At 43.9% G+C, this 57,671-nt stretch carries 56 protein-coding genes and 1 tRNA gene (1 of these 57 running past the window's edge); 36 read left to right on the forward strand and 21 right to left on the reverse strand.

Annotated features, from left to right (window positions below; translation table 11 throughout):
* The first annotated feature begins 100 nt into the window (after positions 1–100).
* The 5 genes from cysD (at position 101) to CDH51_RS14630 (ending at position 6,572) form a co-directional block, all read left to right on the forward strand.
* Positions 101–1,000 (forward strand): sulfate adenylyltransferase subunit CysD, encoded by a 900-nt coding sequence (cysD, locus tag CDH51_RS14610; protein ID WP_100629229.1) that lies wholly within the window; start codon positions 101–103, stop codon positions 998–1,000.
* A 300-nt stretch (positions 1,001–1,300) separates the two neighbouring features.
* Positions 1,301–2,560 (forward strand): sulfate adenylyltransferase subunit 1, encoded by a 1,260-nt coding sequence (locus tag CDH51_RS14615; protein WP_100629460.1) that lies wholly within the window; start codon positions 1,301–1,303, stop codon positions 2,558–2,560.
* A 243-nt stretch (positions 2,561–2,803) separates the two neighbouring features.
* Positions 2,804–4,903, forward strand: a complete 2,100-nt coding sequence (locus CDH51_RS14620) for a HEPN domain-containing protein (RefSeq protein WP_100629230.1) — start codon at positions 2,804–2,806, stop codon at positions 4,901–4,903.
* Positions 4,900–5,673, forward strand: a complete 774-nt coding sequence (gene cobA, locus CDH51_RS14625) for a uroporphyrinogen-III C-methyltransferase (protein ID WP_100629231.1) — start codon at positions 4,900–4,902, stop codon at positions 5,671–5,673. Before CDH51_RS14620 ends, cobA begins: the two co-directional genes overlap by 4 nt.
* Positions 5,674–5,978: 305 nt before the next feature.
* Entirely contained in the window at positions 5,979–6,572 is a 594-nt protein-coding gene (locus CDH51_RS14630; protein WP_100629232.1) for a precorrin-2 dehydrogenase/sirohydrochlorin ferrochelatase family protein, read from the forward strand.
* A 193-nt stretch (positions 6,573–6,765) separates the two neighbouring features.
* Here CDH51_RS14630 and CDH51_RS14635 read toward each other — a convergent pair whose 3' ends face one another.
* Complete coding sequence (locus CDH51_RS14635; RefSeq protein ID WP_100629233.1) at positions 6,766–8,418, reverse strand: DUF885 domain-containing protein; 1,653 nt, start codon at positions 8,416–8,418, stop codon at positions 6,766–6,768.
* 196 nt (positions 8,419–8,614) lie between these two features.
* On the opposite strand from CDH51_RS14635, the gene metK reads away from it, so the two are divergent.
* Positions 8,615–9,868 carry a methionine adenosyltransferase gene (metK, locus tag CDH51_RS14640; RefSeq protein ID WP_100629234.1) on the forward strand — a complete coding sequence of 418 codons (1,254 nt, stop codon included), beginning with the start codon at positions 8,615–8,617 and terminating at the stop codon, positions 9,866–9,868.
* A 261-nt stretch (positions 9,869–10,129) separates the two neighbouring features.
* Positions 10,130–12,301 carry a bifunctional alpha,alpha-trehalose-phosphate synthase (UDP-forming)/trehalose-phosphatase gene (locus tag CDH51_RS14645; RefSeq protein ID WP_100629235.1) on the forward strand — a complete coding sequence of 724 codons (2,172 nt, stop codon included), beginning with the start codon at positions 10,130–10,132 and terminating at the stop codon, positions 12,299–12,301.
* A gap of 46 nt (positions 12,302–12,347) precedes the next feature.
* Here CDH51_RS14645 and CDH51_RS14650 read toward each other — a convergent pair whose 3' ends face one another.
* The 7 genes from CDH51_RS14650 to CDH51_RS14680 form a co-directional block, all read right to left on the reverse strand.
* Positions 12,348–13,694, reverse strand: a complete 1,347-nt coding sequence (locus tag CDH51_RS14650) for a PEGA domain-containing protein (protein ID WP_100629236.1) — start codon at positions 13,692–13,694, stop codon at positions 12,348–12,350.
* Positions 13,695–13,791: 97 nt separating this feature from the next.
* Complete coding sequence (locus tag CDH51_RS14655) at positions 13,792–14,862, reverse strand: dipeptidase (RefSeq protein WP_100629237.1); 1,071 nt, start codon at positions 14,860–14,862, stop codon at positions 13,792–13,794.
* A gap of 3 nt (positions 14,863–14,865) precedes the next feature.
* A complete protein-coding gene (locus tag CDH51_RS14660) occupies positions 14,866–15,576 on the reverse strand; it encodes an SAM-dependent methyltransferase (RefSeq protein WP_100629238.1) in 711 nt (236 codons plus the stop codon).
* Positions 15,577–15,584: 8 nt separating this feature from the next.
* Positions 15,585–16,343 (reverse strand): alpha/beta fold hydrolase, encoded by a 759-nt coding sequence (locus CDH51_RS14665; protein ID WP_100629239.1) that lies wholly within the window; start codon positions 16,341–16,343, stop codon positions 15,585–15,587.
* A gap of 87 nt (positions 16,344–16,430) precedes the next feature.
* Positions 16,431–17,459, reverse strand: a complete 1,029-nt coding sequence (gene hemH, locus CDH51_RS14670; protein WP_100629240.1) for a ferrochelatase — start codon at positions 17,457–17,459, stop codon at positions 16,431–16,433.
* Positions 17,460–17,557: 98 nt separating this feature from the next.
* The gene (locus CDH51_RS14675) at positions 17,558–18,796 is read right to left on the reverse strand and encodes a cation:proton antiporter (RefSeq protein ID WP_100629241.1); all 1,239 of its coding nucleotides are present in this window, start codon (positions 18,794–18,796) and stop codon (positions 17,558–17,560) included.
* 6 nt (positions 18,797–18,802) lie between these two features.
* Positions 18,803–19,633, reverse strand: coding sequence for a universal stress protein (locus CDH51_RS14680; RefSeq protein WP_026947767.1), 831 nt, complete (start codon positions 19,631–19,633; stop codon positions 18,803–18,805).
* A 197-nt stretch (positions 19,634–19,830) separates the two neighbouring features.
* On the opposite strand from CDH51_RS14680, the gene CDH51_RS14685 reads away from it, so the two are divergent.
* The 4 genes from CDH51_RS14685 to CDH51_RS14700 all read left to right on the forward strand — a co-directional run bounded on the left by CDH51_RS14685 (position 19,831) and on the right by CDH51_RS14700 (position 24,267).
* Complete coding sequence (locus CDH51_RS14685; RefSeq protein WP_100629242.1) at positions 19,831–21,423, forward strand: M14 family metallopeptidase; 1,593 nt, start codon at positions 19,831–19,833, stop codon at positions 21,421–21,423.
* A 13-nt stretch (positions 21,424–21,436) separates the two neighbouring features.
* Complete coding sequence (locus tag CDH51_RS14690; RefSeq protein ID WP_198514323.1) at positions 21,437–23,170, forward strand: M14 family metallopeptidase; 1,734 nt, start codon at positions 21,437–21,439, stop codon at positions 23,168–23,170.
* Between the two features lie 88 nt (positions 23,171–23,258).
* Complete coding sequence (locus tag CDH51_RS14695; RefSeq protein ID WP_100629243.1) at positions 23,259–23,828, forward strand: flavodoxin family protein; 570 nt, start codon at positions 23,259–23,261, stop codon at positions 23,826–23,828.
* 190 nt (positions 23,829–24,018) lie between these two features.
* Positions 24,019–24,267, forward strand: a complete 249-nt coding sequence (locus tag CDH51_RS14700; RefSeq protein ID WP_100629244.1) for a DUF7218 family protein — start codon at positions 24,019–24,021, stop codon at positions 24,265–24,267.
* 61 nt (positions 24,268–24,328) lie between these two features.
* Here the strand turns inward: CDH51_RS14700 and CDH51_RS14705 are convergent, their stop codons facing one another.
* Complete coding sequence (locus CDH51_RS14705) at positions 24,329–24,892, reverse strand: hypothetical protein (protein ID WP_100629245.1); 564 nt, start codon at positions 24,890–24,892, stop codon at positions 24,329–24,331.
* 434 nt (positions 24,893–25,326) lie between these two features.
* On the opposite strand from CDH51_RS14705, the gene CDH51_RS14710 reads away from it, so the two are divergent.
* The gene (locus CDH51_RS14710; RefSeq protein WP_100629246.1) at positions 25,327–25,608 is read left to right on the forward strand and encodes a DUF427 domain-containing protein; all 282 of its coding nucleotides are present in this window, start codon (positions 25,327–25,329) and stop codon (positions 25,606–25,608) included.
* Between the two features lie 51 nt (positions 25,609–25,659).
* Here CDH51_RS14710 and CDH51_RS14715 read toward each other — a convergent pair whose 3' ends face one another.
* The 5 genes from CDH51_RS14715 to CDH51_RS14735 form a co-directional block, all read right to left on the reverse strand.
* Positions 25,660–26,136 carry a DUF4252 domain-containing protein gene (locus tag CDH51_RS14715; protein ID WP_100629247.1) on the reverse strand — a complete coding sequence of 159 codons (477 nt, stop codon included), beginning with the start codon at positions 26,134–26,136 and terminating at the stop codon, positions 25,660–25,662.
* Positions 26,137–26,160: 24 nt separating this feature from the next.
* Positions 26,161–26,691 (reverse strand): DUF4252 domain-containing protein, encoded by a 531-nt coding sequence (locus tag CDH51_RS14720; protein ID WP_100629248.1) that lies wholly within the window; start codon positions 26,689–26,691, stop codon positions 26,161–26,163.
* A 4-nt stretch (positions 26,692–26,695) separates the two neighbouring features.
* Positions 26,696–27,118 (reverse strand): hypothetical protein, encoded by a 423-nt coding sequence (locus tag CDH51_RS14725; RefSeq protein WP_100629249.1) that lies wholly within the window; start codon positions 27,116–27,118, stop codon positions 26,696–26,698.
* On the reverse strand, positions 27,111–27,602 hold the full coding sequence (locus CDH51_RS14730; RefSeq protein ID WP_100629250.1) for an RNA polymerase sigma factor: 492 nt from the start codon (positions 27,600–27,602) through the stop codon (positions 27,111–27,113). The genes CDH51_RS14725 and CDH51_RS14730 overlap by 8 nt, the downstream gene beginning before the upstream one ends.
* A gap of 494 nt (positions 27,603–28,096) precedes the next feature.
* Positions 28,097–28,169 (reverse strand) — tRNA-Phe (locus tag CDH51_RS14735).
* 103 nt (positions 28,170–28,272) lie between these two features.
* On the opposite strand from CDH51_RS14735, the gene CDH51_RS14740 reads away from it, so the two are divergent.
* From CDH51_RS14740 to CDH51_RS14755, 4 genes are all read left to right on the forward strand, one after another.
* On the forward strand, positions 28,273–29,607 hold the full coding sequence (locus CDH51_RS14740) for a 4Fe-4S dicluster domain-containing protein (protein WP_100629251.1): 1,335 nt from the start codon (positions 28,273–28,275) through the stop codon (positions 29,605–29,607).
* 108 nt (positions 29,608–29,715) lie between these two features.
* Positions 29,716–30,507 carry a (Fe-S)-binding protein gene (locus tag CDH51_RS14745; RefSeq protein ID WP_100629252.1) on the forward strand — a complete coding sequence of 264 codons (792 nt, stop codon included), beginning with the start codon at positions 29,716–29,718 and terminating at the stop codon, positions 30,505–30,507.
* 77 nt (positions 30,508–30,584) lie between these two features.
* Positions 30,585–31,070 (forward strand): hypothetical protein, encoded by a 486-nt coding sequence (locus CDH51_RS14750; protein WP_100629253.1) that lies wholly within the window; start codon positions 30,585–30,587, stop codon positions 31,068–31,070.
* A gap of 38 nt (positions 31,071–31,108) precedes the next feature.
* Positions 31,109–33,037, forward strand: coding sequence for an OmpA family protein (locus CDH51_RS14755; protein WP_100629462.1), 1,929 nt, complete (start codon positions 31,109–31,111; stop codon positions 33,035–33,037).
* 330 nt (positions 33,038–33,367) lie between these two features.
* Here CDH51_RS14755 and CDH51_RS14760 read toward each other — a convergent pair whose 3' ends face one another.
* The 3 genes from CDH51_RS14760 to yihA all read right to left on the reverse strand — a co-directional run bounded on the left by CDH51_RS14760 (position 33,368) and on the right by yihA (position 34,830).
* Positions 33,368–33,670: a hypothetical protein gene (locus tag CDH51_RS14760; protein ID WP_100629254.1), complete on the reverse strand. Its 303-nt coding sequence runs from the start codon at positions 33,668–33,670 to the stop codon at positions 33,368–33,370.
* A gap of 78 nt (positions 33,671–33,748) precedes the next feature.
* Positions 33,749–34,180, reverse strand: coding sequence for a DUF5606 family protein (locus tag CDH51_RS14765; RefSeq protein WP_100629255.1), 432 nt, complete (start codon positions 34,178–34,180; stop codon positions 33,749–33,751).
* 38 nt (positions 34,181–34,218) lie between these two features.
* Positions 34,219–34,830, reverse strand: coding sequence for a ribosome biogenesis GTP-binding protein YihA/YsxC (gene yihA / locus CDH51_RS14770; protein WP_100629256.1), 612 nt, complete (start codon positions 34,828–34,830; stop codon positions 34,219–34,221).
* A 122-nt stretch (positions 34,831–34,952) separates the two neighbouring features.
* On the opposite strand from yihA, the gene ubiE reads away from it, so the two are divergent.
* From ubiE to CDH51_RS14805, 7 genes are all read left to right on the forward strand, one after another.
* Positions 34,953–35,675, forward strand: coding sequence for a bifunctional demethylmenaquinone methyltransferase/2-methoxy-6-polyprenyl-1,4-benzoquinol methylase UbiE (gene ubiE / locus CDH51_RS14775; RefSeq protein WP_026947789.1), 723 nt, complete (start codon positions 34,953–34,955; stop codon positions 35,673–35,675).
* Positions 35,624–36,424: a type IX secretion/gliding motility protein PorT/SprT gene (porT, locus tag CDH51_RS14780; protein WP_100629257.1), complete on the forward strand. Its 801-nt coding sequence runs from the start codon at positions 35,624–35,626 to the stop codon at positions 36,422–36,424. The genes ubiE and porT overlap by 52 nt, the downstream gene beginning before the upstream one ends.
* Positions 36,425–36,464: 40 nt before the next feature.
* The gene (locus CDH51_RS14785) at positions 36,465–37,223 is read left to right on the forward strand and encodes an SDR family NAD(P)-dependent oxidoreductase (protein ID WP_100629258.1); all 759 of its coding nucleotides are present in this window, start codon (positions 36,465–36,467) and stop codon (positions 37,221–37,223) included.
* Positions 37,224–37,227: 4 nt separating this feature from the next.
* Positions 37,228–37,971, forward strand: coding sequence for a M15 family metallopeptidase (locus tag CDH51_RS14790; RefSeq protein ID WP_100629259.1), 744 nt, complete (start codon positions 37,228–37,230; stop codon positions 37,969–37,971).
* 195 nt (positions 37,972–38,166) lie between these two features.
* The gene (locus CDH51_RS14795) at positions 38,167–39,246 is read left to right on the forward strand and encodes a quinone-dependent dihydroorotate dehydrogenase (protein WP_100629463.1); all 1,080 of its coding nucleotides are present in this window, start codon (positions 38,167–38,169) and stop codon (positions 39,244–39,246) included.
* A 15-nt stretch (positions 39,247–39,261) separates the two neighbouring features.
* The gene (locus CDH51_RS14800; RefSeq protein WP_100629260.1) at positions 39,262–41,748 is read left to right on the forward strand and encodes an FtsK/SpoIIIE family DNA translocase; all 2,487 of its coding nucleotides are present in this window, start codon (positions 39,262–39,264) and stop codon (positions 41,746–41,748) included.
* A gap of 73 nt (positions 41,749–41,821) precedes the next feature.
* The gene (locus CDH51_RS14805; RefSeq protein ID WP_262494520.1) at positions 41,822–42,436 is read left to right on the forward strand and encodes a LolA family protein; all 615 of its coding nucleotides are present in this window, start codon (positions 41,822–41,824) and stop codon (positions 42,434–42,436) included.
* A gap of 652 nt (positions 42,437–43,088) precedes the next feature.
* Here the strand turns inward: CDH51_RS14805 and CDH51_RS14810 are convergent.
* The 3 genes from CDH51_RS14810 to CDH51_RS14820 are packed head-to-tail and all read right to left on the reverse strand — an operon-like array spanning position 43,089 to position 44,676.
* A complete protein-coding gene (locus tag CDH51_RS14810) occupies positions 43,089–43,682 on the reverse strand; it encodes an anthranilate synthase component II (RefSeq protein WP_100629262.1) in 594 nt (197 codons plus the stop codon).
* The gene (locus tag CDH51_RS14815) at positions 43,666–44,220 is read right to left on the reverse strand and encodes a CvpA family protein (protein ID WP_100629263.1); all 555 of its coding nucleotides are present in this window, start codon (positions 44,218–44,220) and stop codon (positions 43,666–43,668) included. Before CDH51_RS14815 ends, CDH51_RS14810 begins: the two co-directional genes overlap by 17 nt.
* Before the next feature lie 3 nt (positions 44,221–44,223).
* Positions 44,224–44,676, reverse strand: coding sequence for a GatB/YqeY domain-containing protein (locus CDH51_RS14820; RefSeq protein WP_026947799.1), 453 nt, complete (start codon positions 44,674–44,676; stop codon positions 44,224–44,226).
* A 61-nt stretch (positions 44,677–44,737) separates the two neighbouring features.
* Between CDH51_RS14820 and CDH51_RS14825 the strand changes: the two genes are divergently transcribed.
* The 7 genes from CDH51_RS14825 to CDH51_RS14855 all read left to right on the forward strand — a co-directional run bounded on the left by CDH51_RS14825 (position 44,738) and on the right by CDH51_RS14855 (position 53,121).
* Complete coding sequence (locus tag CDH51_RS14825) at positions 44,738–45,469, forward strand: pyridoxine 5'-phosphate synthase (RefSeq protein WP_100629264.1); 732 nt, start codon at positions 44,738–44,740, stop codon at positions 45,467–45,469.
* A gap of 61 nt (positions 45,470–45,530) precedes the next feature.
* Positions 45,531–46,694: a CynX/NimT family MFS transporter gene (locus CDH51_RS14830; protein ID WP_100629464.1), complete on the forward strand. Its 1,164-nt coding sequence runs from the start codon at positions 45,531–45,533 to the stop codon at positions 46,692–46,694.
* A 61-nt stretch (positions 46,695–46,755) separates the two neighbouring features.
* On the forward strand, positions 46,756–47,358 hold the full coding sequence (locus tag CDH51_RS14835; RefSeq protein WP_100629265.1) for a DUF2179 domain-containing protein: 603 nt from the start codon (positions 46,756–46,758) through the stop codon (positions 47,356–47,358).
* A complete protein-coding gene (locus CDH51_RS14840) occupies positions 47,358–48,065 on the forward strand; it encodes a tRNA1(Val) (adenine(37)-N6)-methyltransferase (RefSeq protein ID WP_100629266.1) in 708 nt (235 codons plus the stop codon). Before CDH51_RS14835 ends, CDH51_RS14840 begins: the two co-directional genes overlap by 1 nt.
* Positions 48,066–48,186: 121 nt before the next feature.
* Entirely contained in the window at positions 48,187–49,635 is a 1,449-nt protein-coding gene (locus tag CDH51_RS14845; protein WP_157807125.1) for an IPT/TIG domain-containing protein, read from the forward strand.
* Between the two features lie 10 nt (positions 49,636–49,645).
* Positions 49,646–52,051: a TonB-dependent receptor gene (locus tag CDH51_RS14850; RefSeq protein WP_100629465.1), complete on the forward strand. Its 2,406-nt coding sequence runs from the start codon at positions 49,646–49,648 to the stop codon at positions 52,049–52,051.
* The gene (locus CDH51_RS14855) at positions 52,051–53,121 is read left to right on the forward strand and encodes a DUF4249 domain-containing protein (RefSeq protein ID WP_232724822.1); all 1,071 of its coding nucleotides are present in this window, start codon (positions 52,051–52,053) and stop codon (positions 53,119–53,121) included. Before CDH51_RS14850 ends, CDH51_RS14855 begins: the two co-directional genes overlap by 1 nt.
* A gap of 12 nt (positions 53,122–53,133) precedes the next feature.
* Here CDH51_RS14855 and CDH51_RS14860 read toward each other — a convergent pair whose 3' ends face one another.
* Positions 53,134–54,465 (reverse strand): saccharopine dehydrogenase family protein, encoded by a 1,332-nt coding sequence (locus CDH51_RS14860; protein WP_100629268.1) that lies wholly within the window; start codon positions 54,463–54,465, stop codon positions 53,134–53,136.
* Positions 54,466–54,584: 119 nt separating this feature from the next.
* Between CDH51_RS14860 and CDH51_RS14865 the strand changes: the two genes are divergently transcribed.
* The 6 genes from CDH51_RS14865 to CDH51_RS14890 form a co-directional block, all read left to right on the forward strand.
* A complete protein-coding gene (locus CDH51_RS14865) occupies positions 54,585–55,064 on the forward strand; it encodes a cytidine deaminase (protein WP_100629269.1) in 480 nt (159 codons plus the stop codon).
* On the forward strand, positions 55,064–55,711 hold the full coding sequence (locus CDH51_RS14870; protein WP_100629270.1) for an alpha/beta hydrolase: 648 nt from the start codon (positions 55,064–55,066) through the stop codon (positions 55,709–55,711). Before CDH51_RS14865 ends, CDH51_RS14870 begins: the two co-directional genes overlap by 1 nt.
* Before the next feature lie 90 nt (positions 55,712–55,801).
* Positions 55,802–56,239, forward strand: coding sequence for a UPF0158 family protein (locus CDH51_RS14875; RefSeq protein WP_100629271.1), 438 nt, complete (start codon positions 55,802–55,804; stop codon positions 56,237–56,239).
* Positions 56,226–57,056, forward strand: coding sequence for a glycerophosphodiester phosphodiesterase family protein (locus CDH51_RS14880; protein WP_100629272.1), 831 nt, complete (start codon positions 56,226–56,228; stop codon positions 57,054–57,056). Before CDH51_RS14875 ends, CDH51_RS14880 begins: the two co-directional genes overlap by 14 nt.
* A 73-nt stretch (positions 57,057–57,129) precedes the next feature.
* Positions 57,130–57,402 carry a hypothetical protein gene (locus CDH51_RS14885; protein WP_100629467.1) on the forward strand — a complete coding sequence of 91 codons (273 nt, stop codon included), beginning with the start codon at positions 57,130–57,132 and terminating at the stop codon, positions 57,400–57,402.
* Between the two features lie 145 nt (positions 57,403–57,547).
* Positions 57,548–57,671, forward strand: the 5' end (the start) of a protein-coding gene (locus CDH51_RS14890) for a GNAT family N-acetyltransferase (RefSeq protein ID WP_100629468.1). The gene runs 377 nt beyond the window's last position; only the first 124 of its 501 coding nucleotides appear in the window; its start codon is at positions 57,548–57,550; its stop codon lies beyond the right edge, outside the window.

Genomic DNA, 57,671 nt, shown 5'->3' on the forward strand with positions numbered 1-57,671 from the left:
CGAAATTCGATATTGAATCAAGATGCCGAAATGTTGAAAAAAATAATGAACACCGAACGCTAAATATCTAACATCGAAGGTTTCAAAAATCGTAAATCCTATGTCAAACCTATTCATACCTAACCCCAAAGAAGCAGAATCGATCCATATCCTGAGGGAAGTGGCGGCGCAGTTTGAGCGACCAGTATTGCTTTTTTCAGGTGGTAAAGATTCCATCACTTTGGTGAGATTGGCTCAAAAAGCCTTTTACCCTGCCAAAATCCCTTTTCCACTCTTACATGTGGACACCGGGCACAATTTCCCCGAGACGATTGAGTTTCGTGATCAGTTGGTTGCCGAGCTTGGCCTGGAACTGATTGTGCGCAAGGTACAGGACTCCATCGATCAGGGGAAAGTAAGTGAAGAAAAAGGACGCTATGCCAGCCGAAATAGCCTTCAGACTACCACGCTTTTGGATGCGATCGAGGAATTTAAATTTGACGCTTGTATCGGTGGGGCAAGAAGAGATGAGGAAAAAGCACGAGCAAAGGAGCGGGTATTTTCCGTGCGGGATGATTTTGGACAATGGGATGAAAAAAACCAGCGTCCTGAGCTTTTCGATATGCTCAATGGGAAAATTCAAGTAGGTCAAAACGTCCGTGTCTTTCCGATTTCCAACTGGACTGAACTGGACGTTTGGGAATATATTCGAACTGAAAATATCGCAATCCCCAGTATTTACTTTGCCCATAAGCGGGAGGTGTTTTTCCGTGATGGCTTGATCTGGACTGCTAATGAACATGTGTACCGAGAGGCTCATGAAAAAGTCATCGAGAAGTGGGTTCGATTCAGAACCGTAGGGGACATGACTTGTACCGCAGCTGTGCTTTCAGAAGCTACTTCCCTTGATGATGTGGTTGCTGAAATTCGGGAATCCACTATCTCCGAGCGGGGAGCAAGAATCGACGACAAGCGATCAGAAGCCGCGATGGAGACCAGGAAGAAAGTTGGGTATTTTTAATAGGCAGAAGATTCTAGATGCAAGAAGCAAGACATGATTTGAAAAGATAGCTGCGCAGATAAAAAAGATATAGCTAAAGCTGAGATATATAAAATATTCAAAATATCTCCTCAATATCTCGCAAAGCATATCTTAAAAAAGATAGCTATGCAGATAAAAAGAGATACCGCTAAAACAGAGATAGATGGAGGAATTATCTTCTAAGTATCTCGCGAAGCGTATCTTTTTAGGGGATTATTCGAATTTCTGCATCATTGAAAAATAAAGGTGAATAAAGCTTACTCTAGGAAACTTAATAAAATGGACATACAAAACCGAAAACTAATCAAAATCGCTACCGCAGGCTCGGTGGATGATGGTAAAAGCACCCTGATTGGGCGATTGCTGTACGATACGGATTCGCTAACTACAGACAAGATCGAAGCGATTGAGCGAAATAGTAAGCAACGTGGCTACGATTACCTGGACTTTTCCCTAGCCACAGATGGATTGGTGGCTGAGCGGGAACAGGGGATCACCATTGATGTAGCGCACATTTATTTTAACACTGCCAAAACCAACTTCATCGTAGCGGATACTCCGGGTCATGTGGAATATACCCGAAACATGGTCACAGGTGCCTCCACTTCTCAAGTCGCCATCATCCTGATCGATGCCAGAAAAGGGGTCATCGAGCAGACCTATCGGCATTTTTTCATCGCCAATCTCCTCCGCATGAGTCATGTGGTGGTGGCTATCAATAAAATGGACTTAGTGGATTACAGCGAAGATGTATTTTTGAAAATCAAGGCTGATTTTGGTGCCTTGGTGGAGAAAAGCAATTTCTCCGAAGAGCAGATAACCTTTATTCCAGTTTCAGCCCTGAAAGGGGAAAATATCGCTCGGCAGTCAAAGGAAATGCCTTGGTATGTTGGAAATACGCTCTTGGATCATTTGGAAGTATTAGAACCTGAAGATTTGCAGGAGAGCACTACCGCGAGATTTCCAGTGCAATACGTAGTTCGGCCAAAGACCGAAGCCTTCCATGATTTTAGAGGCTTTTCGGGAAAATTGTATGGAAACTTTCTGAAGGTTGGAGACCGTGTCAGTGTGCTTCCCTCAGGCAATGAAACCACAGTTAAAAGCATTCATTTCTTTGATCAAAAGTTGGATTCTGCCGCACCGGGATCTTCTATTGTCATTACACTCGAAGATGAGGTGGATTGCAGCAGGGGAGATATGATTGTAAAAGTTGGCGAGGAACCACGGAGTGAAAAATTTATATCAGCTACGCTTTGTCAAGTTAATGCTAAAAATCTCCGAGTGGGCCAAAAGTACATTTTGCAGCATGGAGTGAATCGGGTTTTGGCTAAGGTTGACCGTATTGAAGCGAAAGTTCATGCAGACTTTTCAGGGGCTGAAGAAAGCGATCAATTGAAGCTCAATGATATTGGTAAGGTTCAGCTTAGACTAAGTAAGCCTGTTCACTTCGATTCTTACCATAGCAATAAGTCCAACGGAGCCTTTATCCTGATAGATGAAGGAAGTTTTGATACAGTCTCGGTGGGATTTATTGAGTAAAAGCTAGAGGCTAGACACCAGAAGCAAGACATAAGACTTTGATACCTACCTGCGGTAGGCAGGTTCAACATTCGGTGTTCAACATTCGATATCCGGAATTGATCAATACCGTGAGTGGGGACACTCACGGAGGCAGTCAACCTCAAACAAAGAACTTCGAACTAACCACAGCCATGACCCTGTCTTGGCTTTTTCTAAAAACCTAAATCCTATAAAACCGATAGGGTTTAAAAATATTGTAACATGCACAGCTTTCGAACCGAACTGGAAAACCCTCTAGTAGAACGGGACATCGTCGAATTGGAGCGCAAAATTGCCCTTTTCCGGGAAGGGAAAATCGATGAGGAGAAATTCCGAAGCCTTCGTCTAGCACGGGGTGTCTATGGGCAGCGTCAGCAAGGGGTGCAGATGGTTCGCATCAAACTTCCTTATGGAAGAGCTACCTCCGCTCAGTTGCGTAGAATTTGCAAGGTTTCGGAAGAGTATTCCACGGGTAGGCTACACATCACCACAAGACAAGATATTCAGATTCACTACGTGAGCTTGGATCGCACTCCGCAGCTTTGGGCGGAGTTGGAGAAGGATGATGTCACGCTTCGGGAGGCTTGTGGCAATACAGTTCGCAATGTCACAGCTTCGGAAACTGCAGGTATCGATCCGAAAGAACCCTTTGATGTGACTCCATACGCCGATGGCACCTTCCGGTATTTCCTGAGAAATCCGATTTGCCAGGAAATGGGGCGGAAATTCAAAATGGCGTTTTCTTCCTCCGATGAAGACACCGGTTTGGCTTACATGCATGACCTGGGCTTTATCCCAAAAGTAAAGGAAGTCGATGGAAAGCAAGTTCGTGGCTTCAAAGTTCTACTGGGCGGAGGTTTGGGTTCCCAGCCGAGACATGGAGATCTGATCACAGAGTTTTTGGAGACGGATCAATTGATTCCCTTTATCGAAGCGGTATTGCGGATTTTTGATAGGCACGGAGAAAGGGCAAGAAGAAATAAGGCTCGGATGAAGTTTTTGGTGAAGGAAATTGGAATTGAAGCCTTTTTGGACTTGGTGGAAAAGGAGAGAAAAGCACTTCCATTCCACTCTTTTCCTCTCCAATTCGAAGATCAGGAATCGCCTTCCCTTCCCAATCCTACAAGAGTTGAAGTCAATCCCGCCGAATTAGGTTTAGACTTTGAGCTTTGGAAGCTGACCAATGTACTCCCGCAAAAGCAGGATGGCTTCGTTTCGATTGGTGTTCGGGTACCTTTGGGGGATTTTTACCTAGATCAGGCTAGACCTTTGGCTGATTTGGTGGAAAAGTATGCCGCGGGAGAAGTTCGCTTTACACTTCGTCAAAACATTCTTATTCGGGATGTGCGAGCCGATTTGGTTCCTTTCTTTTATCAAGAATTGAAAAAAATCAATCTGGCTCAACGTGGATACAATTCTCTGGGCGATATCACCGCCTGCCCTGGCACCGATACCTGTAATTTGGGAATTGCCAGCTCGACAGGAATTGCGAAAGAGCTGGAAAAAGTCATCGAGCAGGAGTATCCTCAGTATCTAAGCAACCGGGATTTGGTGATCAAAATCTCAGGTTGCATGAATGCTTGCGGACAGCACAACATGGCTCATATCGGTTTTCAGGGCATGTCTATGAAGGTAGGTAAAACCATAATTCCTGCCCTTCAAGTGCTCTTGGGCGGGGGAAATCTCGGAGATGGCAATGGTAGATTTGCCGATAAAGTCACCAAAATTCCGAGCCGTCGAGGCCCTCAGGCTTTGCGGGTTTTGCTGGAGGATTTTGAGAGAAATGCCGAAGGGAAAGACTTCCTCAGCTATTACGATCAACAAGGCCAAATGTACTTCTACGACTTGCTGAAGGAACTCAGCGATGCCTCCACAGTGACTGAATCCGACTCGGTGGATTGGGGACATCAGGAAGCTTACGAGGTGGCAGTTGGAGTCGGTGAATGTGCGGGTGTGGTGATTGATTTGGTGGCGACTTTGCTTTTGGAAGCTTTGGAAAAGCTGGATTTAGGTCAGGAAGCACTCGAGCAGGGTCGCTGGTCAGATAGCATTTACCACCACTATGCTGGGCTGATCAATGCGGCCAAGGCACTTTTGCTCAGTGAAGACATCAGCACGAATAGCTATGCGAATATCATCAGCTTGTTTGACAAGAAGTTTGTCGAAACCGGCAAAATCCAACTGGAAGGGACCTTTGCGGAAAAAGTCTATCAGATCAATCAGCAGGAACCAAGCGAAGAATTCGCCAAGGCTTACGGCAAGCAAGCGATGGAAATCTACGGATTGCTGAAAACCTATCGGGAAGAGGAGGTAGAGGCATGAGAACAATCATCCATCCAAAAGTAACCCTGGTCGGTGCCGGTCCCGGAGATCCGGAACTGATGACTTTGAAAGGAATTTTGGCCTTGAATACTGCCGATGTGGTCTTGTATGATGCTCTGATTGACCCGGTATTGTTGAAGCATGCACCAGCTACGGCTTTGAAGATTTTCGTAGGAAAGAGAGTCGGAAAGCACAGCACTCCACAGGAAGACACGAATCAACTCTGTGTGGAAATGGCAAAAAAGCATGGGCATGTGGTCCGACTAAAAGGCGGTGATCCCTTCGTCTTTGGTCGGGGTGGGGAAGAAATCGAGTATATCGAGGCATTTGGAATTCCAACTGCTGTGGTTCCCGGGATCACTTCAGCCATTGCCGTGCCAGCGAGTGCGGGAATTCCGGTAACCAAAAGAGGCATATCTGAGAGTTTCTGGGTGGTTACAGGTACCACGACAGCGGGGGAACTATCCTGTGATTTGGCACTTGCTGCTCAGTCAACCGCTACTGTGGTGATCCTCATGGGAACAAAAAAACTGGCTGACATATCAGAAACCTATCGAAAGGCAGGAAAAGCCAAGCTCCCAGTAGCTATCATTCAAAGTGGAACCACACGAGAAGAAAAAATTACCGCAGGTTTCATTCATGATATCGAGCAAAAAGCATTGGAAAACCAAGTCGAAGCTCCGGCAGTAATCATTGTAGGTGAGGTAGTGCGGGAAAGTATTCGATTGGCGGAGGTGTATCGGGAGTTTGTGAAAATGGAAATACGGTAGAAACACACTTTGCGAAATACCATGGAAATATACCTCGCGTTGCTCGGTGAAATAGGCTCCCTTCGGTCGCGAAATAGGCCTATTACGAAATATCACTTCGGTTATGCTGCTTCTCCAGAAGCAGGACTATGTGGATTTATTGATTGCTGCTTCTGGAGAAGCAGACCAACAGTGTACAAGATACTGTCTCAACCAAAATATTTAGCTCGACTTCATCGAGCTTATTTCTAAAGTATTTCCACCGTATTTCTTCAGCATTTCAAAAGTCTTTCTTCTTGTATCTAATATCTCGTTTCTAAAAAAAAATGAACCATCTCTACCCCATATTTCTCAAAGTCCACAAACTCAACGTACTCCTGATCGGAGGTGGATTTGTGGCAACCGAAAAGCTTGAATTTCTGCTTAAATCAAGTCCTGAAGCTCAAGTGACTGTGGTTTCCAAGTTTTTCCGCCCCGAGTTTTTGGAATTGGCGGAAGGAAAAGAGACGGTTACCCTTATCGAAGATTCCTACCATGAAAAGTATCTGGGAGGAAAGCATATTGTTATCGCAGCCACGGATGACAAAGCAGTGAATCGACAAATCCGGAATGAGGCAAAAGAGCGCTTTCTTTTGGTCAATGTAGCCGATACACCGGAGCTTTGCGACTTTTATCTGGGGGGGATTGTAACCAAAGGAAATCTCAAGATTGCCATTTCCACCAACGGAAAATCACCCACTACCGCTAAGCGACTCCGTCAATTGCTTGAGGAAGTGCTTCCCGATGAGATTGATGATTTACTCGAAAATCTCAATGCTTATCGGGCCACGCTCAAAGGAGATTTTGAGTACAAAGTCAAGGCGATGAATGAGGTGACGGAGGGGTTGGTGAAGAAAGAGATGTTAGACACAAGACATTAGACACAAGATTTCGGTATCTAGTAGCTGGTATCAAGATTTTAGAAGTGGTATGTTATAGGTGGGTTAGAGGTCTTGTCACCTGTTCACTTCTGGTCGATTAGCTATAAAATCACATCTTAAGTTCCGATTATGTGATTTTTTACACGTTTTCGGAAGATAAAATGTGATTTCACACCAATGACCCTTTGAAATACTATTTCTCTCCCATCGGATCCACTCCCGTCATTTCCCAATGCCCCAAGGCTATCGGAATACTTCCAATCCCATTCAGCTGATCAAAAAAGTCCCGGAGCCGAAACTCCTCTCCTTTTTCTTCTTTAATTCTGGCAAAGTCAGCCAAAGCATTTTCCAAAAGGTATTTTCCGGTGATGTAGCTCGAACCGTAGCCAGGCTGACGCATGTAGAGGTGCTGCTCAAAAAGCAGAAGTTCTTTCTCCGTCTTCATCCAGCCTCTCGGAGTGTAATTCGAATGAATTCCCCCTGCTTCCACCATCGTCATCTCATTGGCTTGGGCATGAAGTGAACCCAGGCCCCTCGCCGCTCGCTGCGCTATCATGATGTACACAATCTCCCGAGAGCGGGGCGAATCTTCATACAACCCCGCATCCATAAACATCTCCTCAACGGCTGTGGCTGTTCCCTCATTTCTGCTGTCGAAAATATTATACAAAAGCGGTCCTCTTCGAATCAGGCTTTCATGCGGATCGTTGTCCATAATCGCCAGTTCAAACCAATGGTAAAAATGTGAATATAAAGGCAAGGGATCAATATGCATCCCGATGGTGAAGAAGTTCCGCTTTTCTTCAGGCACAAAGCTGCCTCTGTGCTCGCGTAAAGCTGGTTCGAAATAATCCTTTACAGTCAAAATCTCTTCTTTTTCTAAGAATTCCATCATTTTCTGAATGGACTTTTCGGTCAGTTGCTCAAATTCCTCCGGAGTATTGGCTGCCTTTAGGAGAGGAAGGTTCCGGTTTTGATGTTCTTCCAGTTTTAGCGAACTCCAAGCTCTTGCCAATTCTCGCTTGAGAATCATCACCTCATCCTCCCATGTTAAGGGTACTAAATGCACATTTTGGAGATACCAAGTGTAATTCTCTTTCCCGATTCCCGAAGGCCCGTCTTTCTTGGTAGCCTCTTCTTCCAGCCACTTAACAAAGTCCTCCGTGGAGTTAGTTGCTTCTTCAATGGCTTGGGTCAATTCCTGATTTTCTTTCACCCCAGGGAAACCCAAAATTTCCTTTAGGTCTTGAACCTGTTGACTGATGGTAGGTATTCCAGCAGCCCAAAGCTCTTTTGCATTTCCAGTCAAGTTCTCTTTCGCCTGGGTATTCAGGGAGGAAACTGCCTTTATTTTTTCCAAAAACTCTTCCCTTTTTCCTGATTCCAAAGGAAAAGAATACTGCCAAACCTCCACTACTCCATGATGGGTCGGTCCTTCATGGTCAGGTACATCACTTCGCTCCATCCAAATGGACTTATAAAATGCCGGGTCTCGCTCCCAGGGTTTCAGGATTCGATTATTGAAATCAAAGCCATTCATTTCAGCCCAAACAATCCTCCAATCTACCTGCTCAGGAATGCTCCAGCCTGAGGTATCCATTTGAATTAGCTTGCTTTGCAGCTTTTCAAAATCAGGCATGCGTTGCTCAAAGGTAACTTTTCGATAGTCTGGAGCCCCTTCATGCAAGGGGGGATTCTCAAATTCCCTCCATTCAGTAAAGAGTGTTTCCAAATCCGAATAAGAAGCTGGTTTTTGGCTGAGTTCAGCAGGTGAATTTGTAGTGTTTTGGCAACTGAAAAAGAGTGCTGCAAAAAGAAGGGAAAGAAAGGATAGAAGGCTTCGCATGAGTTTTTAAGGATAGATGTAGGAAAGATAAGTGCTCCTTTTCCAGAATGCAAGATTTGAGAAGTTCGGATTATCGATCATGGTCTTCCTTTTCCACTGATCAGAAAATAGGATAAGGTTTCGGTTGAGGTTTTTTATTTCCCCTAGTTCCACTAATTTTGGGCACCATTGAAAAACGCATCAATAATCTAGATTTATGGCATATTTATTTACCTCAGAGTCAGTGTCTGAGGGGCATCCGGACAAAATTGCTGACCAAATTTCCGACGCACTGATTGATAACTTTTTGGCTTTTGATCCGAGTTCTAAAGTGGCCTGCGAAACCCTGGTGACCACAGGACAGGTTGTTTTGGCTGGGGAGGTGAAATCCGATATTTACCTGGATGTACAAAAAATTGCTCGTGACGTGATCAACAGAATTGGTTACACGAAGAGTGAGTACATGTTTGAAGGGAATTCTTGTGGTGTGCTTTCTGCCATTCACGAGCAGTCTGCCGATATCAATCAAGGTGTAGAACGCCAAAATCCTGAAGAGCAAGGTGCAGGTGATCAGGGAATGATGTTTGGCTATGCGACGAATGAAACTGAGAACTACATGCCTTTGGCCTTGGATCTTTCCCATCGAATTCTTCGCGAGTTGGCTGCTATGCGTCGTGAAAACAGCGATATCACTTACCTACGTCCAGACTCTAAGGCTCAGGTGACCATCGAATATAGCGATGACAATGTGCCACAGCGGATCGAGGCGATTGTCATTTCGACTCAGCATGATGATTTCGATACTGAGGAAGCCATGCTGGCCAAAATCAAATCAGATCTGATTTCTAAACTCATTCCTAGAGTAAAAGCTCAGCTGACTGAAGATATTCAAAAGCTTTTCACCTCCGATATCAAATACCATATCAATCCTACCGGCAAATTCGTGATCGGTGGACCTCATGGAGATACCGGTTTAACCGGAAGAAAGATCATCGTGGATACCTACGGTGGAAAAGGCGCTCATGGTGGGGGAGCATTCTCCGGAAAAGACCCTTCCAAGGTAGACCGTTCAGCAGCTTATGCAACCCGCCACATTGCCAAAAACATGGTAGCAGCAGGAGTGGCTGACGAGATGCTGGTACAGGTATCCTATGCGATTGGAGTGGCTGCACCGATGGGGATCTATGTGAACACCTATGGCACCGCAAAAGTGGGTATGACCGATGGGGAAATCGCTAAGAAAATCGAGCAACTCTTTGACATGCGACCTTATGCCATCGAGCAAAGACTAAAGCTTCGCAATCCTATTTATGAAGAAACGGCTGCTTATGGACATATGGGCAGACAAAGTGAGGTAGTCAGCAAGACATTCTTCTCGCCGTACCGTGACGAAATTACATTGGATGTAGAACTCTTCACTTGGGAGAAGCTGGATTTTGTGGATCGGATTAAGACAGCTTTTGGAATTTGATTTTTGCTTTGAATAAGCTTAAAACCCCGAGGAAACTTGGGGTTTTTCCTTTTTAAAGCCATTATACCTAAGATCATCCTTTATGTCAGAAACTTATTTTAATTGTTGAAATTTCATGAAAGAGGGCCTTCTTTTTGAGATTAAGGTTTTGTGAAATACGAGTTTCAATTCCCTTTCCCGCTCATTTTCCTTATATTTAGGCATATCACCTTTTTCTAAAGAGGGAAAAACCCTTTTCATGTTTTTAACCTAAAACCTACTATGGCAAAAACCATAATTGTATCCAACCGACTTCCTATTTCTCTTCGTCACCGCAATGGCCGTTTTGAGTTCAAACCCTCGGCAGGTGGATTAGCTACCGGCCTTGGCTCCATCTACAAATCCGGTGAAAATATCTGGATAGGTTGGCCAGGAAATACGGTCGAAGATCCCGAGCAGCGGGCAGAAATTATTCTTGAATTACACGATTTGAAAATGGCCCCCGTCTTCCTTACCCGGGAAGATGTAGAGCAGTTTTATGAAGGTTTCAGTAATGAGACACTTTGGCCGGCATTTCATTATTTTACCCAATACATGAGCTACAATCCCGATCATTGGGAAGCTTATGTGCGCGTCAATCAGAAGTTTTGTGATGCCATCTTGAAGAAGGCAGATGCGGATGACACCATTTGGGTGCACGATTATCAGTTGCTTCTGCTTCCGCAAATGCTCCGGGAGGTTCTCCCCAATGCTACGATTGCATTTTTTCAGCACATTCCTTTCCCTTCCTATGAGATCATTCGGATGATTCCCTGGAGAAAACAACTTTTGGAAGGGGTTTGCGGTGCGGATTTGATTGGCTTCCATACCTATGATGATATGCGTCACTTCCTAAGCGCCGTGGGTAGAATCACGGGCCTTTCCAGCGAAAGCGGGTACATTCAGGCAGAGAATCGAATCATCAATGTGGATTCCTTCCCGATGGGAATTGACTATGATAAGTTTGCCAAGCAGGCCAAAAGCCGGAAAACTCAGCGCATTGTCCAGGATTTTCGCAAGCAGGTAGGAGATCAAAAGTTGATCATTACGATTGACCGATTGGATTATTCCAAAGGAATTCCTCAGCGTCTGCATGCTTTCACCAAGCTTTTGCAAGATCATAAGGAACTCCACGGAAAAGTATCCATGATTATGGTGGTGGTGCCTAGTAGAGACAAGGTTCAATCCTATAAAGAGTTGCGCGAGGAAATCGATTTACTGGTAGGCCGAATCAACTCGGAGTATTCTACTTTGAACTGGGTTCCGGTTCATTACTTTTATCGAAGTTTTCCATTCGAAGAGCTGAGTGCCTTCTACAATATGTCAGATATTGCTTTGGTTACACCCCTTCGGGACGGGATGAATCTCGTCTGCAAGGAATATGTGGCGAGCCGGACAGATCAAACGGGCGTTTTGATTCTTTCAGAAATGGCTGGAGCATCCAAGGAACTTCAGGATGCGGTTTTAGTCAACCCCAATAATCAGCAAGGAGTGGTAGATGCGATTTACGATGCGCTGACTATGGATCCGAAGGAACAAAAGGAACGAATCGCTTCCCTTCAGTCCAGTCTGAAAAAGTATGACATCTTCCAGTGGGTGAAGGTCTTCATGGACCGAATTGAGCATGTGAAAGAAAAGCAGGCCGAACTTACCTCGAAAGATGTAGACACCAAGGTGATTAATGAAATTGAAAAATCCTTCAAGTCCGCTAAAAACCCGGTGCTATTCCTGGATTATGATGGGACATTGACAGGTTTTGTGGCCAATCCACAGGATGCCAAGCCAGACGCCGAACTCAAAGCCATTGTCAAAGGACTTAGTGAAAAAGCCCAGGTAGTAATCATTTCGGGAAGAGATAAGGACACCTTGGGAACTTGGTTCAAAGGTCAAAATATCGATATGATTGCCGAACATGGAGTATGGGTCAAGCGAAAAGAGAATAAAGGGGATTGGGAGCTCTATGCAGATGTGGATGATAGTTGGAAGGATGATATTCGATCCGTTATGGAATACTACGTTTTGCGGACTCCTGGAGCATTTATTGAGGAAAAGCATCATTCCCTCGTTTGGCACTATCGCAAGGTAGAAAGCGGATTGGGAGACCTGCGAATGCGCGAACTTTTCAGCCATTTGAAATATATGGCTCGTGGTCATAATCTGCAGGTGCTGGAAGGAAATATGGTGCTAGAAATCAAGCGACCTGATATCAATAAAGGACGGGCTGCCACTGCCTTGATGAAAGGCCAAGAATATGATTTTATCCTAGCAATAGGGGATGACTGGACCGATGAGGACACTTTCAAAGTCATGCCAAAAAGTGCCTATACTATACGTGTGGGATATGCTTACACGCAGGCTAATTACAATATCAAATCATTCCGACAGGTGAGAAATCTCTTGGGTAAGTTGATTTGAATAAGGAAAAGCAAAAGCCCCGAATTTTTAAAATTCGGGGCTTTTTTTATTGAATTCTGGCTTGAATTTCTTCGATTAAACCTTGGTATTTGATCATGATTCTTGACCAATCTCGGAAATATTCATCATCCTTTACTGTGATGACTTCCTTGGTGCGATTCGGGTCATTCAGTTCAGCCGCTTGACTCACCAGCTTCACAGCATAGGCCAATTGATCTGAATTTCCTCCCGAACTCACAATGACGCGGGTACGAATCACCGCTGAATTGAAATTCTCAACTTGCCAAGAAGTAGTCAGATAGCCCGTATTGAAATCCACAGTTTCTAGGATGTCAAAGTATCTGGTGACGATGGATGAAAGTATCCTCCAAGCTTCCTCTGCAGAGTAAGCAGAATCAACTGGGACCGTAATCCGGACATTGGCAAGGTCGGAAGAAACTGAGTTATCATAGGCCTGATCTCTTGCCATTTCTATAGTTTCCTGAATAGGAGGCTCGTTTCGGTTTGCCTGATTGCAATAGTCCTTGTAATACTTGACAAAGCCATCTTTGCTGACTGTCACCCGCACACATTGACCTTTGGGTATTTTGACGTCGTACGCTCCTAATCCCATTCGCTGTCCTTGAATTTCGATCGCAGCATCGCTAGGTACGGTATTGATTCGAACCAGTCTTTCTTCCAACGCAACGGTCTCTCGGGTAGGCGGCTCTGGATCAATTCCCGGCTTGTTGCAATAAACTCGCTCATACTCCACAAATCCATCCTTACTCACGGTAACCGTTACACAGTCACCATTTGGGACATTCACATCCTGATTTCCTTTTCCGACCAAATTTCCATTGACAGTCACTGATCCATCAGCTGGCTGAACTTCTACCCGTACCTGTCGGTCCTTCAATTCGAAATAGTCCCGAATCGGTGGAGTCTCCCGATCAGGAGAGTTGTAGTAAGTTCGTGTCAAAGGAGCAAACCCCGGTTTTCTCACTTCGATCGTCGCCGATCTGTCCTTGGGGATGGTTACGAAAATGGCTTTGGTACCAATTCTTCTTCCATCTACAAAAATTTCAGCATCAAAGGGTTCAGCGGTCACATCGACTCGTCTCACATCCAAAACCACATTCTGATCTTTATCCCATTTAAGGTCCTTGTCATATTCTTTGATGACAGGTTGATAGCCTGGCTTGGAGATTTTGATTCGATTTTTTAGGTTTTTCTCCAACTTGTATTCAATGGTACCAGTTCCGAGTTCTTGTTTTTCGGAATCATCGTAATCGTTCAAAAGAATGAATTTGGCATCTGAATGGTTGGCGGTAATGGTTAATTTTTGAGCTTGTGAATTGGAAAATACAAATAACCCCAGTAGCAACAGGGGTAAAAGGTAAAGTTGTTTCATAATTAATTTTGGAGGTTGGGGATTGAGACTGCAATAAATTCAATAAGAATAATTTATGCAACTCATCACCTTATAGATTTGTGCAATTCTTTGGTTTTTAAGACCAATTTTTCTTTAAAAAATCCAACCAATTGCCATGCATGACCTTTTCGATATCAGTTTTTGAATAGCCTCTTTTCAAAAGTAAATCCGGGATTTTCTGCAAATCAGCAATCGTTTCCAAATCCCAAGGAGACTGCTCTGATCCAAAAGCCCCGTCCAAATCTGAACCAATTCCTATATGGTTGGCATTTCCTGCGATCTGACAGATATGGTCCAAGTGATCCAAAACGGTAGAAATCCTCACATCTCGTTCCTTTGGAGTGCTTTTTCCTCTTTCCCATCCCGGACTCAGCATCCAGGCATCAAAGGCTCCTCCGATTACCGCTCCCCGGTCGATCAAGGCTTTGATCATCTCATCCGAAAATTGACGATTGTGATCGACCAAAGCCCGGCAGTTGTTATGACTGGCCCAAATCGGCCCTTTGAAAATCTCCAAGGCATCCCAAAATGCCAAATCACATAAATGCGTGGCATCCAGGATGATTCCCAGTTCATCCATTTTTCGAAGCAAGTCTTTTCCTGCCGCATTCAAAGGAGCCGAGGCATCGGTACCATGAGCATAGCGACCCGGCCCGTAATGGGCAGGACCCAAAGCCCGTAATCCATATTCGTATGCTTTTTCCAGGTAATCAAGATTGACAATCGAGTCAGCTCCCTCCAAGGAAAGGATAAAACCTACAGGCTCCCTGCTTTTGTCACTGGCTGCATTCCAAATCTCGAGATGAGTTTCAAGCTCCTTCCAATTTTTGATTTGCCGCATTTCTCCTTTTTCGACCATGGCTTGATACCAGGCAAGCTGTCCTTGAGTCTGAGCCCAAGCTTGCTCAGGCGAATGCCAACCTGGAAGGGAATTGTCCGGTGCGACAAAGCGGGCAATTTGTGTGGCGACGACCAAGCCGATATTACCTTTTCTTAGCTCTGGAAGCGAAACCACCGCATTTCCCCGATCGGGTTTGTCGGTAAGCTCTTCCTCCCGTGCATTGATCTCGGAGACAGGTCGGGTGAGATCCCGATTCCACTCCATGGCATTCATACTCAGGTCTAAATGGGCATCGATGGTCAGCATGGCTTAGAAACTTTGAAGGATAAAAACAGTGGGGATTTTATGTAGATCGATGGGATTTTTCTTCCAATCCTGAATGCTTTTGGTTTGGATCAGCTCATCTTTGGCTGTTAGATTTTTGGCGATGCAAAGGTTGGTTTGGGGAGAAAGGGTTCGTGTTAAATCCTCCAACAGTTGATTGTTGCGAAAAGGTGTCTCCATGAAAATCTGGGCTCGCTTTTCCCTTAGCGACTCTGCTTCCAACTTTTTCAAAGCAGCAGCTCGCTCCTTTTTGTCAATGGGCAGATAGCCATGAAAAGCAAAAGATTGCCCCGAAAAACCAGAACCCATCAAAGCCAAAAACATGGAACTTGGACCGGATAGGGGTACAACTTGGATTCCCCGTGTATGTGCATGGGCGACAGCCAAAGCCCCCGGATCAGCTATTCCCGGGCAACCTGCCTCAGAGATGATTCCTATGTCAGCTCCTTTGAAGAGGGGCTGAAGCAATCGGTTGATGGATTCGGGAGGAGTGTTTTTATCGAGGATTTCCATGTGGACTTCCTCGAGATTGACGCCAAGTTTCAGACTGGAAATATAGCGTCGGGCAGTTCGGAGATTTTCGACTAGGAAAACTTTTGTGTGGGCGATCACCTCCTTCACCTGTGGGGTGATGACCTGCTCGGCTGTGTTCTCAGCCAGCACATTGGGGATTAAGAAAAGCTTTCCTTGGGGCATGGGTTCAATTATTTCAAAAATTTCCTTACCTCTTCGATCACCTCAGCAGGCTTTTCCGCATGCAGCCAATGGCCTGCTCCATCGATAAATTCCACCTCATAATTAGGGAAATGATGGAGAATGTCCTGCAGGTCGCTTTGCTGAATATAGTCTGAATTTCCTCCTGCTAGAAAAAGGGTTGGACCTTCATATTTACCATCTTCATCCAATGCTTTTCCTACCTCTTCGATATTTTCAGTAATCACGGGAAGGTTGATTTTCCAATAAAAACCAGTCCGGTCTCTACCGAGGCTTTTGAGCAAAAACTGTCGGATTCCAGGGATGGAAATATATTGAGCGAGTTGATCATCCGCATCCTTTCGGGAGTGGATTTCAGATAGCTTGATGGAGTTCAAGCCTTCCAAAATCTTCTGATGATGTACAGGGTAGTAGCGGGGTGAAATATCGGCAACAATCAGTTTTTTTACCCGGTCAGGATATTCGATGGCAAAATTCATAGCCGTTTTACCGCCCATGGAGTGACCCATTAAAAACACCTCACTCAAACCTTCGTCATCCAGAAGCTCTTTCAAGTCCTCTACCATGACACTGTAATTCCACTCCTCATCCTGAGGGGAGTCACCGTGGTTTCGTTGATCTACTAGGTAAAGCGTGAAGTCCTTTTCCAGTTCCCGGGCAATGGAAAACCAGTTGTCTGCAGACCCAAAGAGTCCATGAAGAATCACGAGAGGCTGACCGGATCCGGATTTTCGGAAATTAAGTTTCATCGTTTAAAGAGTTTTATTTGCGGCTGGATTTGAGAATCCAAGTTCTTAAAATCAATTGAAGGCTTCAAATAAAAAATCGAAAGCCGATTAACTTCGGCTTTCGATCAGGTCTTTGACACATTCTATCCAAGTGTCGTTGGAGTTGAGACTTGGAACCAAGTCCCAGTGCTCTCCGCCCAATTCCTCGAATTCCTCCTTGTATTCTTCACCCACTTCGACGGTGGTTTCCAGACAGTCGGCTACGAATGCTGGAGAGAAGACTAATACTTTTTTGATTCCTTTTCCAGCCAATTCTTTAATGACATCCTCGGTGTAAGGCTTGACCCATGGATCATTTCCGAGTCGGGATTGGAAGCAGGTCGTCACTTTTTCCTCAGGTAGTCCGAGCTTCGCGGCTACCAGTCGGGTGGTTTGGAAGCACTGTGCCCGATAGCAGAATTGGTTTTTTGCCCCATATTTATTGCAGCAGGAGCCCAGCTTACAGTAGTTGTCTACCGAGCCCTTGCGAATCTGTCGCTCTGGCAAACCGTGGTAAGAGAAGACAAAATGCTCGTAGTCTCCTTTTTCCATCATTTCCCGTCCCAATTCTTCCCAGGCTTGCAAAAAGAGTGGATGCTCCACAAAGTTGCTGATGAATGAGATCTCTGGGATAATCTGCCAGCCACGAGCGATCTCCATGACCCGATCGATCACGGAGCCATTGGTAGCCGAAGCGTACTGAGGGAAAAGGGGTAAGACGATGATTTTTCGTACTTTTTCTGCCATCAGTTCATTCAGTCCTTGCTCAATACTTGGGCTCTGATAGCGCATGGCGATTTTCACCAGATACTTATCCGGGTCGAGTTTGGGGATCAATTTATCCCGCAAGTCTTCTGTATGGAAAAGCAAGGGTGATCCTCGGTCAGTCCAGAGTTTTCTATATTCTTTGGCAGATTTGGGTGCTCTGAAAGGAGCAATGATCAGATTGACCAACATCCATCTGGGGATGAAAGGAAAGTCAATGACACGCCCGTCCATCAAGAATTCGCGAAGGTATTTACGTACGTCTCCGGTGGCAGTACTGTCCGGAGTTCCCAAATTGACGAGCAAAACGCCAATTTTCTGTGCTTTTGGCATGATTGGTTTGGTAAATCGGTGAGTGTTTACAACTCAAAATTAAGCCTGAAAGTTAATTCAAACCAATAGAACAAATTGATGAAGGATTGATAAAGCTGTTAAATCTTGAGATTTCCCGCCCATTTCATCAATGGACCAGAGGCAATACTCGATACTAAGGCCAAGATTACCAGTCCGATAAAGAGCGAATCAGACACCAGTCCGTACTCCAAGGCAATCAATCCCAAAATAATATCCATACTTCCTCGGGTACTCAATCCAAAACCTGTGATGATGGACTGCTTTCTTCCCACTCCGGCAAATCGCCCACCGATGTAGGCTCCATAATATTTGGTCAGCAATCCTACTACCACCACAACTCCCGTGACTCCTAGGTCAAAGCTTTCAATGAAATTCACCTTCAATCCGATGGAAACAAAGAAGATCGGGGCGAAAATATTATTGATAAACTGATGGAGAATTTCTTTGGCTTTTTCTGTCAAATGATCAGAGTCCCCCAGTGCCACACCAATGATAAATGCTCCAAAAATTGCATGGATTCCGATAAACTCGGTAAAGGATGCGGCAAGGAAACACAAGGCCAGGGAAAGTGAAAGTAGGCCACCGGGCCATGCGAGTTTTTTATTGACCCAAGGCAAGGTTTTGTTGATTAGTCCTTTTCCGACAGTGAGCATTACCAGAGTAAACAAGAGTGTCAAGCCAATCGTTGGCCAAACGCCCAAGCCACCACTGCTGCTTTCGGAGAGCGAAAGGATAACCGAAAATACAATCCATCCCAATACATCGACAATCATCGCTCCTGCTATGATTAGTAGGCCGGTTTGGGTTTTGAAAAGGTTGAGGTCCATCAAAACCCGTGCGACTACAGCCAGGGCTGTAATACTAATGGCTAAGCCGAAAAATGTGGATGCTACGATTCGGTCATTGATATTGACCCCGAGAAACTCAGGGAAGGCATAAGCCACCACAAAACCTGCAATGATAGGTAAGACCATCGATGCGACCGCGATTTGTAGGGCGTTTTTTCCCTGACTCCAGACGATCTGCAACTCCACTTCCAAGCCTGCAATGAACAGCAAAAGGACCACTGAAATCTGCACAAAGCCATCGAGGGCAATATTTGTTGTCTCTGGATTAGCGGCAAAGAGATAGGTGTGAAATTCGGGGAAAAGGGTTCCCAAAATGGTGGGACCTAGAATAATACCTGCTAGTATTTCGCCCACCACGGCAGGTTGCTTAAGCTGCCTGGCGATCTCTGCGAAGACTCTTGCCATGATGAGCATGGCAGCAATTTGTAACAGGAGATTGATAACCTCCTTATGGTTCAAAGTTTCCATGGAGGTTTACTTTTTGACGATGAGAAGATTACAAGGTAAGGTACTGAGTAGTTCTTCGAGATCGTGAGGAAAGAGTCGGTCGAAGAAGTTTAGTCGGCGATCATCACCAACCACGAGTAAGTTGGCATCTGTCTTTTCGCAGAATCTCGCCAGCTCTACGGCCCACTTACCTCCGGTTACCTTGATATTTATTTTCAAATTTCCCTTGTCTAGTTTGTCGATGATTTTTTCTACGTACTCGATCTCATTTTGGACGAGTCGTCTGCGGGTTTGGGAGATTTCATCTTCCGAATCTTCTCCTGCTGTACCCATTTGGAGGCCATAAAGTTTTATTTCATTCAAAATAGAAACTAAGTCAGCCTTTACAATTTTGGAAAACTCCAGTCCCTGTTCGATTACTTGTGGAGTAAACTCCAGCTGGGTCCCATTGATGACAATCCGCGAAAATTCAGAAGTTTCTACTTTTGGCTCGATCAAAGTCAAAACGGAGCAAGGAGCTTTTCGGATGATTTTTCTTCCTACTGTTCCCATGTAGTACTTGAATAGGCCTTCCTGCTTCAATGCTCCTGCTACTAGCAAGTCCACTTTTTCTTCCTCACAGGCCTTGAGAATCATTTTGACAGGTTTTCCCTCAAGCCACAATACTTTGATTCGTAGCTTGTCGCAGCCATGGCGTTGTAAAAGCTGATCGAGCTTTTCTTCCAATTGAGGCGTTTTAGTGCCCACATGAATTAGCAACAATTCAGTGTCAAAAAGCAAGACTAGCCGTTTGACCTCGGCAATCAAGGCCTCTATTCTTGGGGAAAAGGCAATGGCCAAAGCTATTTTAGTGTACATAAGACGCGGGGAGTTTTGACTAAATAATAAAATTTTCAGCTTGCGTCCAATTAAAATTTTCTACCCATTTATCATTTCTTTTCTCCATTCAAGCTTTTTTGGGCTATCAGAAGTAAGTCTTGGTGCTTATCTGGATATATTTTGATAAAATTAGGCAGTGATGATCGAATTCACCTGTAATTAAATCCCATTAGTTTATGCGAAAATTTCTTTTCAGCTGCCTGCTTGCTGGAAGTGTTTCTGTCGCCGGGTCAGCTTGGGCCCAAGGCGATTATCCTACACTTTCACAGCTGGAGCAGCGACTTCAAAAAATTGGCTCGAGTGCCAATGCCAACCTTCAAAAACTCGGGCAAACCTCAAGCGGTAAGGATGTTTGGGTTCTAAAAGTCGGGACCGGTGATATGGACCAAAAGCCGGCCATCGCTGTCGTCGGTGGAGTGGAAGGTTTTCATGTCTTGAGTGTGGAATTGGCCACGCAGTTTGCAGAGCGATTAGTCAGTGAGCATGCTGAAGCTTTGGAAGAGACCACTTTCTATATTTTCCCAAATATGTCGCCTGATGCCTATGAGCAATATCATGCGGGGCTGAAGTACGAGCGACGCGGCAATGCTGCTGCTGTAGATCATGACCGGGATGGTACGCCCGGAGACAATGGCTACACCGACCTCAATGGAGACGGTTTCATCACCTGGATGCGTGTGGAGGATCCGATGGGAGACTACAAGGTCTCTGATGAAGATGAGCGTGTGTTGGTCAAAGCTGATCGCAGCAAAGGCGAGGCTGGACAGTACTTAGTTTTCAAAGAAAGTAAGGATGAAGATCTAGATGGAAAGTTTGCAGAGGATCTGAAAGAGGGAATAGCTTTCAATAAATCCATGACCTACAAATTCCCGGTTTTCGAACCTTTAGCTGGAGATATTCCGGTTTCGCAGCCGGAGACAAGAGCGATGCTTGATTACCTTTTTGAGCAGTGGAATATTTTCGCTTTTGTGACCTTTTCTCCTGCCAACAATCTCTCTTCCCCGCTGAAGTACAATGCGCAAAATGCCAGAAAGCGAGTGGTGACGTCCATTTTGCAGAAAGACGAAGCTATCAATGCCATGGTCTCAGAAATGTACAAGAGCACTGTTTCACAAAAAGCTTTTCAGCAAACTAATCAGGGAACAGACGGAGATTTCTTTCAGTGGGCATATTTCCATTTTGCTCGCTTGAGCTTTGGTACACCGGGGTATTGGACACCTGAATTCAAAGGCAAGTCAAACGCTGAAGCCAATTACCTGGCATGGGCAGACTCTCTAGGATGGAATGATGTTTTTGTGCCTTGGACGGAGATTTCTCATCCAGATTTTCCAGGTAAAAAAGTAGAAGTAGGAGGGGTCAAGCCTTTTGTGATGGCCAATCCTCCCTACGAAAAGGTAGATGAAATAGCGGAAGAGCATACAGAATTTATCCTCAAGCTAGCAGAAATGCAGCCGAATCTGGAAGTGCAAAACCTCAAAATCGAATCCATTGGAAATGGCTTGACGCGAATTTCATTGGATCTGTTTAACAATGCACCGCTACCAACCCACTCAGAAATGGGCGAGCGTTCGCGATGGCTGAGAAAAATCCGAGTGGACCTCAATGCGGGTTCAGATCGATTGATCTCTGGGGAGAAAATCCAGTTGATTGACTCTATTGATGCCTATGGAAAAGCCAGCCTAAGTTGGATCATCCGTGGAAAAGGAGATGTCAGCTTCAAAGCCGGTGCTCCTCATGCGGGTTTCATCAATGCAACTTTCAAACTCTAAAGCCATGAAAACGATGAACATTAAAAATACAATCCTTGCCTTGGCTTTGGGCGCAGCGAGTCTGGCAAGTATCGAATCAAGCGCACAGCAAAAGTTTTTCAAAGCGGTGGGATCTCCGCACATGCCCAAGGTAGAGGTAGCCTGGAATCGCTACTACACCTATGAAGGTCTCGTGGATGTGATGCAGAAGATTGCTAAAGCACATCCCAACCTGGCGAAAATCGAATCTATCGGAAAGTCCTACGAAGGTCGGGATATTATGACCTTGACCATTACAGATTTTTCTGCAGGAAAGGATACCGATAAGCCTGCCATGTGGATCGACGGCAATATTCACTCCAACGAGATTCAAGGGGCGGAATTTGCGCTCTATTCTGCTTGGTATCTGACCGAGATGCATGCCGATACCGAGTTTATCCAGGAGCTCCTCAGAGACAAAACGTTCTACATCACACCGACTATCAATCCGGATGCTCGGAATGACTTCTTCTTAAAACCAAACACCCAAAATACCCCTCGATCCGGGGTCATTCCTTTGGATAATGATGGGGATGGTCAGGCAGCTGAGGATGAGATGGATGATCTGAACGGGGATGGTCACATTACCATGATGATTCGAAAGTCACCGACTGGTCGCTATATCAAGGATCCTTTGGACCCAAGAAGGCTGATGATGGTAGGACCTGATCAAGTGGGGGACTATGAAATGCTCGGTCAGGAAGGGACTGACCTTGACGGTGATGGACGTATCAATGATGATGATGTCGGCTACTATGATCCGAATCGTGACTGGGGCTGGAATTGGCAGCCGGACTACATTCAGCGAGGAGCCATGCGCTATCCCTTCACACTTCCAGAAAACCGATCTGTGATGGAATTTGTGATGAAGCATCCCAATATCGCCGGGGCACAGAGTTACCACAATTATGGGGGAATGATTCTTCGAGGGCCTGGAGCCGAAGAGGATGTGAATACCTACAACCGAGAGGATATCCGCATCTATGATGCCATTGCCAAAAAAGGTGAAGAAATGATGCCAGGCTATCGATACCTGACCGTTTACAAGGACCTTTATTCTGTATTTGGAGGGGAACTGGATTGGTTTTATGGTAATCGTGGAGTGTTTACTTATTCTAATGAGTTGATGATTTCCTATCTCTACTTCCATCAAAATGCCGGTAGGGGCAATCAGGAAGAGCAACTCAAAGTAGATCAGTTGCTGACCTTTGGAGATGCTTTTGTGGATTGGGAAAGCTACGAGCACCCACAATATGGGGAGATCGAGATTGGTGGTTTTAAGAAAACCTTTGGTCGGGCCCATCCAGGCTTCTTGATGGAGCAGGATGCGCATAGAAACTCAGCTTTTACCATTTATCATGCCTATCACACGCCGAAACTATCAGTGATGGATGTGAAGGAGGAAGATTTGGGTGGAGGACTAAAGGCTATCACCGCTACGATTTTCAATGAGCGGATGATGCCAACACACTCTTCTCAAGATTTGAAGTATAAAATCGAGCGGCCTGACTATGTCTCCATTTCGGGAGCTAAAGTAGTAGCAGGCTTTGTGGTAGAAAATGAAGACTTCAAGCGATATCAAGAGCAGAAACTTAGACCGGAGCGCATTGCGGTGGATAACATCCCCGGGATGAGTGCAGTGAAGGTGAGATGGATTGTTTCCTCTGCTTCTAATTACAGCATCAGCGTAGATTCCGCCAAAGGTGGAAAAGCTAGCTGGAGCAAATAAGAATTGAGCTTAATTGATTTGAAAAATCCTCGAGTCGATTGATTCGGGGATTTTTTTTAGCTTTTAGATCTATTTCAAATACGATAGCATGCGAAACTTACTCCTTTTCCTATCTCTGATCTTTGTCTCTCAAACTCTTTTTGCTCAGGAAAAGCCTTTGATTTTAATCACCTACTATTCCCAGTCTGGAAATACCCAACAATTGGCGGAAGCTATAGCAGAGGGCGCGCAATCCGTAGTAGGCGTGGAGGTTAAGCTTTTACCGCTAGACCAAGTCCAAACAAATGATTTGCTCACCGCTTCTGCTATCATTCTGGGTTCTCCTGTTTACAATGCCAATATCGCTCCGCCGGTACAAGAATTTATCAATTCCTGGCCTTTCGATGGTAGGCCACTACGGGATAAGATTGGTGCGGTGTTCAGTACAGGAGGAGGAATATCTACCGGAGAAGAGCTGGTGATGCTTAACTTGATGCATAGCATGCTGATTCATGGGATGATTGTGGTGGGAGGAGATGCGGTAGAATCCGCATTTGGTGCTTCGGCAATCACCGGAGAAGGGCCTTTTGATTCGAAGTCTAGTATGGATCAGATTTTTCTGGAAAAAGGGAAAGGTTTGGGAAAGAGAGTAGCAGAGACTGTCCTTAGATTTCATTAGAATTCGTGACAAAATTTGGCATCTCTCTACCAAATTGATTTTGATTTTTTGTCTTTCTGCCTGAGCTTTTTCGGAGTTAAAACAACTCGAGACAGGGTATTCTTCGATTAATTTCAAAACCTTATCCCAATCATGAAACGAACGAAAATACTTTCAGTCAGTTGGAATAATAGTACCAAAAAGAAATATCATGGCTAAAGAAAAGCGACCAAGTATCAAGAATGAGGAACAATACGAAGCACTCCGCGACAAAGGGATGAGTCAGGAAAAGGCTGCCCGAATAGCCAATACGGAGGACTCAGGTAAAAAAGGCGGTAAGGCAAAACCCTATGAAGAAAGAACCAAAGAGGAACTTTACAAGCAGGCTAAATCTATCGGTATCGAGGGAAGAAGTAGCATGAATAAAAAAGAGTTGATCGAGGCTCTTCGGAAAGGGTAAAAAAATAACCCCGCCTCAGACCCAGAGCGGGGTTTTTGAAATATAGTTGGTTCACTTTTTCTTAAAGGGCAGATAGATACTTATCAAATCCACCTTCTGTAGTCACTCGGAAACTGATGGCAGCATTTGGCTGCTCGATGTTATAAATCTTGTGAAGACCTTGTGCATCACTTACCTTTTCACTGTGGATCAAGTTGTCTCCATCATAGATTGATACCGTAAAGGCACTGTCGGCCAAGTTGCTGACTAGCAAGCGGTATTTGTTATCTTCTACTTTGGATACTCTTGAATACACAGATGGCTTTTCGGTAACGAAGTTTTGGAAGGAAGTAGTGCGCAATACACCGCTCTCATCGGTCACTTCGACAGAGTAAGTTCCCTTTGGTAGGGCATTTAGATCGTAGCGCTTTGCAAAAGCTTCTGATTTGGTAATACGATCTCTCAAAACCAGTCTGTTTTCAGCATCCTTGATTTTGACAATGACGGTGCTGCTAGGCGCTTCCGTCATAGCTACTGTTACTTTTGCAGTCGCAGAATGAATGATCTCGACTGATTTTTCCGCTCCTGCGGCAAAGGCTCCCGTTGCCATCCCGGCAACAAAAAGCATGGTCATTAATTTTTTCATTTTAATAATTGGTTTAATAGGTTCTAATTTGATTGTAACCCGGGAATGGCTCATCCATTCGAGGGGGTATTTTGGGTTACGTGTTCCATCGGGTCTGATGGGTTCTGTTCGATTTGTTTTCGAATGACATTACAAAGGTACCAAACGGTATTAAAAATGAAAATGTTTCAATGAAAATATATAATTATTTGATATTCGTTAATTTTTTTACCTTAAAATTGAAAATACAATAATTGTTTGTCGCTATCGATTGCGAAATCTTTTCTGATCTGTTTTTATTACAAAATGAAAAATAAAATTCTGTCAATTCGAAAAATTCAAAATCATGTCATTACATCAATTACTCATATCCATATTTCGCAATCGATTGTATCGAATAAAAATTTTTTCAATCTTTTTTGCGCTAGGTGGTGTTTTACTTAAAAAAGAACGATATGAAAGCCATCTGGAACAATCAAGTAATCGCAGAATCCAATGACACGGTCGTAGTGGAAGGGAATCATTACTTCCCCTTTGATTCGGTAAAATCTGACTTTATAAAACCTTCGGAGACGAAGAGCTCTTGTCCTTGGAAAGGACAAGCATCTTACTATAGCTTGGTCGTAGATGGAGAGCTAAACAAAGATGCGGCCTGGTACTATTCCGATCCAAAACCCGCTGCTTCTGAGATCAAAGGTAGGGTGGCCTTTTGGAAAGGGGTAAAGGTGGAAAAGTAAAAAGCAGCTCATGAAAGCTGCTTTTCAAATAAGTAGAAATACAGTTTGTTATTATTTCGCTTGTTTCATCGCTTCAGCTACGAGCTCCTGCGCAAAGCTTCCTTTGAGTTCGACGACCATCAGGTCTCCCTCATCGCCACCTACGAGTACTACCAGGTCCGAGATCGTTTTATTTCCTTTGGAATAAACCCGGATTTCACCCTCGTCGGCCATTTCCATCAGTAATTCATAGCCCTCTTTTTCCAGCCCTTTTTTTAATGCCTTGTATTCTGCACCGCTTCGGTCGGCATTTTCGGGCAGCTTGAAGAAGTTGAGTTTCTCGATGGACTTGGCTACCGTAGCCATGTCATCTTCATCCAAATCAATTTTGAAACCTTCGGCGAAATTCATGAAGTTGCCTCCCAATTCCATGTGGAAGAAATCTTCTTGTCCTTTATACTTTTCATAAAGTGCCTGGACAGATTTGCTTTGGGCTTGGGCAGTCAAAACAAATCCAAAAAGGGCGATAGCAAGCAATAACTTTTTCATAATTTATAGTAGTTGTTTTAGTTTTTATTTCTGTTTGTTTCCTTTTCCGTATTGATCCATACCGGGGATATTCGTTTTGTCAGCCAGCATATTGAGTTCCTCATAGGTGAAAGTTCCCAAGAGAGACATCAAGGTAAATTCACTTTTTTCACCTGATATCATCAAAAGCTCGCGTACCAGTCCACCTTCTTCTCGGACGAGGAACTTTAAGCTGGATCCTTTGTCTTGGACATCCATCAGTTCTTCGTATTTGTTTTTGGTCAGGGAACTGTAGGCTTCCTTGTACATAGTCATGCCGTCCACTTCATCGGAAGACAGAATTCGAATTCCACGGACTTTTTGGATTAGCTCTCCCAGGTCTTGGGACTCGGCTTCTTCGGCGTTGTTTTTCAGGAAGCCTCCGGCCATCTGCATCATTTTTGGTGAGATATAGACTCGGCTAAAGCGGTCGTCCTCCATGTAGTTGGAAAAAAAGCGCTGGATCGCGTCATCCTGAGCCACAGAAGTGAGGATGCTTCCAAAGAATAGGAGGGATAGGAGTATGATTCTGTTCATGGTTTTATTTTTCTAGTGGTTCGAAGAGTTCATTGGTGGTATTGAGGTATTTGAGATCATTCATTTTTTGAAGCTGCTGCTGTCCTTCGGAATATTTTTCTTGGAAAAGAGACAGGGCAGCCATGACCTCCTGATAGGCTTGCTCTTCTTGTTGGCGCTCATAGGCCTGCCAGCCAAAGTAGGTCCCGATCAGGATGAGTATAGAAGCGGCCCAACCCATCCAGGAGAGGCTTGCTGTTTTGGTTCTTTTTGGCTTTTGGAGATTGTTAGGCTCTTCTTTTGAGAAGTCTTCCAATTCAGCAAACCAAGCTTTCTCCGATTCAAATCCATCTGATTTCTTCAGAAGTTCTCGAAGTTCGGCTTCTTCCTGGAGGGTACTTTCTCCAGCCCAGTAGCTACTCAGAAGTTTTTCAATTCGTTCATTCATGGTTTTTCACTTTTAGGTACTCTTCCCGGAGCCTCTTTCTAGCCCGGTGAAGGCCTACTTTCACCTGCTCGATGGAGATTTCCAGATAGTCTGAAATTTCCTCATAGGTCAGGCCTTCGCTTTCCCTCAACTGAAAGATTTCTCTCTGCTTTTCCGGAAGCGTTGCTACTAATTGCATCAGTTGGGAAAGCTGCTCATTTCCTTTTTCTGGCTCCTTAGGCTCCACACTTGGCTCAATTTCACCTTCCAGCGAGATCACTCTTCCGTTTTTTCGAAAGTGCATCAATGCTTCATTTTTAAGCGTTCGAACTAGCCAAGCCATCAGATTAGGATGCTCTTGAAGATCCTGCTCTCGCCGAAAGGACTTTTCAAACACATTTTGAAGGAGATCTTCGGCGAGTGCCCGGTCTTTCACCCAGAGGAAGGCCATTCGAAATAGCGTTCCGCGCAAAGGCCAGATATGTCCCTCAAAAAATGAATTCATTTGTGTAGGTGATGCTTGAAGAATCTAAAGGTTACAATTTTTTGTAAAAATTTTTTGGGTTCGGGTAAAAGGTATCTCATGATTAGCGTAAGTCACCCGAATTATATAGCACCGCTAGCCTCACCATTAGCGCAAGTCTCATGACTTGTGCTGATACAAATGCAATCTCCAGACTGCTTTCTTGGTGAGAGGTCTCTCGGTTTGCATAGCATCACTAGCACTAGCCGACAATAGATTGTCTACAGTTGGGCATGACCGATTTATCATCTTTTTCACCCTTATGAATTGATGGAAGAATATAACCTGAAGCTTCCCCAACTGGATATTTCAATTGTTTCAGGATTCAATAATTTTAGATTCGTTTTAAATTAGAAATAAAAAATAGTATGCATGCAGACTATTTCTTACTTTGCATACATGAATGAGATGGGTCAAATAGGTCTGAATACTTGGCGGAAGGGCATAAAAAAAGCCCCGAATTGCTTCGGGGCTCGTGGTGATGAGTGGACTCGAACCACCGACTCACGGATTTTCAGTCCGATGCTCTACCAGCTGAGCTACATCACCTTTTGTTAAAGTGATGCAAAGGTAGGTATTTGTGTATTTGATGCAAATCATTCTGATAAAAAAATATTGAAAAGAATCTTCAACATTACTTAATCGTATCGAAATGAGCTTTTTACCTCAAGTTGCTTTTTTGATCATTTTGGCGGCAGCTGCCTTTATTATTACCAAAAGGGTGCGTTTTCTGAAGCGCAACATCTTTTTGGGGAAGGGAGAGACACGAAATGATCAGCCTGAAGCCCGCTGGAAGACCATGCTTTTGGTCGCATTTGGCCAGCAGAAAATGTTCAAACGCCTGATTCCGGCTTTTCTCCACCTTTTGATCTATGTAGGTTTCATCGTCATCAATCTGGAGGTGTTGGAGTTTATTTTGGATGGAATTCTTGGGACACATCGGCTTTTTGCACCTATTCTGGGGTCGGCTTACACCGTAGCCATCAATATCTTTGAATTCTTAGCTGTGGCAGTATTGATCTCCTGTGTGGCTTTCCTCTGGAGAAGGAATGTCAGCAAGGTGCCGCGTTTTACCAAACCTGAGATGAAAGGTTGGCCTGCATTGGATGGAAACTTGATCCTTGTCATCGAAATTGTTCTGATGCTTGCGATCCTGACCATGAACGCTACGGATCAGATCTTGGCCAATAGGGGGGATGAGCATTACATCGCGTTGGGAACTTTGTTTTTCAGCAGTTTGATTCAGCCGCTTTTTGAGGGTGTGAGTACCGGGACGTTGGTTTTCGTGGAGCGATTTGCCTGGTGGTTTCATATAGCAGGGATTTTAGCTTTCGCAGTTTACGTGACCTATTCCAAGCACTTGCATATTTTCTTGGCCTTCCCAAATACCTGGTATTCTAATTTGAAGCCAAAAGGAGAGATGGCCAATATGCCGGAAGTTACCAATGAGGTCAATATGATGCTTGGGATTCCGACCGAAGGAAGCAACGAGCCACCTGCAGAAATCGGCCGCTTTGGTGCCAAAGATGTCAATGACCTCTCTTGGGTTAATGTCATGAATGCCTACTCCTGTACTGAATGTGGTCGCTGTACTGCAGAATGTCCGGCAAATATGACAGGGAAGAAACTTTCTCCCCGAAAGATCATGATGGATGTGCGCGATCGGGCCGATGAAGTCGGTAAAAGTATAGACGCCGGTGGACCTGGACTGGAGGATGGCAAATCACTGCTTGGTGACTACATCACCAAAGAAGAATTGAATGCATGTACTTCCTGCAATGCCTGTGTGGAGGCCTGTCCGGTGAATATTGATCCGCTGAGCATTATTCTACAAATGCGCCGCTATGTAGCGATGGAAGAGTCTGGGACTCCTGCGCAGTGGAATGCCATGTTCCAAAATATGGAAACGAGCTTTTCTCCTTGGAAATTCAGCCCGCAGGACCGATTTAATTGGGCAGATTCTGTAAAAAATGAGGAGGTAAAATAATGTCAGATGTCAGATGACCGATGTCGGATGTATTCAAGACCAAGAAAAATGGTTTAATCTTCTGACTGTCATTCTTTAATGGTAAATCAAAAATCGTAAAACAGAATTATGTCAACATATCAAGTTCCAACAATGGCCGAAATGGCCGCGAAAGGCGAAAGCCCGGAAGTTCTTTTTTGGGTCGGCTGTGCCGGTTCCTTTGATGACCGATACAAGGCGGTAACCCAAGCTTTTGTGAAAATCCTGAATAAAGTCGGGGTGTCTTTTGCTGTTTTGGGTCCGGAGGAAGCCTGTACCGGTGATCCTGCGCGAAGAGCAGGTAATGAGTTCTTGTTCCAAATGCAGGCCGTCGCCAATATCCAAGTCCTCAATGGTTATGAGGTGAAAAAGGTGGTGACTGCCTGTCCCCACTGCTTCAATACCATCAAAAATGAGTATCCTGCCCTAGGAGGAAACTATGAAGTGATTCATCATTCGCAATTTCTCCAGCAGCTGATCAACGAGGGCAAGGTTGCCCTGAAAGGAGGAGGGGAGTTTAAGGGAAAGAAAATCACTTTCCATGATTCCTGTTACCTAGGTCGTGCAAACAATGTCTATGAAGCGCCTCGGGAAGTCATCAAAGCGCTGGATGTGGAATTGGTCGAGATGAAGCGATGCAGGACCAAGGGACTTTGCTGTGGAGCAGGAGGAGCGCAGATGTTTAAAGAGCCGGAGCCCGGAAAGAAAGATGTCAATATTGAGCGGACCGAGGAGGCATTGGCTACGGGAGCGAATGCCATTGCTGTTGGTTGCCCGTTTTGCCTCACTATGATGACCGATGGCGTCAAAAACAAAGTGCGCGAAAATGACGTGCAGGTTTATGACCTGGCTGAAATGATCGCCAAAGACATGGGAATATAAGTCTGATGAAGATTGAATCAATTCGACCCTTTTTGCCGTTAGGTAGAAAGGGTTTTTCTTTGTCAAAAAATCAAATTATGTACGTAGCCTTCCAAAATTTATCAGAATCAAGTCGTGTTTGGGTGTATCAAGCTGACCGAAAACTCAGCGAAAAGGAATTGGAGCTTGCCAAAAGTGAATTGAAAACCTTCTGTGAGGGATGGAATGTGCATGGAAATGGGATTTTGACTTCCTTTGAGATTTTGGAAGATCAGGTGATTGTCTTGGCAGCTGATGAGTCGAGATCTGCTACTAGTGGTTGCTCGATCGATTCTTCGGTTCGTGCCTTGCAGAAACTTGAAAATTTGCTCCAAATCAACCTGACTGATCGGGGAAAAGTAGCCTTCAAATCAGCGAGTAGGATTCAGGTCGCACCTGCGCTTGGGATTAAGTCAAAAGTACAGGAAGGTGAAATAGTTGCTGATACCTGGGTGATCAATCCCTTGATTCAGACCAAGGCAGACCTGGAAAGCCTTTGGATACCTGCCTCAAAAAGTTGGTTGAACAAATATTTTCCAAATTAATTAGTAATATTCAGTCCAGATCATCAATGTCTTATCGAATGAAGAATTATTTTTTTGGAATTTTCCTAATCATGCTATCAATTGGAGGCTGTAAAAGCCTTCAAGAAAAGGGAACAGATCAGTTCCTTTCAGGAGAATACCAGTACGCTATCAATACTTTTTCGCAAATACTGGAGCAAGATACCGCCAATGAGCAAGCCAATGAAGTGATTGCCGAAAGCTATCGGCTTTCCAACAGAATCGAAAACTCCTCTGAGTACTATCAAAAGCTCATCGAAATCGAACCAAGTTTTGAACGTTACTTTTTCTTGGGGCAAAGCCTAAAAGCCCAACAAAAAAATGAGGAAGCAACCGAAGCCTTCGAAAATGCTAAGGCTTACACACAAGATGAAGCATTGCTAGCCAGAACTCAGCGGGAGATTGAGTCTATCAAACTGGCAAACGGGATTGAAAATTACTGGCCTTTCCATGAATTGGTTAATTACCGAGAACTCAATACACCGGGAGATGATTACGCTCCAATTGTGAGTGAGAATTTTCTCTATTTTACCTCAGCCAGACAGGCTTCAGGGATATATGCTGCCACCGGTACGCCATACACCAAACTATTCCGGGCACGCGCTGAAGATCTACGAGTAGATGTGAGCGGGATTCAGGCATTGCCGGAATTTCCGAATGAAGAAGGATTGAATCAAGCTGCGATGGCGATCAGCCCAGATGGGAATACGCTGATTTATTCCAGAGGAAATTCTACCTCTCCACGGGATCTTCCTGAGACAGCACTTTTTGCCTCTTATTTTAGAGGAGGAGGATTTACCTTGCCGATTTGGCTTCCTGTCAATGAGGAAGAGAATTGGTGGAATTCTACTCCCGCCTTCAGTCCAGATGGGGAAGAGCTTTACTTTGCTTCCAATCGTCCCGGAGGTTATGGTGGAATCGATATCTACAAAGCAACCAAGTTGGCGAATGGTGATTTCGGAAATGCTGTGAATTTGGGTCCAAATGTGAATACACCAGGGAACGAACTTTTCCCTAGACCAGCTCCAGATGGAAAGTTTTTCTTTGCCTCAGATGGACATCCAGGTTTTGGAAAATTGGATCTTTTTGTAGCCGAGCAAGATGAAAATGGAAACCAAATCATCAAAAACCTCGGTGAAAATATCAATAGTCAGGCGGATGATTTTGCCATTTTCTTCACCAATTACCCGAAGGAGGGTTTCCTCTCTTCCAATCGCGAAGGAGGTATTGGAAATGATGATATCTACTATTTCGAGGATAAAACACCGAAGCCGAAAATCGTCAACGTTTTACTCAATGTTTTTACCAAACAGCGGGTAGCGGGAGAGCCTGATCAGGTTTTGGATAATACTCGTGTGGTGCTTTATGACGGAAACAATAAGCAGATCGGAGGAGACTTCTCGAATAGCAATGGTCGGGTTAGATTTACCTTGGACCCCCAGTCGAATTATACCATCATCGCCTCCAAAGGCGGATATTTCTCCAAATCTGTTCCATACAATACCTTCGGAAAAACACCGGATCCAGCTACTTTGGTGCAGGACGTAACCAATGTGTCCTTGGATACGACAATCGTTTTGGATCAGTTGATCTTGGAGAAGTCTATCGTGCTTGAAAATATCTACTACGATCTGGATAAAGCCGATATCCGACCGGATGCGGCGAAGGAGTTGGATAAGCTAGTACAAATCCTGAAAGACAATCCTCAGATTCGAATCGAATTGAGTTCGCATACGGATGACAGATCTTCTGATGCCTACAACTTGGAGCTTTCGCAAAGACGTGCCGAGTCAGCGGTGAATTACATGGTTTCTCAGGGAATTGCAGCCGACCGATTGGTAGCCAAGGGCTATGGTGAGACGCAGTTGATCATCGAAAACGCACAGACAGAAGAAGAGCATCAGGTCAATCGAAGAACGGAATTCAAGGTGATTGAGATTAAGGAATGATTTGAGTTGGAAGTAGGAAGGTCTGTGATATACGGTAGAAATACGATAGAAATAAAGCTCGCAAGCGAGCTGAAATAAACTGAAATAACTTCCCGGATTTGGACATATCTCAGCCGAGGAACGAGGCTGTATCTCGGCGCAGCCATATCTTACGAAGCGAAGCGAAATATATTTAGCGAAGCGTATCTCGAGAGGCAAAGCCGACCTTATTTCATCGAACAAAGTGAGAGGTATTTCGCCTTAGGCGTATTTCATACATTCGAGACTGCTTCCTCCTTTGTCGTCGCAGTGACGCTTAGCTTGAAAGTTTTGTCAAAGGCATAAAAAAAATCACGAATACTTTTTCCAAATTTCAGCCTTCTTTTTTTGTCTTTCCCAAAGTGCCTTTGCCAAATCAGAGGCTACCGAATCAGGTTCCGATTGATGAAGGATTTTCTTAAGGGTGTCTTCCGATAAATCAATTCGATAGCAGATATTCAGGAGTTTTTCTAGATCCTTGTCAAGTAGATCACGGACTGCTAAAGTCAAAAGTCTAATTGCCTTTTCCTCATCAAATGCTTCTTTTAATTCGGGCAATTCAAATTGCTTTTGCGCAAGTTGATAGGCAGTATGTAAAACTGGTTCTTGGTCCATGAGACAAAAAAATCAATTCGTCATTGTGATCCTTCGCGGCGGATCACAATGACGAAATTCCATTTATTAAGGCTTAATTTATTCCTTTTCTGTGGTTTCTTCACCCTCTTCGCTAGGTATGAGCACCTCTGGAGCGAATTTTCGGATGATTTTATACCAGCTGATGAGTTTTTTGATGTCAGAGACATACACTCTGGTCTCATCTACCTCCGGAAGGATATGTTTCATAAATGCCCGCAATTCGGCATCATCCGGATTACTGTCAAGTCCTAAATCTCCTTCAAATTCCGCCTCGACTTTCTGCATGACCTGCTGTAGCGGCTCTGCACCTTCTTCGGTCAGGGTGTAGATAGAGATATCGCCTAGGATGGAAACCCGGTGGGAAATACCAGCTACAAGCTTCGCTTTCTTATCATCCAAGCTTTCCAAAATCACTCCCGTACGGGTTGGTTTCAATACTTTAAATAGCCCCGGTTTGCCGGAGACTGTTGCAATTTCTTTAAAATCCATTGGTTTAATTTATCAGTTTGCAAATATAGAATTTGTGTTTATTGGGCTGTACCATTTTCATATTCCTTCACCAGTTCTTCCAGAAAAGCATTGACTTCCTCTTTTCCCATCTGATTTTCGGCACTGGTCACAAAATAGTCAGGCGCTTCCTCAAAAATTTCCTCGGTCTTCTTAAGGAATTTCCGCACATTTTGATCGGTTTTGGTTTTCGAGAGTTTATCAGCTTTTGTAAAAATCAAAGCAGCCGGCACGCCATTGACTCCGCACCAAAGCAGAAATTCCAAATCAATTTTCTGAGGCTCCAAGCGACTATCGATCAAAATAAATACTCCGCAAAGATTCTCTCGCTTGGTCAGGTAGGTTTTGATCATGTTTTCCCAACCTTCCTTGACTTTGACATTGACCTTGGCAAATCCATAGCCAGGTAAATCCACCAAATACCATTGATCATTGATCAGAAAGTGATTGATCAATTGGGTTTTGCCGGGAGTTTGGGAGGTTTTTGCCAATCCTTTTTTATTGGTCAGCATGTTGATCAGGGAGCTCTTTCCCACATTGGATCGGCCAATGAAGGCAATCTCAGCTCGATCAGGCTTGGGGCAGTTGCCCGGATTGGAATTGGAAATGACAAACTCGGCTTTGCGGATCATACTTGTTTATTTGAATACAAAATTAGAAGATAAATCTGAAGGCGCTAAATGCTTTATTGGCTAACAATTTTCCCTTCCTCGGGTTTCTTCAGTAATATTGCGCACCAATTACAGAATTACTGATGTCCGTAGTCCCTTACAAAGATAAAGAAGACCCTAAAAAAGCTCAGGTTGCTGAGATGTTTAACAATATCAGCCCCAAATATGATTTGCTGAATCATGTACTGAGCTTGGGTATTGATATCATTTGGCGAAAGAAAGCCGTAAAAATGCTAAAGGCTGATCAGCCGAAGTTGATTTTGGATATTGCTACCGGTACCGGAGACTTCGCGATTGAAGCTTTGGCGCTGAAACCTGAGAAAATCATCGGGGTAGATATTTCGGAAGGCATGCTCGCTGAGGGAAGAAAAAAAATGAAAAACCGAAAGCTGGATCATATCATCGATTTACAGCTTGGGGATTCGGAAGGATTACTTTTTGAAGATAATAAGTTTGATGCAGTGATCGTTTCCTTTGGTGTCAGAAACTTCGAAAATCTGGAAAAAGGACTGGCAGATATGTATCGAGTGCTGAAGCCGGGCGGAAAAACTGTGATATTGGAATTTAGCAAGCCTAGGTCATTTCCAATGAAACAGGCCTACTCTTTCTACTCCAATGCTGTTTTGCCTCAAATTGGTAAAATTGTATCCAAGGACAATTCTGCTTATACTTATCTTCCCGAATCCGTTCAGGCATTCCCGGATGGACAGGATTTTCTGGCAGTCTTAAACAAAGTAGGATTTCACAGCACCGTATGCAAACCGCTCACTTTTGGTATCAGTTCGATTTACGTAGGAGTAAAATAGGGTTAATCACCCTATTTCTGACTTTTTTAACTTTATCGTCCACCAATGCTCAAGGCTTATTTGGCTTGACAAGTACGTCTGGTTCGGATGATAAGCTTTTATCTTATGGGTTTTTCCTTGCAGGTCATACAAGTACCTATCGATTGAAATATGCGGATCGATTTGTACAAACACCCAATACTGCCGGACAGAATGTGCGTGCTATTTTTCCAAAATATACCCCCGGCTTTTCTTTGGGATTCATAGGAATGCTGCGCTTTCATGACCAAATGCAACTTTTATTCACACCCAAAATCGGGTTTTATGAGTTCAGGACAGAGGTTCAATATTTTTCGGATGATTTGGTGCCGGATATCCCCAATCCAGACGAACCAGTCAGTCCAGCGGTAAATATCAATACCCTCATCAGTGAGTCCACGATGATTGAGTTGCCGCTTCTTTTGAAGTATCGCTCACAGCGATTTAATAATACCCGGATGTATTTTATCGGAGGAGCGAGCTACATGTTCCGTACCAAGACTCAGGACGAGGCAAACTTGGAAGATTTGGTAACTGTGGGGCAGGACTACACCATTGAGTTGGGGATGGGATTTGAGGTGTACTTTCGTTATTTCAAATTTGCCCCTGAGATCCGCTTTTCTCATGGCCTAAACAACCTCTACCAACCCGAAAACACCATTCCTGAAATACGCGATGCCATCTCCAGCATCAAGCGAAAGTCAGTGACGATTTACCTGAATTTTCAATAGTCGGCTTTTCGAAAGTTTTCATTTATCCTAACTTGTCCAAATGGAAAGAAAAATAGCATTAATCACCGGAGCGACCTCCGGAATAGGAAAGGCCTGCGCCTTGATTTTGGCAAAAAACGGCTATGATCTGATCGTGACAGGAAGAAGAACTGATAGATTGGAAGCTTTCAAGCAGGAGGTTCCCAAAGGGGTAGAAGTGCTTCCTTTGACTTTTGATGTTCGGGACAAAGAAGCGGTATTTGATTTATTGGGAAATCTCCCGGATCGATGGAAAGGGATAGCTGTCTTGATCAATAATGCCGGGAATGCCCATGGAATGGATCCGATTCAGACGGGTAGCACCGATGATTGGGATGCCATGATGGATATCAATGTCAAAGGCTTGCTGTATGTGTCCAAGGCCATTATCCCAGGAATGTGCGAACGGAAATCCGGGACTATCATCAACATTGGCTCCATCGCTGGTAAGGAAGTCTATCCAAATGGGAATGTCTATTGTGGCTCCAAGCATGCCGTGGATGCCATCACCAAAGGAATGCGGATCGATCTAAATCCATTTGGAATCAAAGTGATAGGCATTCATCCGGGATTGGTGGAGACAGAGTTTTCGCTGGTTCGATTTAAGGGAGATGGGGATCGGGCCGAAAAAGTCTATCAGGGTTACGAGCCTCTTTTGGCTGAGGATATCGCCGAAATCGTTGAATTTTGTGTGAATAGACCGCCGCATGTGGTTTTGGCTGATATTGTAGTTTTGCCTACTGCACAGGCTTCAGCAACCATGGTCAATAAAAAATCCTGATTAAATGAAATACACATCACTACTTTTTACAGGGCTGGTTTTTGCCTGCAGCACGCCGAAAAGTGATCAAGAGGTCTTTTCCGAGCAACAACGAGAAAACTTGGAGCCGCTGGTTGAAAAGATCGAGGAGCCCATTTCAGAGTTAGAACAAAATCTGATCGACCAAGGTCTGGTCAACTTGGAGGATGTGATCCCCGGAATTCGGGTGGAGCTGAAATATTCCACTGAGGATAACTTTTTCGGTCAGGATGTCTATGGAGATTTGACCAATGCCTACCTACAGCCGGAAGTAGCTGAGATGCTTCGGCAAGCACAGGAAAAACTTCAGTCCGAGCATCCCAATCTTGTCCTTCAGATCTACGATGGAGTTAGACCTCGCTCTGTGCAGCAGATTCTTTGGGATAATCTGGATAAGCCGGATAGCATCAAGCCACTTTATGTCGCTGACCCAAAAGTGGGAAGCCTGCATAATTTTGGTGTAGCGGTTGACCTGACGATTTTCGATACGGCGGCCGATTCAGTTTTGGATATGGGTACAGGCTATGATTTCTTCGGATATGCTGCCTATCCTGACCGAGAGGAGCAAATGCTCCAAGAAGGTGTGATTACGCAGGAGCAGGTTGAAAATCGGGATATTCTCCGTAAAGCGATGAAAGCTGCTGGCTTTATGGGGATTGGCTCGGAATGGTGGCATTTCAACGCCTATTCCCGAAAGGAAGCTGGGGAGAAATTTAAAATTGTGGAGTGATAGTAAAATCTGAATTCAAAGGTTTTCTCTTTTCTTTATCAAATTAATCACAAATAATTCCCCATCAAATGGGAGCAGTGCATGGTTAAAGAAGTAAATCCCGTCAAAGATTGTAGCTGCTAATTCATCCGATTTTTAAAAGGGAATTTTGAGTGGGAATGGCTACTTTTGTCCAGAAGGAAAAAAAGCAATCCCGTGTACAAAACTCTCCTAAAGCCTTTCTTTTTTACAAAACCTGCCGAAGAGGCTCATCATTTCACTGTCAACCTCACACAAAAGACATTCAATTTTCCGGTTTTAGGATCTTTGATTGGAAGTGTTTTCCATTTGGAGGATAAGCGGCTGGAGCGAGAGGTTTTTGGTTTGAAATTCAAAAATCCTGTAGGTCTCGCTGCTGGCTTTGATAAGGATGCCAAACTGATCGATGAGATGGCCATGCTGGGTTTTGGTTTTATTGAAATCGGTACCCTTACGCCAAAACCACAGGAAGGAAACCCGCAACCTAGACTTTTCCGATTGCCGGAAGATGAAGCCTTAATCAATCGCATGGGATTCAATAATGGAGGGGTTTTGGATGCTGTCGAAAGGCTTAAAAAACGAAAATCAGATGTCATCATTGGAGGGAACATCGGCAAAAATAAAGTGACTCCCAATGAAAAAGCGGTGGATGATTACCTCTTTTGCCTAGAGGCACTTCACCCCTATGTGGATTATTTCGTGGTCAATGTAAGCTCTCCAAATACACCTAATTTGCGGGATTTGCAGGAAAAGGAACCTTTGAAAGCCCTTTTGACTGCCGTCAAGTCTGCAAATGATCAAAAAGAACAGCCGAAGCCAATCCTCCTAAAAATCGCTCCCGATTTGACAGAGGGCCAGTTGGACGATATCATTGAAATAGTGGCAGAAACCAAAATAGATGGGGTGATTGCGACGAATACGACCATCGATCGAAGCGGATTGAAAACAGCCCAAAGCGAAGTGGAAGCTATAGGGGCTGGAGGTCTCAGCGGGAAGGTTCTGAAGAATAGAAGCACAGAAGTCATTCGCTATTTGTCCACCAAGTCCAAATCCGCTTTTCCCATCATCGGCGTAGGAGGAGTCTACTCTGCGGAGGATGCCATCGAAAAGCTGGAAGCCGGAGCAAGTTTGGTACAGGTATATTCAGGCATGATTTATGAAGGACCTAGCCTTATCAAACGCATTAAAAAAGGCTTGATCGGTTATTTTTCAGGTAAAAATTCCAAATCAAATCCTGAAACCGTATCTTCCAATTAGTATTGAAACGCGTCTATGCCCAGCAGTTCTACAAAAACCAATACTTTTCGAAAAAAAGGCGAAAAGCCTAAAAAAGCTAAGTCCAGCGCTTCCAAATTGAATTTTTCCTTCGGGAATATCAAAAACTCAAAGCTGGTTCTTGCGCTTGGAATTATCCTGATGTCTTTGGGGATTTTTCTCTTTTTTGCTTTCCTCAGCTATTTGTTGAGCGGCGAAGCTGATCAGAGTTTGGTCATGAATTCTTCAGAAGAATCCACCCGAACGATCGCCCGGGAATCACAAAACTGGCTAGGCTGGCTAGGCGCACAGGCAAGTCACTTACTGATTTACCGATGGTTTGGGGTTGCAGCATTTCTATTTCCACCCTTTCTCTTTATTCTGGGGTTTCGATGGGCTTTTAAGATTAGCCTGATTTCCTTGAATCGCTACCTCACTTTTGCCTTATTCTTCACCTTTTGGCTGGGATTACTGACGGGATATATCGTGATTTTGGTCAAAGGCTACTCCTATTGGAGTTTCCTTTCAGGAGGTTTTGGCTATGAAATGGCCAAGCTTTCGGCAGATTTTCTGAGTTGGGGTACCTTTATTCTGCTTGCTGGTTCTCTGTTGATTTTTGTGATTTTCTTCTTCGATATTGACAAGTTGGATTGGTTCAGCCTGAAAAGCTCCGATCCGGAGGAGTCTATTATTCAGGAGAATGAATTGGTGGAGGAAGATTTGGCGATCAAGCCTCAATCCAAAAATGAAGATCCCTTCGGACTGGAAGAGGATGAGGAAGAAGATTTGATGGATGATGGTTCCTCTTGGACTGTAAAAAATGCAGAGGATGAAAACACGGATGAACTGCCGGAACAAGATGATCTATTCGAGATCAATCAGGTAGATCTTTTGGCAGAAAATACAGATCCAAAGCCCGAAAAACCCTTGGAGGAAAAGCAGTTTTCAGTGACCAAAGCTGAAAGTACAGAGAAGACCGCTGAGGAAGTTGAAAACTTGGATCCTTATGATCCAACCTTGGACTTGCCGAAGTATAAGTACCCTTCCCTTGACCTGCTGAATGAGTACGATCTGCAAAAAGTGACTGTCACCAGGCAGGAATTAGAAGACAATAAAAATAAGATTGTCGAAACGCTTGAAAACTTCAAAATAGGGATTCAGGAAATCAAAGCGACCATCGGGCCGACTGTGACGCTATACGAAATCGTACCTGAGCCAGGGGTAAAAATCTCCAAGATCAAAAATCTCGAAGATGATATCGCTTTGAGTTTGGCAGCCTTGGGAATCCGAATCATTGCGCCTATTCCTGGTAAGGGAACGATCGGTATTGAGGTACCTAATAAAAATCGGGAATTAGTGCCGGCAAGAGCGGTTTTGGGTACAGAGAAATTCATGCGATCCGATAAGGATTTGCCTATTGCTCTTGGGAAAACCATTTCCAATGAGGTCTTTGTTGCTGATTTGGCAAAAATGCCTCACTTGCTGATGGCAGGTGCTACGGGGCAGGGTAAGTCAGTGGGTCTCAATATGATTTTGGCTTCCTTGATATATAAAAAGCATCCGGCGCAGTTGAAGTTTGTCTTAGTCGATCCTAAAAAGGTGGAGCTTTCCCTTTTCAATAAAATCGAGAGACACTTTCTGGCCAAGCTTCCTGGTTCGGAAGAGGCCATCATCACGGATACCAAAAAAGTAATCTACACGCTCAATTCCCTCTGTATCGAGATGGACAATCGATACAATTTGCTCAAAGATGCTGGCGCTCGAAATCTCAAAGAATACAATGCCAAATTCATCGCCCGCAAGTTGAATCCAGAAAAGGGGCACAAATTTATGCCCTACATAGTCTTGGTAATTGATGAGTTGGCGGATTTGATGATGACGGCAGGGAAGGAGATCGAAGGTCCAATTGCCCGATTGGCACAACTGGCGCGGGCTATTGGTATTCACCTTGTAGTCGCAACGCAAAGACCATCTGTCAATGTGATCACGGGTATCATCAAGGCTAATTTCCCTGCCAGGCTTTCTTTCCGGGTTACTTCCAAAATTGACTCGAGAACCATTCTGGACGGCGGAGGAGCAGATCAGCTGATCGGTATGGGAGATATGTTGCTGTCGCAGGGCTCAGAGATGATCCGACTGCAATGTGCATTTTTGGATACTCCTGAAGTGGACGCTATTTGCGATTGGATAGGGGAGCAAAATGGCTATCCAGATGCGTACTTATTGCCCGAATTTGAGGGTGAGGAAAGTGAAAGTGGCATTGGTGAAATCGATTTGGCAGATAGGGATCCACTTTTTGATGATGCAGCAAGGTTGATTGTACTTCATCAGCAGGGTAGTACTTCGCTGATCCAGCGTAAGATGAAGCTTGGGTATAATCGGGCCGGCCGTATCGTTGACCAGCTTGAGGCCGCAGGAATCGTTGGTCCATTTGAAGGCTCCAAGGCTCGGGAAGTTCTTATCCAAGATGAAGCTAGTTTGGAACAGTTATTGAATAGTTTGTAGTCGCCGTAAATTCATCCCCATTCGGCTACAGATTATGAAAAAAAATATTCTCTTTCTTAGTTTTTTTTGCCTGATGTTAATTGGTTTTCAGGCGCTTGCGCAAAAAGATCCAAATGCCAAATCGGTCCTCGATGCCATGAGTCAGAAGTTCCAGGCCATGAATGGTTTTACAGCAGAATTTGACTTTACGTATCAGGACGGAAGCGGAAGCTCGGATAGACAAAGCGGGGAAGTGGCCGTCAAAGGTGAGCAATACCGACTGAAGCTTCCTGAGCAAGAAATTTTCAATGATGGAAAGACCGTGTGGACATTTATTCAGGCGGACGGATATCGTGAGGTGACTATCAACGACGTCAGTCAGATGGAAGGTGAACTTACCCCGTCCAATATCTATCGGATGTATGAGTCTGGATTTGAATACAAGCTTTTAGCAGAAAAAACCTATCAGGGTAAGAAAGTTCAGGTTGTCGAATTGAACGCTAAGAGTGCAGATGCTCCTTTTGCTCAGGTGAAATTGATGATTGATAAGGGGAGCAAGGATTTGCTAGGTTGGGAAATGTTTGATGGACAGGGAGGAATGTATTCTTATTCTTTCAAAAACCTGAAGGCCAATGCCGACCTTCCTCCGACCTACTTTGCCTTCGACACTAAGAAATACCCCGGTATCGAGGTGATTGATTTGAGGTAGGTTTTTCAGGTCCGATGCTTCCTGAAAACTGGAGACTGTTGTAGCTTTTTTTTCTTTTAATGCTGTTCCCATGACTTTAATTAGGAGATCTAAAATCAGGAACAAATTTTTTGGAAAAGACAATGATTCGAATTGTACTGGAAACTTTGGAGGATAGAGGCCCTGCGGGATTTTCGGTTTTGGAGTGTTTTGCTAACCCGTTAAGAAAATGACTTAGTCCCGAGCTTGTCTCGGGAATCCAGTCATTTTTAGGGTTGCAAAGCAGGACAAAATTCCGCTGTATACTAATGGTAAGAGTACAGAAAAACTCTTCCAGCGGAAAGAAAAGACCGGGGCCAAGACTTTTGGATACTTTTGGTCTTCAAAAGTATCGAAGAAGAAAGGAGTCGGATATCATAAGAAAGGTTAGAAATGGATTAGGGTTAATTCAATTCTTATCCCTTTTTGGGGAGTAAATTTTCTTCATTCTGGTTACTCATTCCAAAACAAAACGATCTGATTCTACTAAATTTTTAAATCTAAAGACCAAGATTGTATTGAGATACAAATATCAAAAAGTAAAGTTTTGGGTTGTTCACTTGTTATTTTTGGGACAAAACCCTTTTTGATTTTCTAATGCAAGAAGTGGATATCTAATTTTCTAAAGCAAACCTTAAAGAAAAAGAGGCTTTTGCTCTACTTCCAGATTGGCCCAATGGAGCCAGTTTTGAATAATTTCCAATCCGTATTCTGTCAGTAGTGCTTCAGGATGGTATTGAATTCCAAAGATCGGAAGGTAGGTATGCGCCATGGCCATTATTTCACCCGCTTTTGTTTTTAAAAGGGGAGAAAGCGCCTCCGGCAAATCACTCAATTGCAATGAATGATAACGGGTAACGGAAAATTCATCAGGAAGTCCATCCAGACAAGGGTGACTTTGGTTTCGAAAAACCCTTCTGACTTTTCCGTGGGTGGGTTGATCATTTTTGATAAGCTTGGCTTCAAAAAACTCACCAATTGCCTGATGACCTAAGCATACGCCAAGAATGGGTTTCGTCTGATGAAAGGTCTCCAGTATTTGCATCAAATTCCCTGAGGTAGCAGGTCTTCCAGGTCCCGGAGATAGAATCAAACCGTCAAAGGATAAGTCCTGCAAAGACTCGACGGAAACATCATTTCTGACAATTTTTAATTCCGGTCCAGTCTGAAGAATCAGATCAGCCAACATGTGACTGAATGAGTCAAAATTATCAATTAATAGCAGCATCTTTTACCTTCTCCACGAGCTCTTCAAACTTACTTTTGGTGGAATTGACGGAAGGAAAAATCGGTTCCACTGCATCGATTACCGCAGGAGCAAGCGGTTCCACATAGCCAATAAGCTCTGATTCTCTTTCCCACTTTTTGGGTAGGTCCAAGTCAAATTCGTTGGTGAACCATAAAAAGAGGCTCAAGAAAAACCCAGCTTTCAGTATGCCGAAAAGTACTCCTCCCATTTTGTCAAAAGAGCCCAAAATGGTCAAATCCATGATTTTTTTCAGGATCCATCCTACGCCATTGATCAATAAAATACTCAGAATGAAAATGATCAAAAAGCCCAATATCGGATAGGCAAGATTGATGGAATCTACATTTTCACCAAGCCATTCGGCAGCAGGCTCCATGAAATAAAAGCCTAAAATGAGGGCTACCACAAAACTGACCAAACCCAGAATACCGAGCAGAAAGCCTTTTTTGTAGCCCTCATAAGCTCCTAGGGCTAGGAGCAAGATGATGACAATATCTACAAGAGATTTGATCTCCAAGTTTTAGGAATTCAATAGTGCTTTTACTTGATCAGCAATAGCCTTGCCATCTGCTTTCCCGGCCAATTCTTTACTGGCCATTCCCATCACTTTACCCATGTCCTTCATTCCTGAAGCACCTGTTTTACTGATGATCGCTTGGATGGCGGCTTGGATTTCTTCAGGAGAAAGAGCCTTTGGCAAAAACTCTTGAATCACCGAAAGCTCGGCCATCTCTACCTCGTGAAGGTCCATTCTTCCCTGCTGCTCATAAATGTCCGCGGAATCCTTTCGCTGCTTAGCTGCCTTTGTCAGCAACTTCATCTCATCTTCTGCAGATATTTCTCCCTTGGCTCCGCCTTTGGTTTCTTCCAAAAGAATCATGGACTTAAGGGCTCTTAAAGCGGTCAACCGACTTTTATTTTTAGCCAGCATGGCAGATTTAATTTCACTTTCTATCTTTTGCTTCAAACTCATCGGTACTCAGTTTATGTTATAACTTTGTTCTAGAGACAAAATTACCCTTTTCGGGCTTTATATGACCAAATTAAGTGTAAATATCAATAAGATCGCAACTCTTCGGAATGCAAGAGGTGCAAATAACCCAAATGTAGTCCAAGTAGCAAAAGATGCCGAGCGCTTTGGGGCTGAGGGAATTACCGTTCACCCCCGCCCAGATGAGCGTCATATCCGCTATCAAGATGTATTGGACCTGTCCGAGGTGGTTACCACGGAGTTCAATATCGAAGGATACCCGGACAAGCGCTACCTAGAATTGGTCAGAAGGGTGAAACCTGCGCAGGCTACCTTGGTTCCGGATCCGCCGGAAGCGATCACCTCCAATACAGGATGGGATACCATTACTTATCAAAGCATGCTCAAGGACATCGTGGCAGAATTGAAGGAGTCCGGCTGCCGTGTATCGATCTTTATCAATCCAGAAGAAAAATACTTTGAGCCGGCAAAAATGACCGGGACAGATCGGGTGGAGCTTTACACCGAGCCTTATGCCGCGCACTACCATCAGGATAGAGAGAAGGCGGTTGCACCTTATGTCAAAGTATCAGAGTTAGCCAAAGAATTGGGACTGGGCCTGAATGCAGGGCATGATTTGGATTTGCATAATCTGGCATTTTTGAAGTATAAAATCCCGTATTTGGACGAGGTGTCAATCGGTCATGCGTTAGTATGTGATGCCTTGTATTTTGGTCTGGAAAATACAATTCAGATGTATCGAAGAAGGCTGGAGATGCCTGGGGATTGCCTTTGATAAAAAAAGCTAGGCCCAAAATCTAATTTTGGGCTTAGTTTTGCAAAAGCACTCTGAAGTCTTGAAAAAAAACTCTGATCAATTTTTACTTTTCCTAGGGATCATTCTGATCTCTATTAACCTCCGCACAAGTATTGCCTCGGTAGGTCCATTGATCCCCTTTATCCGAGAGGATTTAGATATTTCCAATGGTCTTGCAGGCTCCTTGACTACGCTGACCTTGATCACATTTGCCATATTTTCGATCTTTTCTCCGAAGATTGGCAAGCGGTTGGGTAATGGTCGGGCAATTTTTCTAGGGATTTTCCTTCTATCCATTGGTGTAGTTGTCCGGGTTTTGGGTGGAGTTGAGATTTTATTTATCGGGACAGCCCTGACTGGTGTAGGAATAGTCATCGCCAATGTCTTGATGATACCGTTTTTTAAGGCTCATTTGCCAGAGAAGCTCGGCCTGCTAACTGCAATTCTCTCTACCGGAATGTCTCTCTTTGCTGCAATAGCTTCCGGGATCAGCGTGCCTTTGGCTGTTGATCTGGGTTGGGGCTGGAGAGGATCACTCGCTTTTTGGGTTGTATTTATGCTACTTGCTTTGGCGGTGTGGTTTCCTCAGGCAAAAGCCAAGCCTATCAAAAATAAAGGAGAAGGGCAGGCCGGTAAAAATGTATGGAAGTCCCGTTTGGCCTGGCAGGTGACGCTTTTTATGGGCGCTCAATCGGTTATGTATTTCACCATGGTAACTTGGCTTCCCGATATGTTGATTTCTAAAGGAATGAGTCCTGTAAAGGCTGGTATTGCATTGTCATACATGCAACTCATCTCTTTAATTGGGACCTTTTTCGCTCCATCTTTTCTTATGAAACTCAGGCAGCAGCATATGGTGATTCTCGGTGTATCGCTTGGCTACTTGCTAGGCTATCTTTTGCTTTTTTCATCGCAAGAGTGGGTGCTTTTTGTAGCTATGACCATCATTGGCATAGGTAGCGGGGCAAGCCTCAGTATTGCTTACACTTTGATATCGCTTCGAACGGCCGAAGATCAGACTACTTCCAATCTTTCAGGGATGGTACAGTCTGCAGGCTATGTTCTTGCGGCATTGGGTCCCATGCTCTTTGGAATTTCTCTTGATTTGGTGGGGAATTGGGATTTCCTGATCTGGTTTTTGCTTGCCATGACCATTCAATTTTTGTTTTTTGGTTGGAGTGCTGGAAAGGATCAGAAAATCTGAGATAGCTTTCGCGCAAGCAAGAAGATTAATATCCTTAATTTTGGGTCAAAATTAGACCGCTATGCAAGAATTTTTCACCGACCTGGGTATCTCTGAAAACCTCTTTAATTATTTCATCATGCCTGCGCTTATTTTCATTGCGCGTGTAGGGGATGTTTCGATTAATACCCTTCGAATCATGTTTATGATGAATGGGAAGAAGAATGTGGCTCCTATTTTGGGTTTTTTTGAAGCGCTTATTTGGCTATTGGCGATTGGTCAGATTTTTCAAAATATCGATAATCCTGTTTCCTATATAGCCTATGCCGGTGGATTTGGAATGGGAACTTATGTAGGAATGCGTTTTGATGAAAAACTTGCACTGGGACGGGTACTCGTACGGGTCATCACTCCGAAGCCCCTTCCCGAACTGATCGAGTACATGAAAGAGCGAGACTATCGATTTACCAGTGTGGGTGCGGAAGGTAGATATGGAAAAGTGAATCTTCTTTTTACAGTCATGAAGAGAGACTCTCTTCAATCCTTTGTGGACAAAGTCAAATCTCTCGATGAGAAGGCATTCTACACCATTGAAAGCGTAAAACGAATTTCCGAGGACGATCTGAATGTCATGGAGGATAAGCCTCGCTTCAAAATCTGGCTTGGTAGAAAAGCTCGAATTTAATGCCTAATACCTGGTTTCAATTTCAGCAATTCCGAGTCAATCAGGACCGCTGTGGAATGAAAGTCTCCACCGATGCGGTGCTTTTGGGTGCGCTGGCGCAGGCAAAGAGCCCAAAACGAATATTGGATATTGGAACTGGAACAGGCGTCATTGCGCTGATGATGGCGCAGCGATTTTCAAATGCAAATATTACGGCAGTAGAATTAGATTCTGACGCTGCCAGTCAGGCGAGCGAGAATTTTGAGGAAAGTGATTTTTCACCCCGTTTGGAACTGGTCCATGGGGGAGTTCAGGACTATGATTCCTCTAGAAAATTTGACTTGGTAGTCAGCAATCCCCCTTATTTTTCCAATCACCTACCTACCACCAATCTCAAAAGGCAGCGTGCACTTCACACGGATAGTCTATCTTTTCAGGAGTTGGTAGAGGCTGTGGAAAGAAACTTGTCAGCCGATGGTGAATTTTGGGTTATTCTTCCTCCCAAAGAATCTGCTGGTTTGGAAGAAATGCTTTGCAATAAGGGTTTTCATTGCAGTACTTCTATTTTAATACAGGATAATCCAAAGCTTAAATTTCATCGAATAGTTTCTTCTTTTTCAAGGCATCAAGAGGAAAAGCAAGTAGAGGAAATTGCTTTAAAAAATGAGGAAGGGAGTTTCTCAGAGACCTATAAAAAATTAATTTCTGGCTTTTTACTCGGATACTGAATTAAAAACCTGCCTTCTGCTCGCTGTAGCAAATTAGATTTTGAATTCGTAGTTGGATAAAGTATGTATTTCTCTATTTTTGAGATTTAAAAGACTACCACAAATGTTAAAATTTCGGTTCTTGAGCTTAGTTTTTATGCTCATGTGTATTCTTTCTTGTACCGAGGAGGACCCTGAAGTAATCCTCGTTACTACGGAGGAAGTATTATTTGCAAGCGGTGATGAGATCCGCTTATTAGGCCGAGTAATCAGTAATCAGGAGATCTCTCTAGTAGATCATGGCTTTTACGTCTCAGAGGATGCGTCATTTTCAAGCCCTGCGATCGTTTCACTGGGAGAAAAAGATGGTCCCGGCAGATTTATCGGTCAATTGACCGGCTTGAGAGTTGGGAGACCTTATTTCGCGAAAGCATTCATGGACAGAGGAGCTGAGATTGAATTTGGGAATGTCCTAGAGCTCTCCACTTTAGAGCCTGCGATTATCGAATTTTCTCCAAAGTTCGGTGCCGTGGGTGAGGAGATTTTGATAGAAGGAAGGAATTTTGGTGCAGATACTCGCGTGTTTTTTGGAGGGCAAGAGGCACAAGTGATTGAAAATACACTTCAGAGTAGACTTCGGGTTCGTGTACCCATTCCAGAAGGAAACCGCACTGTCCGAATTAGAGTAGTCGTTCAGGATCGTGAAGTATCACTTCCCGAAAGTTTTGAATATCAGATAGGCACTTACGAGAAGATTGGTACATTTCCTGAATCCATCCGGGTTTACGACAATGTTTTCTTCCAGGATGGACCGAATAGGTTTTTCATTGGCCTAGGTTCCGAGCGGAGATTGGTGTTTTTACCTGGTTTCCAGCGGTATGACCTATCTTCATCCACTTGGCAAGAGGTAGCTTTTCCGGGAGCCAGTCGATCCTTTGCCTTTTCCACTGATCATTACATTGGAGGAGGACTGAGCCAGTTGGGCTCCAACCCCTTCGTTTATGAAGGAAGTTTTTGGGGCTATGAAAACGGCGCTTTTACCCAATTGCCGGATTTGCCTTTCTTGAGCAGGGATGCCATTGCATTTGAGCTGGGAGAGGATTTGTATGTTCTTGGTAAAAATCCTGACACCACGAAATTTTTCTTCCGCTTTGACAAATCTGAGATGCGATGGGAGCTTTTACCCACTCCTGAGCAAGAATTCACTCGGAATGATGCTGTGTTTACCTACCAGGGAAATGCTTATTTGATTGATTCCTTGGACGGTACAATCTGGCGATACAATCCAAATTTAGGTGCTTGGGATGTTATTGGGACATATCCTGGCTCTTTGGGAAATGGAAGAGGAATGGCGAGGGTAATTGGCGATAAGGCCTTTATTGGACTCTTTGAGCGGTCAGATCAAGTATTTGAGTTGGATTTGAACAGTTTTAGCTGGAAGCCGAAAAACCCTATGCCGGGTCTCCCTCAGAGTGTCATTGTGGGACATTTCGTCAGTGGCGAATCCTTGTATATCATGAGGGTGCCCGATATTACGCTGGCAGGGCAGTTCCCAATGGATTTTTATCGATTTGACCCGGATGGTATTTAAAAGACTATTTATGAAGAAAATTCTACTCACGTTCCTTACCATTTGTCTAGTGACTATTGGGATGGCACAAGAAAAAGCCAAACCGACAGTCATCGGTAGAGATATTGGGCAATTGAAAAATATCCGGATCAATGGTCGGATCATTGACGAAATCACGGGGGAAGCCTTGGTGGGTGCAACGGTCACTATCACCGAGATCAACCAAACCCGAATCACAGATAATAACGGCGAATTTGAATTTAACCTGGACAGAGCGGAGTACACGCTGGAGTTCCGTTATGTAGGCTATGAGAGCATCACTTATCCGATTGTGGCTGTAGGAGATGGAAGGATATCCATGCGGATGATTCAGGAAGACTTCGAATTGGACGATGTGGTCATTTTTGGAAGGGATCCAGAGAAGAATATTCGCTCCACCGATATGGGAGCCGTGACAATGAGTATGAATACCATTCGGGAGTTGCCTCCATTTTTGGGAGAAGTGGACATTATTCGATCCATGGCAACTTTACCCGGTGTTTCCCAAGTGGGAGAAGCGGCCGCCGGACTAAATGTGAGGGGTGGAGGTGCAGATCAAAACCTAATTCAATTTGCTGGAGCTCCAATCTATAACCCAACCCACCTTTTTGGCCTGTTCACTTCCTTCAATCCCGATATAGTCAATGATGTAACCCTTTACAAATCGGTGATTCCTGCGAGATTTGGAGGTCGTGGATCATCCATTTTGGATATTCAGCCCAAAGCAGGAAGTATAGACCGATGGGGAGGAGACTTGATGGTGAGTAACTACTCAGGGAAAATTGGAATCAATGGACCATTGGTCAAGGAAAAAGTTTCCATCAAAGGAGGTTTCAGGGGTTCGTATATCAATTGGTTTTTGGGTGCATTGAGTAATCCGGATTTGAATAATTCCCAGGCAAATTTCTATGATGGGAATCTGGTTATTTCAGCTCCAATTTCTGAAAAGCAAGAGTTTACCTACAGTTACTACACTTCCTACGATGATTTTGCTTTTGCTTCGGATACTACGATTTCTTGGAAAAACAACTCTCACTCGATTAACTGGAAGGGGAGATTTGGAGAAAAACTAGGGATTCAGGCTTTGGGTTATCTGACTCAATACGATTACAATATTTTCAATCGATCCGGGATCAATGATTTTGATCTTAATTCTGGTATCGAAGATTATGGAGTGAAGCTTTTTGCTACCTATAATTTTTCCGAAACCAATATGCTGACAGTTGGTGGAGATTTTAAAGATCTGACTATTCAGCCGGGAGAATTGGTACCTACCAATCAGCAAGAGTCGGGAATTCTGCCACAGAAAGTCCAAGATGAATTTGGTAGAGAAATGGGCGCACACTTCCAGCATGAGTTTGAGCTGGGAGAAAAAATCGGGGTTTCCTATGGTTTGCGCTATGACCTGTTCCAGTACTTTGGTCCTCGTACAGTTCGTCAATATGCCGAAAACCAGCCACTGTCTGATGGTAGTGCGATTGGAGAAATTGACTATGCTGAAGGGGATAAAATCATTTCCTATGATGGACTTGGGCCAAGAGCTTCTATTCGCTATTCTCTTTCTAAGTATAGCTCGATCAAAGCTGGATACAATAAAATGTACCAGTTCATTCACCTGATCTCCAACACGGCAACCATTGCACCTACTGATATCTGGAAACTTAGCGATGACTTTCTGAAGCCGCAGATTGTGGATCAATATTCCATCGGTTTTTACAACAACTTCATGGGGAATATTTTCGAGACTTCGATCGAAGTGTATTACAAGGACATTCAGAATGTAGTTGAGTATAAGGATGGGGCGAATCTCATTTTACAAAATCACCTCGAGACTGAACTTGTTCCTGCCCAGGGACGAGCCTTTGGTGTGGAACTTTACGCAAAGAAAAACCTTGGAAGGCTGACGGGTTGGATTTCTTACACCTACTCTAGGAGTTTAAGACGAGTTATCACAGCATACGAGGAGGAAATAATCAATGACGGAGAGTGGTTTGCTTCCAATTTTGACAAGCCACATGATGTGACTCTAATTGGAAATTACAAGCTAAGTACCAATACTTCGGTATCTGCTACCTTCGGCTATAGTACTGGAAGACCAGTTACTTTTCCGGAGGCAAAGTTTGATTATGCCGGAAATAATTTGGCCTATTTCAACCGTAGAAATGAGCAACGCTTACCTGACTTTCACCGATTGGATTTGGCAGTCAATTTCAAGCTCAAGGGAAGCGGACGGTTTTTCGAGGATGGGGATTGGACCTTCTCTATTTTGAATTTGTATGGACGCAAAAATCCATTCTCTCTGTTTTTTGTGGATGAGCAAGGTGCTCCACCACAGGCTAATCGATTGGCAATTTTGGGAGTACCACTGCCTAGTTTGAGTTATTCAATCAAGTTTTGATGGAAAAGATGTTAAGAAGATTTATATACCTGATTTTTCTCCTGCCAGTGGCTTGTATTGATCCTTTTGAGGCAGGACTGGAGACAGGCGAGCAATTGCTTACCGTAGAAGCAGTATTCACTTCTCAGCCGGGAAGACAGACCGTTAGGTTGACTCGTAGTGATACCTATGGGTCAGTATTTGAAGGATTGATTCGGCCAGTGAGAAGTGCAACGGTGGTGGTAAGAGATGATTTGGGTAATGTGGTTTTTTTGGAAGAGGATCAAGAAGACCGGGGTACCTATGTGACTACTACTGATTTTGCCACTGTACCAGGGAGGTCTTATACACTTCAGATTCAGACTACAGAAGGAAAAGTTTATTCGTCCTTTCCAGAAAAGGTTCAGGCTGTACCTGAGATCAGTAATCTTTCTGTTCAGACTACAACCGTGCCTGTGGAAGGGGAAATCAATCCACGCTCAGGCGTGCAGTTGGTGGTAGATATCCAAGATCCTGCTGGTGAGAATAATTTCTATTTCTGGAAAAACGGTCCGGCTGTTTATGTACTTGAAACTCGACCTGATTTGTTTACCCCGCGACCTTCTGATACCAACCCGAGCCGTGAGCCTCAGCCAAAGCCCTGTTGTTTTACCTGCTATAGAAATGAGCAAATTGACAATAGTGGGATTTTCATTGCCAATGATGATAATTTTAATGGCCTTAGCACCAAGATCGTCGCTGGTTTCGTAGAAGATGATGGTCTTAGGTTTGTCAATACCTACCGGGTTGACCTCCGTCAAATCAGTATCTCCCAGGATGCCTATCGATTCCTTCGATTGGTCAAGCAGCAGACAGAAATCAGTGGTTCAGTGTTTGATCCACCACCAGCAAATATCCGAGGTAACTTAGTGAATTTAGAGGATCCAGAAGAAGTAGTTCTTGGGTACTTCATAGCAGGTGCTGAGACAGTGCGAAGGATTTATATTGATAAAAATGACTTGACTTTTCAGCAACCAAAAGCGATCATCCCGGATGATTGTAGATTGGTAGAAGGAGCTCAGGAAGATGCTCCTGCTGATTGGAATCCATAAAAGTACTAGGGTTTAGTCTTCCAGTAGTTCCTCCTCAAATCGGATCCCAAATTCCTCTAATTTCTCAAGGATGGGTAGGTATATTTCTGGCTTAATGGGAATATGCAGACCCTTTAGTTTGATTTTTCCTTCCAAAAATAAATCCACTGCAATGGCAAGCGGCAGACCCACTGTTTTTGCCATTGCGGTAAGAGAGGCATTTTCTCCCTTTACAACTAGGCTGGAGAGCAATTTTTGATGTTTATCCCCTTTTCGGATTTCAAACTGATGCTGCATCACGATCATGTCTCGATCAGCTTCTTCGAGAGCCCATTCTTTTTCTAAAATCGCCTGTAAAATCTGGGCTGGACTTCCTTGATAAATAGGCAAAGGATCATGGGAAAAAAGTCCTATCCACTGAATTTTTTCAAAAGTCGGGAAATCCATTTCCGGAAAGAAATCGGTGAGTTTTTCTTCTACAGAACGGTCGGTATCAAAGGGTAAAAAGCTATTCAGGAAATCCCGTTTGCTACTTCCCTGTGGAGGATTGAGCTCGATACTGTCATCGGTCAGACCGAGTTGAACCAAAATATCCCAAGCCTTGCAAAATCCCGTTCTCCTCAGCGTACCCCGAAGCATGGTTGGGATATTTTCCAATCCGTAGGTTTTGCGATAGCCGAGTGAGTCACGATTTGGATAGCCTTCGTACTCTCCCAAGCCTTTGAAGTGGATTGGTTTGATTCGCGTGAAGAGTTGGTGATAAGGGATGTATTTGAGTCGGGACTGTTCGATATAGCGGGACATTCCCTGTCCTGCTAAAACCACATTTCTTGGGTTCCAGGTGAATTTATATTTCCAAGGGTTATCCTCACATTCGGGCGAAAGTAATCCTCCCGCGTAAGACTTAAATGAAAGGATCTCTTCCCCTTTGGCCTTAGCCTCATCGATGATTTTCATGGCAGACATGTGATCGATGCCAGGGTCCAATCCACATTCGTTCAGAAAGAAAAGTCCTTTTTCTTCAATTTGCGATCTCAAGGCTCTGATCTCTTTGCTTTCATAGGATGCTGAGAAAAAGTGTTTGCCAAGCGCGACACAGTCTTCTGCTATAAGTGGATGCAGGCGAGCCGGAAGCATAGAAATGACCAAGTCTGACTCTTCGATAAGGTCTCTTCGCCTTTCTGCATTGGATATGTCCAAGGCTTCCGCACGGGTATTCGGACGATTTTGGAGCTTCTTTTCTGCTACACTACTATCCAAATCAGCCAAGATGATCTCGCGGTGTTTTTCTCCAGCTTGGGCTACTAAATAGTCAATTAAAAAAGTGGAGGATTTCCCACCTCCCAAAATCAAAATTTGCTTCATATTTCTGGGGTTTCTCAGCTAAAATTGGTCAATAAATACTTCAGGAAAAAAGTAAATGGGAGGAAAATGAAAAACAATTGTGACTGTAAATCGTCTTATTTTTTCCATCTTCGAAAACTATGACTAAGGATAATACAGATTCAATTTTTGAAATCCTTGATATTCAAGATTTAAGCACTGATGAGCAATCGCTTTTGCAAACTGCACAGGAGGTTTCCGAAAAAGCATATGCCCCTTATTCCAACTTTCAGGTAGGGGCAGCGGTGATGCTTTCAAATGGTACTATTCTCAAAAGCAGCAATCAGGAAAACGTCAGCTTCCCTGCGGGAGTCTGTGCGGAGCATTTGGTACTTAGCTATGCCGGAGCAAATTATCCAGAGTCCGCTCCAGAATGCCTAGCGATCGTGGCCAGACGAAAAGGAGAGCAATCCTGGGCCAATGTGTCCCCCTGTGGTATCTGCCGACAGGTCATCAATGAGGTAGAAAACCGCTTTAAGCATAAAATCAAGATGCTTATCTTACGGGAGGATGGCAGGGTTTATTCTATTCCTGGAATATCAGCCTTGTTACCTTTGAAATTTGATGATTTAAATTCCTGATGATTCGATCTACGCATCGCTTTACATACGAGTCCACGTATTTTTTGTCCAAAGAACCTGACGAAAAGGTCAAAGATTTATGGGTCGTTTTTCATGGTTACGGACAGTTGGCGGAGTATTTCCTTCGAAAATTTCAGTTCTTAGCTACCGAAGAAAGGTTGTTTCTTGCTCCGGAAGCCACTAATTATTCCTATCTGAAAGACTTTAAAGGTAGGGTCGGTGCAAATTGGATGACCCGTCATGAGCGTGAGCTGGCCATTGCCAATAATCATCGCTACTTGGACAGTCTCCTAGAAGGGATTTTAAATTCTTTTGAGCAAAAGCCTAGAATCCATGTACTCGGATTTTCTCAGGGTGCTGCAACTGCTACGCGATGGGCTGCCCAATGGAAAGGGAGCTTGGATACATTGGTGCTTTGGGCTGGAGGATTTGCAGAGGATATGGCTTTGGATATTGCACGGGATAAATTTGAGGAAACTACGATTTTTTCAGTGTTAGGTTCTCAGGATCAATTGATTACCGAGGAGAGTTTAGCTCGTCAAAAGCTCCTGATTCAACGATTGGATAGAAGGGTGGAGCAACTTGAATTTCAAGGTGGGCATGAGCTGGATTCGGAGCTTTTAAGAAAAATTGTAGAAAAGGCTTGATAGCTCAGAATTTGGTCTTTCTTTTGTGTGAAAAAAACAATTGGTACAAAAACCGACTTTCATTATTTTTCCAGAAATAATTAAAAACCAATGCTTTCGCTTACTGATCAAGAGGTAGACCTGATTACTACCCAACTCCTAAAAGGAATGGTGTGCTTTTTCCAAATCGATAAAAGGAAAATCCACCACATGCCGGATGATGAAGATTATTTCAACTATGACTTGACTCCCGATGAGGAGGATATCTTAGATGAAATCGATGCCAATCCTGATAATTACGCCGAGTTTACCAAAATGGAAATTCCTCAGGAGCATCAAATGATGCAGGATTTTATTGATCGGTATGTCAAGGAGCGAAACCTTGCAGAAGATTTGGTAAATGCATTGACCAAACCTAAATCGATGACTGCTTATAAGTTCTTGATCGATGAGTCTAAATACAAAAATCAGTGGCATGAGTATCGGCAACTGAAATACAAAGATTGGGTCCGTGAGCAAGTGGATAGTTTCAACTATGCAGAAGACTGATTTCCATCTCAAAGGCTTAGCAATGCTAGGCCTTTTTTTCTTGCCATTATTTTTAACCCATCTCTCAGCACAGACGCTTTTTGAGCTGATTTCCTCTTCCAAGTCTTATCCGGTTTCCCATCGTGGTATCAGTGAAGAGCAGCCCGTGGAGAATTCTCTGAAAGGGATGGAAACGGTCCTGCTTTCCGGTATTGACTTTTTCGAAGTCGATGTGAGAAAAAACGCTGATGGGGAATTATACCTCCTGCATGATGAAACGCTAGACAGAACTACTTCTGGTCTTGGCCGATTGGATAGCAAGTCCAATAGTGATTTGGCAGAAGTTCAGCTGAAAATCACAGGCGAGCCAATTCCCACCTTTCAAAGCTTCTTGGATTTTGCTAGAAATGACTCCCTTTGGATTATGTTGGATGTGAAGGAGCCTATTCTTGAGGAGGTATTATCGCAAACCAAGGCAGCAGGATTAGATGCTCGAAGTTTGGTTTTGACTTTTGATAGAAAAAGAGCTCAAGAGGTTTTGGGAATTCAGGGTGATTTTCTCATTTCTGTATTAGTAACCAGGATGGAGGACCTTTACTTCTACCAGAAGTTATTCGGGTCAAGAAGATTTTTAGCTTACGTTCCCAAGGATGCTGAAATAAGCTTATTTCAAGCTGTTGCTGGTGAGGGTGTTCCCATTCTGACTGATGTGATGGGGGAAGTAGATCGAAAAGCTATTGAGGATGAAGGCGAGAGTTACCGTAATTTTTTAAAAGAAAGGAAGATCAACCTCTTGGTCAGTGACAATCCATTGTTGCTTCAGAAAAGTGTTCGGTAAAATTTGGGCTTTTATTTTCAAGCAATTCTATTTATTTTAATTTGGCTTTTATTCCAAACAAAATTTCATGGATATGGAAAATAAGACTTTCGCCGAGATGACTGATGAAGAATTATTGATTGAGAAAAAGAAGCAGAAAAATTCGAAGATTTTTCATGCAGTTGCAATCGGATTTCTTGCGGGAACCCTGATTTTTGGAATGGGGGGTTGGTTAATGTCTCCAGAAAAACGAATTGGTTTTCTGATTCCTATGCTGATTCCAGTAGTCTTTATTTATAAGATTTTAAAAGCTCCAAAAAATGACAATGGGTTGGAGAAAGTCTTAAAGCAACGAGGTTTAAGCTGAGCTTTTCAAATAGAGAATCCATCTAATTGACCATTTAAGCTGAGGGCCTTTTTGATTTCATTTGATCATTTTGGGTGAAAGCCAGTTGACTTGGTTTTAACCGTATTAATTATACTTCAAACGGATTTTTCTTAAATAGATGACCATGGAAGACCATCAAATTACTATTCGTAATGAACTCAAGGCTGGTGATTTAGGTCAAGTTGCTGCTCTGCATGGTCGAATTTACTTCGAAGAGCATGGGTTTGAGATGGGCTTCGAGGCATATG

Origin of the sequence: Algoriphagus formosus, from assembly GCF_002807035.1 — a bacterium.
GTDB lineage: Bacteria > Bacteroidota > Bacteroidia > Cytophagales > Cyclobacteriaceae > Algoriphagus > Algoriphagus formosus.

Coding starts and splice junctions, on each gene's coding strand:
- cysD (WP_100629229.1), top strand. CDS start 101: ATGTCAAACCTATTCATACCTAACCCCAAAGAAGCAGAATCGATCCAT.
- CDH51_RS14615 (WP_100629460.1), top strand. CDS start 1,301: ATGGACATACAAAACCGAAAACTAATCAAAATCGCTACCGCAGGCTCG.
- CDH51_RS14620 (WP_100629230.1), top strand. CDS start 2,804: ATGCACAGCTTTCGAACCGAACTGGAAAACCCTCTAGTAGAACGGGAC.
- cobA (WP_100629231.1), top strand. CDS start 4,900: ATGAGAACAATCATCCATCCAAAAGTAACCCTGGTCGGTGCCGGTCCC.
- CDH51_RS14630 (WP_100629232.1), top strand. CDS start 5,979: ATGAACCATCTCTACCCCATATTTCTCAAAGTCCACAAACTCAACGTA.
- CDH51_RS14635 (WP_100629233.1), bottom strand. CDS start 8,418: ATGCGAAGCCTTCTATCCTTTCTTTCCCTTCTTTTTGCAGCACTCTTT.
- metK (WP_100629234.1), top strand. CDS start 8,615: ATGGCATATTTATTTACCTCAGAGTCAGTGTCTGAGGGGCATCCGGAC.
- CDH51_RS14645 (WP_100629235.1), top strand. CDS start 10,130: ATGGCAAAAACCATAATTGTATCCAACCGACTTCCTATTTCTCTTCGT.
- CDH51_RS14650 (WP_100629236.1), bottom strand. CDS start 13,694: ATGAAACAACTTTACCTTTTACCCCTGTTGCTACTGGGGTTATTTGTA.
- CDH51_RS14655 (WP_100629237.1), bottom strand. CDS start 14,862: ATGCTGACCATCGATGCCCATTTAGACCTGAGTATGAATGCCATGGAG.
- CDH51_RS14660 (WP_100629238.1), bottom strand. CDS start 15,576: ATGCCCCAAGGAAAGCTTTTCTTAATCCCCAATGTGCTGGCTGAGAAC.
- CDH51_RS14665 (WP_100629239.1), bottom strand. CDS start 16,343: ATGAAACTTAATTTCCGAAAATCCGGATCCGGTCAGCCTCTCGTGATT.
- hemH (WP_100629240.1), bottom strand. CDS start 17,459: ATGCCAAAAGCACAGAAAATTGGCGTTTTGCTCGTCAATTTGGGAACT.
- CDH51_RS14675 (WP_100629241.1), bottom strand. CDS start 18,796: ATGGAAACTTTGAACCATAAGGAGGTTATCAATCTCCTGTTACAAATT.
- CDH51_RS14680 (WP_026947767.1), bottom strand. CDS start 19,633: ATGTACACTAAAATAGCTTTGGCCATTGCCTTTTCCCCAAGAATAGAG.
- CDH51_RS14685 (WP_100629242.1), top strand. CDS start 19,831: ATGCGAAAATTTCTTTTCAGCTGCCTGCTTGCTGGAAGTGTTTCTGTC.
- CDH51_RS14690 (WP_198514323.1), top strand. CDS start 21,437: ATGAACATTAAAAATACAATCCTTGCCTTGGCTTTGGGCGCAGCGAGT.
- CDH51_RS14695 (WP_100629243.1), top strand. CDS start 23,259: ATGCGAAACTTACTCCTTTTCCTATCTCTGATCTTTGTCTCTCAAACT.
- CDH51_RS14700 (WP_100629244.1), top strand. CDS start 24,019: ATGGCTAAAGAAAAGCGACCAAGTATCAAGAATGAGGAACAATACGAA.
- CDH51_RS14705 (WP_100629245.1), bottom strand. CDS start 24,892: ATGAAAAAATTAATGACCATGCTTTTTGTTGCCGGGATGGCAACGGGA.
- CDH51_RS14710 (WP_100629246.1), top strand. CDS start 25,327: ATGAAAGCCATCTGGAACAATCAAGTAATCGCAGAATCCAATGACACG.
- CDH51_RS14715 (WP_100629247.1), bottom strand. CDS start 26,136: ATGAAAAAGTTATTGCTTGCTATCGCCCTTTTTGGATTTGTTTTGACT.
- CDH51_RS14720 (WP_100629248.1), bottom strand. CDS start 26,691: ATGAACAGAATCATACTCCTATCCCTCCTATTCTTTGGAAGCATCCTC.
- CDH51_RS14725 (WP_100629249.1), bottom strand. CDS start 27,118: ATGAATGAACGAATTGAAAAACTTCTGAGTAGCTACTGGGCTGGAGAA.
- CDH51_RS14730 (WP_100629250.1), bottom strand. CDS start 27,602: ATGAATTCATTTTTTGAGGGACATATCTGGCCTTTGCGCGGAACGCTA.
- CDH51_RS14740 (WP_100629251.1), top strand. CDS start 28,273: ATGAGCTTTTTACCTCAAGTTGCTTTTTTGATCATTTTGGCGGCAGCT.
- CDH51_RS14745 (WP_100629252.1), top strand. CDS start 29,716: ATGTCAACATATCAAGTTCCAACAATGGCCGAAATGGCCGCGAAAGGC.
- CDH51_RS14750 (WP_100629253.1), top strand. CDS start 30,585: ATGTACGTAGCCTTCCAAAATTTATCAGAATCAAGTCGTGTTTGGGTG.
- CDH51_RS14755 (WP_100629462.1), top strand. CDS start 31,109: ATGAAGAATTATTTTTTTGGAATTTTCCTAATCATGCTATCAATTGGA.
- CDH51_RS14760 (WP_100629254.1), bottom strand. CDS start 33,670: ATGGACCAAGAACCAGTTTTACATACTGCCTATCAACTTGCGCAAAAG.
- CDH51_RS14765 (WP_100629255.1), bottom strand. CDS start 34,180: ATGGATTTTAAAGAAATTGCAACAGTCTCCGGCAAACCGGGGCTATTT.
- yihA (WP_100629256.1), bottom strand. CDS start 34,830: ATGATCCGCAAAGCCGAGTTTGTCATTTCCAATTCCAATCCGGGCAAC.
- ubiE (WP_026947789.1), top strand. CDS start 34,953: ATGTCCGTAGTCCCTTACAAAGATAAAGAAGACCCTAAAAAAGCTCAG.
- porT (WP_100629257.1), top strand. CDS start 35,624: ATGCAAACCGCTCACTTTTGGTATCAGTTCGATTTACGTAGGAGTAAA.
- CDH51_RS14785 (WP_100629258.1), top strand. CDS start 36,465: ATGGAAAGAAAAATAGCATTAATCACCGGAGCGACCTCCGGAATAGGA.
- CDH51_RS14790 (WP_100629259.1), top strand. CDS start 37,228: ATGAAATACACATCACTACTTTTTACAGGGCTGGTTTTTGCCTGCAGC.
- CDH51_RS14800 (WP_100629260.1), top strand. CDS start 39,262: ATGCCCAGCAGTTCTACAAAAACCAATACTTTTCGAAAAAAAGGCGAA.
- CDH51_RS14805 (WP_262494520.1), top strand. CDS start 41,822: ATGTTAATTGGTTTTCAGGCGCTTGCGCAAAAAGATCCAAATGCCAAA.
- CDH51_RS14810 (WP_100629262.1), bottom strand. CDS start 43,682: ATGCTGCTATTAATTGATAATTTTGACTCATTCAGTCACATGTTGGCT.
- CDH51_RS14820 (WP_026947799.1), bottom strand. CDS start 44,676: ATGAGTTTGAAGCAAAAGATAGAAAGTGAAATTAAATCTGCCATGCTG.
- CDH51_RS14825 (WP_100629264.1), top strand. CDS start 44,738: ATGACCAAATTAAGTGTAAATATCAATAAGATCGCAACTCTTCGGAAT.
- CDH51_RS14835 (WP_100629265.1), top strand. CDS start 46,756: ATGCAAGAATTTTTCACCGACCTGGGTATCTCTGAAAACCTCTTTAAT.
- CDH51_RS14840 (WP_100629266.1), top strand. CDS start 47,358: ATGCCTAATACCTGGTTTCAATTTCAGCAATTCCGAGTCAATCAGGAC.
- CDH51_RS14850 (WP_100629465.1), top strand. CDS start 49,646: ATGAAGAAAATTCTACTCACGTTCCTTACCATTTGTCTAGTGACTATT.
- CDH51_RS14855 (WP_232724822.1), top strand. CDS start 52,051: ATGGAAAAGATGTTAAGAAGATTTATATACCTGATTTTTCTCCTGCCA.
- CDH51_RS14860 (WP_100629268.1), bottom strand. CDS start 54,465: ATGAAGCAAATTTTGATTTTGGGAGGTGGGAAATCCTCCACTTTTTTA.
- CDH51_RS14865 (WP_100629269.1), top strand. CDS start 54,585: ATGACTAAGGATAATACAGATTCAATTTTTGAAATCCTTGATATTCAA.
- CDH51_RS14870 (WP_100629270.1), top strand. CDS start 55,064: ATGATTCGATCTACGCATCGCTTTACATACGAGTCCACGTATTTTTTG.
- CDH51_RS14875 (WP_100629271.1), top strand. CDS start 55,802: ATGCTTTCGCTTACTGATCAAGAGGTAGACCTGATTACTACCCAACTC.
- CDH51_RS14880 (WP_100629272.1), top strand. CDS start 56,226: ATGCAGAAGACTGATTTCCATCTCAAAGGCTTAGCAATGCTAGGCCTT.
- CDH51_RS14885 (WP_100629467.1), top strand. CDS start 57,130: ATGGAAAATAAGACTTTCGCCGAGATGACTGATGAAGAATTATTGATT.